Source organism: Pseudomonas sp. TNT2022 ID642 (assembly GCF_028656995.1).
Lineage (GTDB): Bacteria > Pseudomonadota > Gammaproteobacteria > Pseudomonadales > Pseudomonadaceae > Aquipseudomonas.
The window spans coordinates 1-57,671 of record NZ_JAMDGW010000034.1; the positions used below are offsets into that span (position 1 = coordinate 1).

Consider the following 57,671-nt stretch of genomic DNA (forward strand, 5'->3'; position numbering starts at 1 on the left):
CTGGCAAGTCAGCTCCCACAAGGGTTGCGGTGTTTCAGGATGGATCAGTTGGCGCGCTTGTCATCGCCCGGCTCGCCGCCGACATGTACGCCACGATCATCCCCCGGTTCGCCAGCTGCATGCAGGCCCCGGTCGTCACCGACTTCACCCGCGCGATGGACGCCATGGTCGTCGCCGACTTCGCCTGCCCGGTGCACGCCGCGGTCATCGCCTGGTTCGGCGTGGGTGCCGTTGCGTCCTGAGGAGGCGGAGTTGCCGGCGTGTCCGGAGCCCTGGCCGCCGCCGCTGTGACCACTGCCGCCGTCACCGTGGCCACTTCCGCCATTGCCACTGCCGCCGTGTCCACCACCATTGCCGCCACCGCCACCCCCCCCCCCCCCCCGCCACTTCCGCCGCCACTCCCTCCACCACCACTGCCACCTTCCTTGGCCTGAACACTGGAAATGCCGGAAAGGCTATCTGGAATCAGCACGATGGACGCTGACAGAACTGCGCCGATGGCCATTGCGAGCACGAGCTTTTTAATGTGCATATCGTTCTCCGTCTTTGTGGTTTTGTTGGGAACGTAAAAGTGCGTTGTTGCAGGGACCGGACCCGTTCCCGGAGTCAGTGAATACTCGACGCCAGTTCGAAAATCGGGATGTACATCAGGATCACGATGACCCCGATCAGCAGGCCGATGAAGGTCATCAGCAGCGGTTCGAACAACTTCACGAACCACTCCAGCCAGCGGCTGATTTCCTCGTCGTAGAAATCAGCGCTGCGCTCCATCATCTGCCCGAGGTTGCCGGACTGTTCACCGGCGCGCAGCAGGCGCAGGGACACCGGTGTCACCAAGCTATTGAGTTCCAGCGCGGTAGACAGCGATTGCCCCTCGCGCACCCGCTCGCAGGCCTGGTCCAGCCGCACCCGTGAAGCCACGGTGAGCAAACCGCGCACCATGCCCATGGCCGTCACCAGCGGAATCCCGCCTTGCAGCAGAATCCCCAGCGACCGATAAAAGCGCGCCAGCTCATACATGAAAATCCGTTGATGCACCGCCGGCAGTTTCTCCACCAGCCGATCCAGCCCACGGCGAAACGCCGGTTGCTTTTGCAGCACGGCGAGGGCGATGACAATCGCTGCCAGCGCACCGAAGAATTCAGCCTGATGCGCATGCAGAAACATGCCGCTGCTCATCAACACCTGCGACAGCCACGGCAGGTTATTGCCCAACCCTTCAAACACCAGACTGAAGCGCGGCACCACATAGCCCATCAAGAACAGCACCACGCCACCGCCGACGATCAGCAACAGCATCGGGTAGATCGAGGCGCTGATGATCTTCTGCCGCACCTCGTCCATGCGCTGGCGATAACTGACATAACGGCCCAGCGCATCGCCGACCGCGCCGGTCTTCTCACTGGACTGTACCAGCGCCACGTACAGCGGCGGGAACACTGCCGATAATTGGCCCAACGCCTGTGAGAAGGATTTGCCCTCGTAGAGCAGGCGCACCAGTTCACTCAAGGTTTTGCGGGCGGCGGGGGCGGTTTCTTTTTCGGCGAGGCTTTCCAGCGCATCGATCAACGGCAGGCCGGCATTGAGCAGCGTGGTCAGCTCTTGGCTGAACAACACCAGATTGAAGGTCTCGCGCTGGCGCAGTTTCAGCGAACGCCAATGCTTGTCGGCGTGCGAACTGAGCACACGCAGACCTTGATCCTCGGCAATGCGCCGCGCCTCGCTGTCACCCGGCGCCTCCACACTCAAGGACACCACGCCCGCCTTGCCGACTGCTTTCACATGAAATCGCATGGGCCGCGCTCCGCTCACTGCCAATTGGTTACTTCAGCGTTTTCGCCTTCGCCACCGGGCTGGCCGTCCTTGCCCATCGACAGCAGGTCGTACTCGCTGTTTTCGCCGGGATAGCGGTAAGCGTAATTACGCCCCCACGGATCCTGCGGCAGTTTTTTCTGCAAGTACGGGCCGGTCCATTTCGCCTCGTCACTCGGCGCGATCACCAAGGCTTGCAAGCCCTGTTCGGTGGACGGGTAGTGGCCGACTTCCAGTCGATACAAATCCAGTGCCTTGCTCAGCCCTTCGATTTGCGCCTTGGCCACTTTCACTTCGGAGCGACCGAGTTGGGCGAAGTATTTCGGCGCGACGATCCCGGCCAACAGGCCAAGCACCACCAGCACCACGAGCAATTCGAGCAGGGTAAAACCGCGTTGGCCACGCGGACGAAATTGCAGCTTCATGATGACCTCCCGTGAGTGGCAGCCGTGTCGCCAGAAGGGCTTATGCAATTGCCATGCTCAGCCCCCACTGAAAATCACCTGATTGGCTGCAACCCTTGAAAACCGGGCATTTCAAGAGTCGGCACAGTGCTTGCGTATGGCTCAAACGTGATCGGCCATTGGGGCATTTCCCCCAATTTATCGGGGTCGATCCGGGGAGGCCCGACATGAAATTCCTTGCCAGCGGATTGCTCGGTTGTGTGCTGCTCAGCGGCGCCGCGCAGGCCGATGTGTTCATCTCGGTGGACGCCAAGGGCAGCTATGTACTGTCCAACGTTCACCGGCCCGGACGTACCTACGAACGGGTGATCCACGAGGCTGAAATGCCTGTGGCCAGCCTCGATCAACAGCCGCAAATGATCGCTAATCAGCCTTATGCGGAACTGGTCTCGGCGGCAGCCAAGGTCAATCAATTGCCCGAAGCGCTGCTGCACGCGGTGATCAACGCCGAGTCGCATTACAACCCCGGCGCGACCTCAGCCAAAGGCGCGGGCGGGCTGATGCAGTTGATGCCCGACACCGCGCGCGAGCTGGGCGTGACCGACGTCTACGACCCCAAGGCCAACATCCAGGGCGGGGCCAAATACCTCAAGCGTCTGATGACCCTGTTCGACAACGACATCGCCCTTGCCGTGGCGGCCTACAACGCCGGCCCCGACGCGGTGCTCAGCCGTGGCCGGGTGATTCCGCCGTTCGCCGAAACCCAGCGCTATGTGCCGAATGTGTTGCGTCAGTACCGGCGTCTGCAGGGCCTGGCGATGGATGCGCCGTTGTAATCCCCAATCGGTTTTCCCCACTTTCGGGGCAAACCATGGAGGCCCGAAAAGTGGGGAAAACGGGTGGGGAATATTCCCCGGATTCTCAAGTGGTCGCGGTAACTGATTGAACATTAATGCAATTTTTTGTGGCACGCGGATTGCTCCGAGGCATTTATCGAGAAGTGTTCCCACGAGCACCCACTACGAGGTTCCTGATCATGGCTGGCTTTCCTCATGCACCGTCCCTGATTAACTGGCTGCTGATTCTGGCCTCAATGCTCAGCGTCGAACTGGCCGGTGCAGCCGTGCGTTGCGAGCGCAACCTGGTGGCCAACGTCGTCGCCTTCGATCAACCGTTGATGTTCAACCGCCTCGGTGCGCAGAACATCAACGGCATGATGTTCGCCCTGCGCCGCGATGTGGTCGATGAACATGAGCAGTCGCTGGCTTACGGCGGCGCCGCAGTGCCGGGCAAAGTCTCGCTGCGCCCGGACAAGCGCCCACGGCCATTGGTGTTACGCGTGGCGGCCGGCGATTGCCTGACGATCAATCTGCAGAACCTGCTCGACTATCAGGCCAACCCGAACAAGCACTTTGAAAACGAGGGCGAAGAAGAAGGCGCGGAAAACGCCAACGGCGCCGAAGACTTCAAAGTCGATGAGCAGGTGGCGGATCGTCACGTCGGCTTCCAGGTCAACGGCCTGCAAGCGGTGAACAGCATCGATGACATTTCTTCGTTCACCGGGCGTAACGCCAACACCCTGGTGCCACCCGGCGCGAGCCGTTCCTATACCTTGTTCGCCGAACGTGAAGGCGCGTTTGCCGTGAGCAGCCGTGGCGCAACGTTTGGCGGCGAGGGCGCGGCCGGCAACGTTGCCAACGGACTGTTCGGCCAGGTCGTCGTGCTGCCCAAGGGCGGTCGCACTTATCGCAATACCCTCACCGAAGAAGAAATGCGCTTGGCCACCACCGGTCGCGCACCCACCGGCCAACCGATCGTTGATTACCAGGCGCGCTACCCACAGCGCGAACCGTGGTTGCGCGAAGGCAAGGCCGGAACGCCGATCATCAACATGGTCGAGGGCAGTGAAATCATCTCCAGCGAAAGCGACGCGATTGTCATGGGCAGCAACGCCGACGGCAGCTTCCCGTCCAGCACCTACCCGCTGGAGTCGGTGGGAAAACGCAACCCGGCAATCCCCAACCGTCTCGAAGCGTTCCGCGATTTCGCCTCGCAATTCCAGGATGAAACCGCCGCCACCCAAGCGTTCCCGGCGTATTGGGCCGACCCGGTGATGGCCCATGTGCTGGAGCCGACCCGCGACTCGTTCATGATCAACTATGGCTCCGGCGGCATGGGCGCCGAAGTGGTCGCCAACCGCTTGGGCGTGGGGCCGATGCACGATTGCCTGTCGTGCGCCTATGAAGAATTCTTCCTCAGCTCGCACACCGTCGGCGATGTGGCGATGCTGGTGGATGTGCCGGCCAACACCGGGCTTGAGAACATCGCCCCCGGCCAGATACCGCGCGCCGATCAGATCGGCGTGAAAGCCACCATGGCCCTGTATCCGTCGGAGCCGTCGAACGTCAACCACAGCTACATCGGCGACTTCGTCAAATTCCGCAATACCCACAATGGCCACGAGCAACACATCTTCCACCTGCACGGCCATCAGTGGCTGTTCAACCCCAACGATGACAATTCCGATTACGTCGACGCGCAAGGCATTGGCCCAGGCGCCGGTTACACCTATGAAATCGCCAACGGTGGTTCGGGCAACCGCAACCGCGTGGCCGGCGATGCGATCTATCACTGCCATTTCTACCCGCACTTCGCCCAGGGCATGTGGGCCATGTGGCGGGTGCACGATGTCTTCGAAGAGGGCACCCGCCTGGATGTTTCGCAGCAGGGCGCCGATGGCTATCACAGCGAACCGTTCGCCTTGCGCAGCGGCAAACCGGCGGCCGGGGCACGCGCCTTGCCTGACGGCGAAATCGTCGCCGGCACGCCGATTCCGGCCATCGTGCCGCTGCCCGGCAAAGCCATGGCGCCGATGCCCGGCAAAGTGGTGGTGGTGCCGAAAATCGGTGAAACCCTGATCGCCGGCAATGATGACGACGATGACGAAGAAGAGGGCGATGACGACGGCGAGCACCACGGCGGCAACGCCGGCGGTCAAGCCATCGGCTCGCTGGCGCTGGTCGATCGCAGCGAAGCCAACCGCAATGCCGACGGCAGCCTGAAAAACCCTGGCTACCCATTCTGGATCGGCGGCATGGAAAGTTCGGTCGGCCAACGTCCGCCAACCCCGCCGCTGGACATGCTCGACGCCGCCACCGCGCAATCGCTCAAGGCCAGCGGCAAAGCGCTGTGGGCCAACCTTGACCCGGCGCAATCCGGTGGCTGGGATGGCGGCTTGCAACGGCATGCACTGGATGGCGTCTCGGCGGGTGGCGAAGCGCACACCGTGACCACCTCGCTGGATTTCTCCAAGGAAGTCACCCGTGCCAAGCCGATTTACCTGCCGGAAGAAGGCACCGAAGTCGAACAAGCGGCGATGGCTTTCCACGCGAAAAAAGATCACCCAAGCTACGCCTTGCTGCCCGGCAATCAAGTGGTCGCCAAGGCGTTCCGCACCAACGGTGCCTTGCCGATGGCGGGTGCGCCGTACTACGAACCGTGCATGGATGACCGGCAAAAACGCCTGACCGCCAGCGCCGGTAGCGGTGAATTCGCCAGCGGTGAACGCATCGACGGCATGTCCTTCGTCGGTGCCTCGAGCTTCACCGCCGACCGCCCACGGATCTATAAAGCCGCCAACATCCAGTTCGACGCGGTGTACAACAAGGTCGGTTATCACTTTCCGCAGGCGCGCATTCTCGCGCTGTGGGAAGACGCCTGGCCGGTGATCACCAAGCAACGTCCACCAGAGCCGCTGGTGATGCGCATGAACACTTTCGATTGCGTGCAATACCAGCAAACCAACCTGGTGCCGGCCACCTATGAGATGGACGACTATCAGGTGCGCACGCCGACCGATGTGATCGGCCAGCACATCCACTTGCCGAAATGGGATTTGACCTCGGCGGACGGCTCGTCCAACGGCTGGAACTACGAGGACGGCGTGCTCTCGCCTGGCGCCGTGCAGGAACGCATTCACGCGATCCGCGAGTTTAACCAGTGCGCTGGTACCGACCCGCGCGACGGCACTCAGGCCTGCCCGAAAGCCAAGAACCATCCGTTTTTCGGTCAGTACGGCCGCGCTGACTGGCTCGGTGCGCGCACAGCGATGCAGCGCTGGTTCGTCGACCCGGTGGTCAACGCCAAAGGCGTCGATCGCGGCCTCGGCACCATCTTCACCCATGACCACTTAGGCCCATCGACGCATCAGCAGATTGGACTGTACGCGACTGTGCTTGCCGAGCCGGCCGGTTCCACCTGGTTCCACGCCGAAACCGGCGAGCCGTTGTACAGCGGCGCGCGTCAGGATGGCGGCCCGACCTCGTGGCAAGCGGTGATCAACACCGGCGACCTCGACGGCGATGGCAAGAACGACAGCTTCCGCGAGTTCTTCCTCGAATACAGCGACTTCCAGCACGCCTATGAAGCTGGCGTCTATGTTGGTGCCGGCCCCAACGGCGTGCCGAATGCGCAAGCGTTCCCGGCCACCGCCGACAGCTTCCGCTACGCAATCAATCCGCCAGTGCGCAACAACGCCAGCAACTTGCTTGAAGGTGTACTGGAAGTGCAGGGCGGTCAGGTCCCGGGCTGTCCGAGCCGGCCATGTCCGCAGGCGATTTCGGTGGATGACCCGGGCATGTTCGTCGTCAACTATCGCAACGAACCGCTGGCTCTGCGCGTGTACGACCCGAACAAGGTCGGTCCGGACGGCAAGCGCGGCATGCAGGCCGACGGCCTCGGTGGCGATCTGTCGTTCGCCATGCAAAGCCGTACCGACCGGGCGATCCCGGCGATGAACCTGGCGCCGAATCTGCTCACCTCGGCGACCGGCCCAACCGGCGGCACCACGCTGTTCCCGCCGCACATCAACAAGGGCGGCGCCGAACCGGGCGATCCGTTCACGCCGATGCTGCGTACTTACACCGGCGACAACGTGCGGCTGCGGGTGCATGCCGGCGGCCATGAAGAAGAGCACAACGTCACCCTGCACGGTGTGAAATGGCTGCAGAGCGGTTCCGGTTTCGGCAACAGCTCCAACTCCGGCTGGCGCGCGTCGCAAATGATCGGTATCTCCGAGCAGATGGGCTTCATTGCGCCGGTGTCGATGCTGTCCAGTTCGGCGGCGACCACGGGTGATTATCTGTACTCGATGGACGCTTCGATCGAAGGCTACTGGAGCGGTATCTGGGGCGTGATGCGCAACTACACCGCCAAACGCGCCGACCTGTTCGCCATCCCCAACAACCCGAGCCCGGCGGGCATGCGCAACACCGTGGCGTTCGAGGGCAGTTGCCCGCGTTATGGCGCCAACCCTAACGGCATTGGCACCCGGCCAACCGTGCAGCGCAACTATGAAGTGGTCGCAGCGCTGGCTAATGACATCCTCGGCAATACGCTGGGCCTGACCATCGGTGATCCCGAAGGGCTTGGTCAACATGTCGGCGGGCCGCTGAATCCGGCGGGCGGCACCCTGGTGCTGAACTCGCGCACGGTGAGCATTCCACAAGTCACCGTGACCGATCCGGAGGATGGCGAAACCATCACCATTGGCGGACAGAGCGGGCCGCTGCATGATCCGACCGCGATCCTCTATGTGCGTAAATCCGATCTCGATCCGGTGAGTGGCAAGCTGAAACCCGGCATCCCGGTCGAACCGCTGGTGTTGCGTGCGGCGGCAGGGGACTGTATCAACATCACTCTGGAAAACCGTTTGCCGAGCGTCATGCCTGACCTGACCCAGACTGCGGTGATGCAGGGCATGGTCAAACGTGATCGCAACAGCGGCCTGGGCTCGACCACCTTCAGCAACAACCTGATGCGGCCGTCCAGCCACGTCGGTCTGCACGCGCAGTTGCTGGCGTACGACATCACCAAGTCCGACGGCGCCAACGTCGGCGCCAACCCGATCCAGACCGTGCCACCGCGTGTCGGCAACAGCGGCGCGTACCCGACCCGTACCTATCAGTACTACGCCGGGCACCTGGAGCGTGAAGGCAAACCGGTGACGCAACTGGGCCGCAGCGTCGACAACATCAATGCCACGGCGGTCGAGTTCGGTGGTTTGAACATCACCCCGGCGGACGTGATCAAGCAGCCGCAAAAAGGTCTTGGCGGGGCGATGAGTATCCTGCCGATCGGCGCGACCTGGGTCGACGATGCGCGCAAGGTCAACGCCACGGTTACGGCGCCTGGGCAAACCAGCTACCGCGACTTCGCGATGGTCTGGCACAAGGCGTTGAACACCCGTTGGGCCAATGGCCGGCCGGTGGAAGGGATTGCCGCTGAGGGCTTCGGTGTGCCGACCGACCCGCAGGACAACTCGAGCATGGCGATCAACTACAAGACCGAACCGCTGTGGTATCGCTTCGGCCTCGCCCCGGATGCTCCGTTCGGGCATGCCGATGGCGCGGGTTATGGCGACATGGTCAACGCGCACATGGCTTACAGCAACGCGCTGGTCGGTGGAGATCCGCAGACGCCAGTGCTGTATGCCAAACCGGGGCAGCCGTTCCGTACGCATATTTTGATGCCGAGCGGTGGCAGTCGTGGCACCACGTTCCAGCTCGACGGGCATGTTTGGTCGGTCAATCCGTTCCAGGCCGAGAAGAGCGACACCGGGGGTTATCCGATGGGCACGCCGGGCGTGGGCTCGGTGCGCTTCGGCTACAACCCGATGTCGATGTACATCGGCGCCCACGAAAGCATCCTGCCGGCCGCGCACTTCAGCTTCATGATCCCGAGCGCCGGCGGCAGTAATGCAATCCCGGGGGATTACCTGTTCCGCGACTACGGCGCCTACGGCAACACCTCCGGGTTATGGGGATTATTGCGGGTGACCAACGAACCGGAACCGGCACCGCAGGGGCAGTAGAAATAGGTGCAACGACAATATCCCTGTGGATGCAAATCCTTGTGGGAGCTGGGGTGCCAGTGAGTTTGACGGGCTGGATAAAAAACCTGTGGGAGCTGGCTTGCCAGCGATGACGGCGGCGCAGGCGCAATTGATGTGACAGGAAGGACGCCATCGCTGGCAAGCCAGCTCCCACAAAGGGCCAGGTGTGGCAATGAGATTGCGGCATGAATGCAAATCCCATGTAGGAGTGAGCCTGCTCGCGATCGGGACAACTCGGTTTCGGATGGTGAGGCGGATGACGCCATCGCGAGCAGGCTCACTCCTACAGAGGGGTGAGGGTAGGCAGTGAGGGCGGCAGTGGTTGGAAGTGAATGTTACAGGGGAGGGTGGTATGAACAGGATCATCAACATCATCGGTATTTGCGCCCTGGTTACGGCCGGGGCGTTGTTGACGCTGAGTGAGATTGCGCTGGCGCAAACCGGCGTGACTCAGACGTTGGCCCGCGACGGCGTGGCGGTGGATTTCAACCTCAAGCCACTGGCCGCTGACGGTAAACTGCGCGAAGGCGAATTCGCCGATGTGCAGTTCCACGTCACTGACAGCGCTTCCGGCCAGCCGTTGTCCGGGGTAGCGCCGGGCGCCTGGGTCGATCCGCAAACCCTCGCCGCCGATAAAGCCCAGGGCCGCGACAAGAGCTGCAAAGCCCGGGTCGGCGTGTTTCTCAAGTCCAACATCGGCGCGCGGCCGTTGCTCGACCTCAACAGCTATTTCCTGCTGGTGATGAACCGCGACGCCAGCATCGCCGTGGTCGATCCGTCGGTGTCAGTGGGCGGCATCACCAGCACCCTCGCGCGGATCGAACTCAAGCAACCACCGATGGATTGGGTCACCCCAAAAGACAACAAACGCGTGTTCGTCTCGATGCCAACGGCAGGCGAAGTGGCCGTCATCGACAGCGAACAATTCAAGGTTCTCGCTTCGATCAAGGCCGGCAGCGAACCGGTGCGCGTGGCGCTGCAACCGGATGAACGCCTGCTGTGGGTCGGCAACAACGCCAGCAAAGCCGCAGACTCCGGCGTCACGGTGATCGACAGCCAAAGCCTCAAACCTCTCAAACATCTGCCGACCGGTCGCGGCCACCACGAAATCAGCTTCAGCAAGGACAGCCGTTTTGCCTTCGTCAGCAACCGCGACGACGGCACCGTCAGCGTTATCGACATCGCCAGCCTGAACATCGTCCAGCAGATCAAAACCGGCTCTCATCCCTTGTCAGTCGCCTACTCAGCGCTGTCCGGCGCGGTGTATGTGGCCGATGGCAAGGACGGCACCGTCACCGTGATCGACGCCAGCACCCACGCCATCCGCCGGGTGATCAAACTGCAGCAAGGCCTCGGCCCGATGGGCTTCAGCGCCGACGGCCGCTTCGGTGTAGTGCTCAACACCGTGGAAAACCGCGCCAGCGTCATCGATGCCGCGACCAACAGCGCGATCCACGACCTCGACGTCAGCGCCGAACCCTACCAAGTGGTGTTTACCCAGGCCTACGCCTATATCCGCGGACTCGCTTCACCGAAAGTCACCATGATCAACCTGTCCTCCCTCGGAGAGGGCCGCCAACCGATCAGTCAAGGCTTCGAGGCCGGCCCGCAAGCGCCGCGCCTGGCGGGGGATTTGCCGCTGGCCTCAAGCCTGGCGGTGTCGCGCGACGACAACGCGGTGTTCGTGGTCAACCCGGTCGACAACACCACCTATTTCTACGCCGAAGGCATGAACGCGCCGATGTCCGGTTACCCCAACCGTGGCCAGATCGCACGCGCCGCCATGGTTATCGATCGCAGCCTGCGCGAAGTCTCGCCGGGGCTCTACAGCGCGCGGGTGAAGCTGCCGGCGGCGGGGCGCTTCGACGTGGCGTTCCTGCTCAATCAACCGAACATCATTCACTGCTTCACTGCGCAGATCGAAACCAATGGCGCCGTGGCAAAACACCTCGGCCAGCCGAAAGTCGAGTTCCTCCTCGACAAGACTGCCGTGGCACTCAACGACCCGTACGTCGTGCGTTTCCGCATCGTTCAAGGCAAAGACAAAACCCAGCGCAGCGGCGTCAAGGACGTGCAACTGCGCTACTACCTCGCGCCCACCTCGCACCCCCGCGAAGTGGCGGCGCTGGAAGTCGCCGATGGCGTGTACGAGGCGCCAATCACCCTCGACCGCAGCGGCGCCTGGTATCTGCATGTGCGCGCGGCGTCGCTGGGTGCCGGTTTCGATGACAAGACCTTTGCCAGTGTTCGGGTAGCCCCCGGCCAGGCCCGTTGAAGAGGAGTTTCGACATGAACCGATTTGCATCCACTGGCCTGTTGACCCTGTGCCTGTTGAGCCTTGGCATTCAACAAGTCCACGCTCATTCGGCCGACGAACACGCCGGACACAAAGCCCCGGCCAGCAACACCCAGGAACACGCCCAGGTGAAATTCGCCAACGTGCCGCTGCTCGACCAGAACGGTAAAACCGTGCGCCTCGAACAAGACTTGGTGCAGGGCAAAATCGTCGTTATGAGCTTTATCTACACCAGTTGCACCACGGTGTGCCCGGTGGTCTCGTCGATCATGGGCAAGGTGCAGAAACAGCTCGGCGCACGAGTCGGCAGCGAAGTGCAGTTGGTCTCAATCAGCATCGACCCGCAGCGCGACGACCCGAAACGCCTGCAGGATTATGCCCGTACCTTCCAGCGCGGGCCGGGCTGGAGCTGGTTGACCGGCTCGCCGCAGTCGATCAATGAAACCCTCAAGGGCCTCGGCAGTTTCAGCGGCGACCTGAAGAGTCATCAACCGCTGATCCTCGTCGGCGACGGCGACAGCCGCCACTGGATGCGCTACTACGGCTTCACTGATCCGGCGCTACTGGCCAAGGAAGTGGAAAAACTCAGCGGCCTGCGCACCCACGCCAAACACACCGCCATCGCCATGGAGCAGCAGCCATGAGAACGCTCGACTGGATCTCCCTGACCGTGTGTTTCTGGATTCTTGGTAACGTCGCGTTCGCCCACGAAGGCCACGTCTCCGAGCCGCCAGCCGCTGTGGCTGCCGCGCCGGCCAAAGGCACCCACGACGCGAAAACCTGGTTCACCGACACGCCGTTGCAGGATCAGAACGGCGAGACCCTGCGCTTCTACAGCGACGCGCTGCAAAACCGCATAGTGCTGCTCAACGTGATCTTCACCAGTTGCAACGATGCCTGCCCGCTGATCACCCAAAAGCTCAAGGAAGTCCGCGAGCTGTTGGGCGACAAGGCGCAGGACATCACCTTTATTTCCCTTACCAGTGACCCGCTGCGCGACACGCCGGCGGTGCTCAAGGCTTACACCTTGAAGCAGGGTTCCGATGACCCTCATTGGCTTTTTCTTACTGGCGACAAAACGCAGATGGACCTGGTATTGAGCCGCATCGGCCAGATCGTGCCGACGCCCGAGCAGCATTCCACGCAGTTGATCGTCGGCGATGTCGCCAATAAACGCTGGAGCAAGATCCGTCCCGACGCCCCGGCCGCCGCCATTGCCCAGCGCTTGCAGTTGCTGACAATGCCCGTGGCTGGCCGCTGAGTTCGCGCCATGAACCTGAGCGGTGTACTCGCCCTGATCCTGCTCGCTGGCGTCAGCCTTGGCGCGAGCGCTGCACCGCTGACTGCGGAGGAAGCGGCAGGCAAGCGCCTGTACCGCCAAGGCCTGTCAGCTAGCGGCGAAGCGATCATGGCGCGGGTTGGCGCGGCGGATATGTTGCTGCCGGCAACCAGCCTGCCGTGCGCAAATTGCCACGGCGCCGATGGCCTCGGGCGACCCGAAGGCGGGGTGCGTCCGCCGCCGCTGAACTGGGCGCGGCTGACCAGCACGTATGGCCAGCAACAGGTCAACGGGCGCAGCTATCCGGCCTACAGCGAAAGCACTCTGGCCATTGCCATCGAGCAGGGCCGCGACCCCGGCCACAATCGTCTCGACCCGAGCATGCCGCGCTTTGTGCTGTCGATGAAGGATCAGCGCAACCTTACCGCCTATCTCAAACGCCTCGCCGATGAGCGTGACCCCGGCCTCGATGCCGAGACCTTGCACCTGGGCACCTTGCTGCCCAGCCAAGGCCCGTTGGCCGAGGAGGGCGCGACAGTGGCAGCGGTGCTCAATGGCAGCGTCGCGCGGATCAACCAGGCCGGTGGCATTCATGGTCGGCAGTTGCGGTTGACAGTGATCGACCCCGGCCCGGATCGCGCCAGTGCCGAACAAGCCCTGCGACAGTTGATTGAGCAGGAACAGGTGTTCGCCCTGATCGCGCCGCTGGCACCGGCCCTCGACAGTGAACTGGGGCCGCGCCTGGAACAGGCCGGCGTGCCGCTGATCGGCGCCTTGTCGTTGCTTGGGGCGGTGCAGGCCAGTCCGCAGATTTTCGAGCCGCTACCGGGCTTGCGCGAGCAACTGATCGCGCTGGCCGATTACGCCACGGCAAGCCTGCGTGTGCTGCAAGGGCCGACGCTGATTGCCTATCCGGATGACCCTGCACAAACGCTGGCCGCGCAAAACCTCGGCCAGTATTTGCAGGATCACGGCTGGCAAAAAGTCCAACTGCAAGCCTACGACCCGACGGCGGATGCGCTACCGCTGGGGTCGCGTTCGGTGTTTTATCTGGGCACTGGCGGCGGCTTCAGTCGTCTGGCGACGCGCCTGCAAAGCGCCGGGCAAGTGCCTTATCTGTTCGCCGCTTCAAGCCAGGTGGCCGGGGATCTGCTGCAAGTGCCCGACGGATTCACCAGACGGGTGTTTCTCGCCTATCCGTTCGTGCCCAGCGACTGGACCCAGACCGGGCGCATGGCCCTGACGCTGCTGCGCGAAGGCCAGGGCCTCGGCGCCGAGCATGCGGTGCTGCAAGTCGGCGCCTACGCCTCGATGTTGCTGCTCAGCGAAGGCATGAAACAGGCCGGCCGCGACGCCAGCCGCGAAAAACTGGTGACGGCGCTGGAAGGTCTGCACGACTTCGACACCGGCCTGACTCCGCGCCTCAGCTTTGGCCCCGGCCGACGCCTGGGCTTGAGCGGCGCCCATGTGGTCACCGTGGATTTGCCCGATCAGCGCTTTTATCTGGTCGCACCCTATAAACCGATTGTTGCCAGCCCCTGAATGGAGGGCCCGATCATGAAGCTCACAACGCTGATAATGCTGCTGACCTGTTGGCTGCCGCTGGCGTGGGCCAATAACGAACCGGCCGTGGCGCGAGTCAACGGCGAGGAGATTTCCGGGTTTCGCTTTGAGCGTTTCTTTGCCGAATACCTGGAAGATCAGGGCCGCGCCGTGGCGAGCATTCGTAATCCCAAAGCCTATAAACAGCTGCGCCAGGCAGCACTGCAAGCGCTGATCGACAAAGAGCTGCTGTGGCAGGAAGCGCAAAAGCGCGGGGTGCAGATCGACGATCAAGTGGTGCTTCAGCAAGTCGAGCAGACCCGCAGCGCTATCGGCGGCACGGATAAATTCGTCCGCCGCTTGCAGGACGCCGGTTTCGACGAAGCGTCCTTCACCGAGTACACCCGCCGGGAAATGGCGGCGCAGCAGATGTTTGCCGAGCTGATCCGCGCCAATACCTTGCAACCCCGCCACCTGCTGATCCGTGTGCCCGCGCAAGCGGATACAGCCACAGTCGCCGCAGCGCGTCTACGCTTGATGCAAATGCGCGCGCCGATTGCCGAGGCCGCGACGTTTGCCAGCCAACCGGTGCGCTCACCGTTCGGCTGGCATGTGATTTATTTGCCGAACCACCTGGAGGCCGCCGATGTCCCAGATTTGCAGGGGCTGGATACAGTCAGGGCACAGCTCGCCCGACAGCAACAGACCCAGGCTCGTCGCCAAGTGCTCGCGCAATTACGGGTGCAGAACAGGATCGAACGAATTGACGACGACTGAAGGTTCCCCCCCAATAGTGGGGAATGGCTTCGATGCCCATTCAGGTGCTTCCCCGTTTCTGGGGAACGGGGTACCGGGACGAGCGGGCATTGTCATTAAATTCAAGGACATGAAGAGATAAAATTACCGGCACTCAGCCTGGCATGAAGTGTGCGTTACCCCTGGTAAGGCGCACTCTCAGGGCGGGGTCATCGGACCTGCTGTTTCAAGGAGTCGACCTTGGTTAACAAAGTACTGGTTGTCGAAGACGAACAGCTGCTTGCACAGAATCTTCAGGATTATCTGTCGGCGCAGGGGCTGGACGTCCGGATTGCACATGACGGAGCGACGGGTATCGGTATGGCCGAAACGTTTGCCCCCGACGTGCTGGTGTTCGATTACCGCTTGCCCGATATGGAAGGCTTTGAGGTGCTCGACGCGGTCCGCCAGAACAGGACGTGTAATTTTGTGCTGATAACGGGTCACCCCACCGCTGAAGTCTGTGAGCGGGCGCGGCAACTGCAAGTCAGCCACATCCTGTTCAAACCGTTTCCATTGGCGGAACTGGCCCGAGCTGTCTGCGACCTTCTGGGCATCAAGCGCGAAGCGAAACCCGGTGCGAGCCCTTCCGAGGGCTTCGTCGAACGACGCCAGAGCAGGACCGAGAGCTTCCCGTTGCAGTTGTACGATGGCAGTTGGGTGTTGGCGGATCGGCGACGGCAGTCGCAATCCATGGCGCCGGACGACGATCAAATGCTCACCGGGGAGTAATGGCGCGATCAGACGTTCCGGCACTTGCCGCCAAGGTTTGCCGCGCCGACAGGGCACCAAGCCCCGGTTGGAGAGCAAGCCATGGAACGTCTGTCCGTTGTCGTCGAACCTCTGCTGGCGCCGAGCGCGCCGGAACGCTTTTCCAGTGAACAGCTTGCCCAGGCCCGGGCGCGGGCCGCCACCTCCGGCGAACGCGTGCTTGAAGCCCTTGGCGTACTCTGTGAACTGGCGCCGATGCCGTTCATTCACACCCTCGGCGCCACCCTGCATTACCCGGTGCTCGACACCGACAGCCTGTTTCAAGCGACGCCGGTGTTTGACCGGGTCACCCTCGCACAATGCCTCAAACGTGAATTCATCCTGCTGCGCCACAACGACGAGGTCATCGGCGTGTTTGCCGACCCCTTCGACCCGGCGCGGCTGGCCTGGATCGATGACTGCCTGCACGGAGCGCCGCTGCATCTGGTGCACGCCGATGACCTCAAAGCCTATCTGGCCCGTCACGAAGAAAGCTTCCACGCCGTCGAATCGCTGAACGCCCAAGGCGATACCCACCACGAAATCGACACCCTGCAAAGCCTGTCGCTGACCAGCATCAGCGAAGACGCCAGCAGCGTGGTGAAACTGGTCAACTCGACCCTCTACGACGCGCTGAAAATGCACGCCAGCGACATTCACCTCGGCACTACCGGCCACGGTCTGGTGATCAAGTACCGCATCGACGGTGTGCTCAATAACATCAGCAAAGTCCAGGGCAACGAGTTCGCCGAGCAGGTGATTTCGCGGGTCAAGGTCATGGCTGAACTGGACATCGGCGAAAAACGCGTGCCGCAGGACGGTCGTTTCAAGATTGGCATCAGCGGCCGCCAGATCGACTTCCGTGTGTCGATCATGCCGAGCATCTTTGGCGAAGACGCGGTGCTGCGGGTACTCGACAAACAGGATCTGGCCGACAAGGTCTGCGGTGTGCAATTGCAGGCGCTGGGCTTTGAGGACGAAACCCTGCGCCAGTTGCGCCGGCTCGCCGCCGAACCCTACGGCATGGTCCTGGTCACCGGCCCGACCGGCAGCGGCAAGACCACCACGCTGTACGCGATGATCACCGAGATCAACCACGGCGTGGACAAGATCATCACCATCGAAGACCCGGTCGAATATCAACTGCCGGGGGTGCTGCAAATCCCGGTCAATGAGAAAAAAGGCCTGACCTTCGCCCGGGGTTTGCGCTCGATCCTGCGCCACGACCCGGACAAGATCATGGTCGGCGAAATCCGTGACCCGGACACCGCGCAGATCGCCGTGCAATCGGCGCTCACCGGCCACCTGGTGTTCACCACCATCCACGCCAACAACGTTTTCGACGTGATTGGCCGCTTCACCCAAATGGAAATCGACCCCTACAGCCTGGTCTCGGCGCTCAACGCGATTCTCGCCCAGCGCCTGATTCGGCTGGTGTGCGCCAGTTGCAGCGCACCGGTCAACCCAAGCGATGAAGAGCTGCGCGCCTCGGGCCTCGATCCGCAGAAAGTCGATCACTACCACTTCGTCCACGGCAAAGGCTGCGGCCACTGCCGGGGCAGCGGTTATCGCGGGCGCACGGCGATTGCCGAGTTGCTGCACCTCGACGACGAGCTGCGCCAGATGATCGTCGAGCGCCAACCGATCAAACAAATCAAAGCCCTGGCCTGTGCCCGTGGTTTGCGCCTGCTGCGCGAATCGGCGCTGGAGCTGGTGGAACAAGGTCGCACCACGCTGGAGGAGATCAATCGTGTCACTTTTATCGCGTGAGCGTTTTGTCGCCGTGCTCGGCGCCAGCGGTGTTGGCCTCGGTCAGCGGCGCGGTAGCGACACCCTGTGGCTGGGCAGCGTCGGTTACATCGACGAAGGCTTCCAGAGCTACGCGGTGGCGCTGGATACCCTCGATCGCCTGCTCGGTGAACACGCCCGCGCAGGTGCCGAATTGAGCGTGGTCATCTCCGGGCACTTCAGCCGCTTCTGCCTGGTGCCATGGAGCGCGCAGATCAGCAGCCCGGAAGAACTGCGTGGTTTCGCCCAACTGTGTTTCGAAGACCTGTTCGGTGCGCCGACCCAGCCGTGGAGTCTGGTGCTGTCTGCGGAGCCGGCCGGTTACGACCGCATCGCCAGTGCCTTGCCTCAAGACTTGCTTGAACGCTTGCGGGTGCTGGTCAGCGGTCGCGGTTTGCGCCTGCGCTCGGTGCAGCCGTACCTGATGGCGGCGTTCAACCGCTTCGACAAAAGCCTCGATGCCGGTGACTTCCTCTTTATCGTCGCCGAGCCGCAACGCAGCGTGTTGTTGCTCGCAAGGGACGGGCGCTGGGCCGGTGTGCGCTCAGTGGGCGGCAGCGACAGCGATGCCGCGTTGAATGCCCTGATCGGTCGCGAACGGCAGCTGCAAGCCTCGACCAGCGAACGCGCGTTCAACGTTTATCTGCATGCCCCGGCGCGCCTCGATGCGCATCCGGACGTGGCGGGTGTGCAACTGCGCACCCTTGAAGACGACGCGATGAACGTGCGTGACGGCTTGTACGTCATGTCCCGGGCGGTGGCCTGACATGCGCGCGCTCAATCTCGACTTTCAGCCGCGTCCGCGTTCCGGCCCGTTGGGTTGGAGCCTGCTCGGCGGCGGTGTGCTGCTGGCGCTGCTGTGCTTCGGCGTGCAACAGCACCTCGACGCGCACACCGAACAGCAACAAGGCCACCTGCAAACCACCCAGCGTCAGCTCACCGGCGACAGCGCTGTCAAATCCACCCTGAGCCCGGCGGAAACCCGCGAGCAAGCGGCAAACCTCGCCGAGATGCGCAAGGTCTCGCAGCAACTGCGCCGGCCATGGGAACGCCTGTTCGCCATGCTCGAAGCGATGCCGCGCGATGACGTCGCGCTGCTGACCCTGACCCCGGATGCGCGCAAAGGCCAGGTACGCATCAGCGCCGAAGCGCGAGATCTGCAAGCGATGCTCGACTTCCACAAACGTCTGGAAGCCAGCGACGAGCTGTCCGATGTGTCGCTGCTGAGCCACGAAATCGTCGTCAAATCGCCGGAGCAACCGGTGCAATTCAACCTGTCGGCGACTTGGGAGATTGGCGATGCGAATCCCTAGACTGATCATCCACGAATACCTGCAAGGCCTCGGCGTTCCGGGCCTCGCCGGACTGGCGCTGCTGCTGGTCACCGTGGCTTGGGCACTCGGCGGTTTGCTGCCGGGCTGGCAATCGTTGCAGCACCTCAGCCAGCAGACTCAGGAAGCCAGCGCGTACCTGGCCAAGGTTGAAGACGGCAGCATCGCGCCGCCGGTGGTGCCGCAGCGTCAGCTTGACGACTTCCGCAACAAACTGCCGGCGCAGCCGCAAGCCACCGTCGCCATCGACCGCATCTACGCCCTCGCAGCGCAAGAACACATCACCCTGGCGCGCGGCGAATACGCCCTCGGCGTCGACCCGAAAACCCATCTGGCGCGTTATCAGATCCTCTTGCCAGTGCGCGGTAGCTACCCGCAACTGCGCCGCTTCCTGCACGCCTTGCTCGGCCAGTTGCCGGCGGTGGTGGTGGAAGACCTCGAGTTGCAACGCAAGAAGATTGGCGACACCGACCTCAATGGCCGGATCCGTATGACCCTTTACCTGTCGAGGTCGTGATGAATACCAAACGCGTGACAGGGTGGCTGGCGTTCTTCGGCGTAGCGGCCGCGCTGGCGTGGTTGCCGGAATATTTCTCGCCGAGCGAAGACGCCGATTCCAACGAAGTGGCCGTCGCTACGCCGGGGAAGACCCGAGGCGCGCTGCCGGCCAGCACCGCCAAGGCCAAGGATGCGCCGATCAAGGACCTGAGCCCGGCCGGCGACCTGTTCGCGGCCAAATCCTGGAAGGCCGCGCCGACTTTGGCCACGGTCACCGAAATGGCCATCAATCCAGCAACTGTGGTGCAAGCCCCGAGCCTGCCACCGGTGCCGTTTCAGTTCGTCGGCAGGCTGCATGACCGCAGCGACCTGCAAGTGTTTTTGCAGAACGGCGAAAAGATCTACGTCGTGCGCAACGGGGATGTGATCGACGACACCTGGAAGATCACCGGCATTTCCGATCTGGAACTGAGTTTGGTCTACCTGCCCTTGCATTTGTCGCAGACCCTGTCTGTGGGGAGTACGCAATGAACCGTTCCCGTTTGCTGATGAGCCTGGGCCTGTGTGCCGGGCTGGCCGCGTGCAGTTCTGCACAAGTGGCCAACAAGGAAGCCGCCGACCTGATTGAACAGGGTCAGTACGAGGCGGGGCTGGCCCGAATCGAAGAAGGCCTGCGCGAAAACCCACGGGACACCGAGCTGCACTTGCTGCTCAACAGCGGTCGGGCCAAGGCGATCACGGCGTTGCTGACGACCGGCGACACTGACCGCTCGCGCCGCGACTTCGCTTCGGCGCGGGTGGCCTACAACCGCGCGCTGACCATCGAGCCGAACAACCGCCGGGCTCAGGATGCCCTGAAGCAGATGGATTACCTGCGCAGCATGGACGAAAAACTGGAACTGGCGCGTGGCGACCTGCGTCGTGGCGACATCTACGGCGCTGATCGGCAGGTCAAACAGATCCTCGAACTCGACCCGAATAACGAAGGCGCGCTGGAGCTGCAAGGCAACATTCGTCTGGTGCAGAGCCGCAACGTGATTGCTTATCCGCAACTGCGCACCAAGCTTGACCGTCCGGTGACTCTGGAATTTCGCGACGCCAATCTCAAGACCATTTTCGAAGTGCTGTCGCAGGTCGCCGGGCTCAATTTCATCTTCGACAAAGACCTGCGCCCGGACATGAAAGCCACGATCTTCGTGCGTGACGTGCGCATCGAAGACGCCGTGACCCTGCTGCTGCAACAGAACCAGTTGCACCAGAAAGTGGTGAACGAAAACACCTTGCTGATCTACCCGGATTCGCCGCAGAAAGTGAAGGATTACCAGGAACTGGTGATGCGCACGTTCTACCTGACCAGCATCGACGCCAACACCGCGCTGAACATGGTCAAAACCATGCTCAAGACCCGTGACGTGTTTGTCGACGAACGCCTCAACACCTTGACCATGCGCGACACCGAAGACGCCGTGCGCATGGCCGAGAAACTCCTGCAGTCGCAAGATCAGTCCAACCCGGAAGTGGTGCTGGAGGTGGAAGTGATGGAAGTCGCCACCCAGCGCATTCTCGACCTTGGCCTGCAATGGCCGAACACCTTCGGCGTGGTCAACAGCGACGGTTCGGCGGTGACTCTGCTTGATCAACTGAAAGGCATCAACTCCAGCCGGATTTCGATCTCGCCGTCGCCGCAAGCCAAGATCAACGCCCAGGACAATGACATCAACACCCTCGCCAGCCCGGTGATTCGTGTGAGCAACCGCGAGCAGGCGCGGATCCACATCGGTCAGCGCGTGCCGATCATCAGCGCGACTTCGGTGCCGTCGACTCAAGGCCCGGTGATCACTGAGAGCGTCACTTATCTGGACGTCGGTCTGAAGCTCGAAGTGCAACCGACCGTGCACCTGAACAACGAAGTGGCGATCAAGATTGCTCTCGAAGTGAGTAACGCCACGCCGCTGGAACCGACCCGTCAGGGCACGATCCCGGTGCAGGTCGACACCCGCAACGCACAAACCTCACTGCGCCTGCACGACGGCGAAACGCAGATCCTCGCCGGCCTGATGCGCAACGACCACGGCGCCACCGGCAACAAGATTCCGGGCCTCGGCGATATCCCAGGGATTGGCCGGCTGTTCGGCAGCAACAAGGACACCGTCGGCAAATCGGAACTGGTGCTGTCGATCACCCCACGGATCGTGCGCAACCTGCCGTACCAGAGCCCGTCGGACATGGAGTTCTCCACCGGCACCGAAACCAGCATGCACATTCAGGCCCCGGATCGTTCGCAGAGCTACGTGATGCCGTCGCCGGCCGCGCAGCCGCGTGCCGTCGGTGAATCGGCCGTGGCCACCACCCGCGTCACTGTCGAGAAGCCTTGATCATGAACGCCTCCCAACGCGGTTTCACCCTGATCGAAGTCGTGGTGACGCTGGCCCTGATCGGCCTGTTGGCGAGCATGGCCGCGCCGCTGACCGAGACCTTGGTGCGGCGTGGCAAGGAGCAGGAATTGCGCAACGCGCTGTACCAGATTCGCGATGGCATTGACGCCTACAAGCGTGCCTTCGATGCCGGCTACATCGAGAAGTCGCTGAACAGCAGCGGCTACCCGCCGAACCTGCAAGTACTGGTCGAAGGCGTGCGCGATGTGCGCAGTGCCAAAGGCGCCAAGTTCTACTTTTTACGCCGCATCCCACGCGATCCGCTGGTGCCGGCCAAACGTGACGACGAAGGGGGTTGGGGCGTGCGCGCCTACAACAGTTCGGCTCAAAACCCGCGCGATGGCGAGGACGTTTTCGACGTCTACTCCCACGCCCGGGGAAAGGGCCTCAACGGTGTCGCTTACCGCGAGTGGTGAACCTCATGCGCCGGGAAAAAGGTTTTACCTTGCTGGAGCTGATGGTGGTGATGGCGATCATCGCCACGCTGATGACCATCGCGCTGCCGCGCTACTTCAACAGCCTCGAAGCGTCGAAGGAAACCACCCTGCGCCAGAGCCTGTCGGCGATGCGCGAGGCGCTGGATCACTTCTACGGCGACACCGGACGGTATCCGGATTCCATCGAGCAACTGATCGAACAACGTTACCTGCGCAACGCGCCACTCGACCCGATCACCGAACGCAAAGACCAGTGGGTGCTGATTGCGCCACCGGACGGCGTCGCCGGTGGTGTGGCCGACATCAAAAGCGGTGCTACCGGGAGGGCGCGTGATGGCAGCCAGTATTCCGAGTGGTAACCGCGCGCAGCAGGGTGGCTTCACCTATCTGGGCGTGCTGTTCCTGATCGTGGTGATGGGCATGGGCCTGGCCAGTGCCGGCGAGTTGTGGTCGACCGCTTCGCGTCGTGACCGTGAACGCCAGTTGCTCTGGGTCGGCACTCAGTACGCACAGGCGCTGCGCAGCTACTACCGCAGTTCGCCGGGGTTGGCGCAGTACCCGAAAGAACTGGCGGATCTGCTTGAAGATCAGCGTTTTCCCGAGGCCAAGCATCACCTGCGTCAGCTCTATCCGGACCCGATCGGTCAGGGTGAATGGGCGCTGCAACGTGGTTTTGATGGACGCATCACCGGCCTCAACAGTCCTTCGACCGAGCTGCCTTTGAAGCAATCGGGCTTCCCGACGCAGTGGTCGGATTTCGAAGGCATGCAGCGTTATTCGGACTGGCAGTTCGTCGCCGAAAAGGCCTTCCTCGACGGCACCAATGGCCCGGCTAAAGGCCAGTCGAATCTGCCACAGGCGTTGCAGCCATGACTCGTCAGTGGTGGTGCGCGCTGATTTTCACCGTGGCGGCGTGCTGCGCTCAGGCCGGTGAAGAAGACGAAATGATGGGCTTTATCGTCGACGACACGATCTCGCACATCGGCCACGACTTTTACTACTCGTTCAGTGAACGCCTGCGCGACACCAGCCCGATGGATTTCAACCTGGTGGTGCGCGAGCGGCCCGACGCGCGCTGGGGCAGTCTGGTGACCGTGGAATATCAGCAACGCCTGGTTTATCGGCGCTTCCTGCCGCCGAACACCGTGGAACTGAAGGACGAGGCCTACGCGGCCGCCGACTGGGTTCGACGCCAGGTTGTCCAGCGCAAGCTGGAGGCTCTGTTGCAGGACACCACCGACCTTGAGAAGGACGAACTATGAACAGCACAACGTTCTCACGGCGCAGCGGATTCTGGATCTCGGGGTTGTTGATCGGGCTTGCCAGCGCCGCCGCCGTCCAGGCCACCGAACTGGTCTACACACCGGTCAACCCGTCGTTCGGCGGCAACCCGCTCAACGGCACCTGGCTGCTCAACAACGCTCAGGCGCAAAACGACTACGACGATCCGGACCTGAAAAGCCGTTCGACCGTGGCCGGCACCTCGGCGCTGGAGCGCTTCACCAGTCAATTGCAATCGCGGCTGCTAGGGCAGTTGCTGGACAACATCTCCACCGGCAACACGGGGAGCCTGTCCACTGACTCTTTTATCGTCAACGTCATCGACGACTCCGGGGCACTGAGCATTGAAGTGACCGATCGAGCGACCGGTGAGGTTTCGGAAATTCAGGTGAACGGCCTCAACCCATGACGGGCTGACGGTTCCGGGGAGAACGGACATGAAAAAGATCATCGCGTTAGGGCTGCTGTTGGCGACATTACAAGGGTGCAGTCTGCGTGAGCCGATGTCGGCCGAGCAGGACACCGAAACCCCGACCCTGACTCCCAGGGCTTCGACTTATTACGACTTGCTGAAGATGCCGCGACCCAAGGGGCGATTGATGGCGGTGGTGTACGGCTTCCGTGACCAGACCGGGCAGTACAAACCGACGCCGGCGAGTTCGTTTTCCACCAGCGTGACCCAGGGCGCGGCGTCGATGTTGATGGACGCGATGCAGGCCAGTGGCTGGTTTGTCGTGCTGGAGCGGGAAGGGCTGCAGAACCTGTTGACTGAACGCAAGATCATTCGCGCGTCGCAGAAGAAGCCGAATACGCCGGTGAATATTCAGGGTGAGCTGCCACCGTTGCAGGCGGCGAACATGATGCTCGAGGGTGGGATCATCGCGTATGACACGAATGTGCGTAGCGGTGGGGAAGGGGCGCGGTATCTGGGGATTGATTTGCAGCGTGAGTATCGGGTGGATCAGGTGACTGTGAATTTGCGGGCGGTGGATGTTCGCAGTGGGCAGGTGTTGGCGAATGTGATGACCAGCAAGACGATTTATTCGGTGGCGCGCAGTGCGGGGATTTTCAAGTTTATCGAGTTTAAAAAGTTGCTTGAGGCTGAAGTGGGTTATACGACTAACGAGCCGGCGCAGTTGTGTGTGTTGTCGGCGATTGAGGCGGCGGTGGGGCATATGGTGGCGCAGGGGATTGAGCGGCGGTTGTGGCAGGTGGCGGGGGACGCTTCTGTGCCTTCGCAGGATGATGTTTTGAATCGGTATTTGAGCCAGAACAAGATTGATCCGGATGCGGAGTGAACGTGGCGGCCTTCGGGCCGACCAAGTTCTTGCCGATGTACCCAGTTCCCACTGTGGGAGCGAGCCTGCTCGCGAAGGCTTTTTGTCAGGAGGCGGGGGTTCTTTTTGACTGAGTACATATCCGTTTCTGCGGTAACGGCTGATTAGGGTTCCGCCCTTACGGCGGGTCACTTTTTCCAGACGCCGAAAAAGTAACCAAAAAGGCTTGCTCCTACGTGCGGCCCGCTCGCTGGGGCTCGGGGTCGCTGCGCTCCCACGCCCGGATCAATCCCTCCACTCAGCCTTCCGACGTCGCCCGTGGATCAAGATCAAAAGCAGGCGAGCTGACACTCGGCCTATTGAGTGGTGAGGAGCACAGCGTGGTCGGCTTTGGATTTGTGGTGGATTCGCCCCTCATCGGAACGCCGCCCGCCCAGCCCTCTCCCGAGGGAGAGGGAGCTGATTTTTCAACGCTTCAAAATCTGAGTTCAACGCGGTATTTCACGTCGGCGTACATCTCCCAAACACCACGGTCAGTCCCCTCTCCCTCCGGGAGAGGGCTAGGGTGAGGGGCTCTTGCTTCAACGCTTCAAAACCTGAGTTCGACGCGGTATTTCACGTCGGCGTACATCTCCCAAACACCACGGTCAGTCCCCTCTCCCTCCGGGAGAGGGCTAGGGTGAGGGGCTCTTGCTTCAACGCTTAAAAATCTGAATTCAGCTCGGTATTTCACGTCGGCGTACATCTCCCAACGAACATCTCCCAAACACCACGGTCAGTCCCCTCTCCCTCCGGGAGAGGGCTAGGGTGAGGGGCTCTTGCTTCAACGCTTCAAAACCTGAGTTCGACGCGGTATTTCACGTCGGCATACATCTACCAAACACCACGGTCAGTCCCCTCTCCCTCCGGGAGAGGGCTAGGGTGAGGGGCTGCGATCTGAAGTGTGTTTAAAGAAGTGTCTGAATCGACGGAACCTTCCCACAAGGTTTTCAGGTTGTCCGTCGGACGTCCGGTCTCTAGCCTGTGTTCGTCGCTGCCAATTCAGCGACCGGGCATGGAAACCCGAAGACACGAGAGAGCAGATACGCCTTTCATAACGTATGCTTGCGCACTTTCATTGTGTGCACTCTGTTATGGCGGTTGTGCGCGGGAGACATTCGTGTCTGCCGGGTTGCTCTCTCCCGGATTTCCAGCCTGCGTACAGCTGCCACCCATTTTTCCTGGAAGTCGAATGGGCCAGCTGAAACTATCAATGAGAGAGAATTACCATGAAAAAACCAACACCCAACCCCCCAGAACCAGACACCAACACCACATCCCCCTACGCCTCAGTCGACAGCAAAAAACTCCACGAAGCCGCCGACCGCGCCCTGGATTTCTACCTCAACCCCACCGCCCACATCATGTCCAGCGCCAACGAGCCGGAACCCATGTACCTCGCCAATCCCAGGTACAACACCGAATCCCTGCTCGCCAACGCCAGCGAAACCCTAGGCTCGGCCAGCGAAATGCTCATCAACTTCGCCGCCTCCCTGGAAACCTCCCACCGCAAGACAGCATTGGGCATCGTACAAGTCGTCATGCTGGGCGAACTGGCGGTAAATCAAGCCCTCGATCACGTCGAGTTGAAGGATGGCTGATTGATCGTTCCCACGCGCAGCAAAGGAATGCAGCCCTTGGCGCTCTGCGTCAAATTCGCAATTTGGAACGCGGAGCGTCCCGAGAGGCATTCCCACGCAGAGCGTGGGAACGATCAAGATACAAAAAAACCGTACCTCCAGGGGAAGCACGGTTTCTTGTGTTGAGACGAGGAAGCGATCTTAACCGGGGTCGCGTCGAGGGTACTCCTGACGCGTATGCAAGATGCTCACAATCTCAATTTGGTCCGCCACTTGATAAACGACGAGATAGTTCGGGCTTACCACAATCTCTCGAGTGCCGGGAGAGCGGCCTTTGCGATACAGGTGTGGATGCCAACAAAGCGCAGATGTAGTTTTTACGACGGACTTGTGAAGTGCAGTCGCCGCTAAAAAATTTCGCTCGCCAATGTACTTCAGGATTTTCGAGAGTTCGACCCGAGCCTTGGGTCGCCACTTAATCTGCATCAGCGCTTTTGCGCATTGATTCCATCAAGGCGTTGATTTCCTCCATCACTTGCTCATGGGGAATACTCGGGCGCGGATCATCGAGAGAGGCCTGTACTTCGGCCCGAAACCAACGGTCATAACTCGCAGCCTGTTCCTCGGGATCAAGATCCGAAACAACCGGGCACAGTGGGTCGATCAAGGACGGGTCGATCATAGAACCTCCGGGTTTGGTGCCTCGAAGTCTATTCGTTAACGGTATCGCTGTCGTCGCTGTCTGGATGAATTGCATGTAGGCCAAGCTCCATGAGGATCAAGTTGTCCCGGCAAATCCTAGAGCCTGCACTTCCGACGGCCAACCGCCAGAACTTGTCAGAAAACTCCCCGAATTTCTAAAAACGTTCCGTTTTCCGTAGGACGCAACTCAAACGTCAGCGCAAAAAAAACCGCGACCCCCCTCACCAGAGAATCGCGGCCCATCAACACCCAACCCCTACTGCTGCAACACCGTCGCCTGGTTAGCCGACCCAAACTGCTGGATATTCGCGGTCTGCGTCACCCCACTCTGATCGACATTGGCAATGTTCCCGGTACCGCCCTGGGTCACATACGCCACGTTCATCGTGTCCGCCTGTTTCACCGTGATCATGTTGTCGCTGCCATACAGCTGCGCGGTGTACGCCTGGTTGCCAGTCCCGGATTGATCGAATTCTGCACTGTTACCCGTGCCATTCGAAGAACCCTGCACCAGGTTGCCAGTGCCGCGCTGATCGGAAATCAAAATGTTGTCGCTACCATTCTGATCAAAATACAGCTCGTTATACGACTCGGCCTGACTGACCGTGGTCTTGTTGCCAGTCCCGGTCTGATGCGTGGTCATGACCTGCCCGACGCCATCCTGAGTGAAGCTGGCGATGTTGCCATTGCCCGCCTGAGTCACTGTCGCGCGTTGGTTGCTGCCGAACTGCCCACCCGATTGTGGGCCTTTCCAGTTGCTGGCGTAGACCTTGTTGTCATTGCCCACCGAGGTAGCGTTGAGCACGTGGCTGTCGCCGTTCTGGTAGGTGAAGTGCACGTTGCCATTACCCACCTGATAGAGCGCCAGTGTCGAGTTGACCGATTCGAACTGGTCGGCGTAGATCGCGTTGCTGTTGCCGACCTGGGTGACGGCGGCGGTGTTGTTTTCGCCGAAGCTTTGGTCGACCACGGTTTCGTTGCTGTCGCCGTACTGGTTGACGGTGGCCTGGCTGGCCAGTTGCGCGTCCTGCCAGATTTCGGTGCCGTTGAGGTTGCCGAACTGGTTGATGGTGATGTTGCCGCCGGTGCCGTTGCGCTGGTCGCCGTAGGCGTAGTTGCCTTCGCCGGCCTGGTTGATGCCGATCTGGCCGCCGTTGTGCAGCACTTGTTCGGCGGTGCCGTAGTTGGCGGTGCCGTATTGGGTGATCACTGCACTGTTGCCGCTGCCTTCATAGAGTTGTTCGATGTTGGCTTCGTTGCTGTCGCCGAATTGGAAGGTTTTGCCTTCGCTGCCGTTCTGCGAATCCTGATAGATGAACGAGAAGTTACCGGTGCCTTGCTGCTGTTGCAGCGCGTTGTTCGGTGAGCCGAAGCCCAGCGACTGGCTGGCGTGGGCGGTGTTGAAGGCGCCGACCTGTTGCTGGGTGATCGTGGCGTTGTCTTCGTAAAGTTGTTCGGCGTAACCGGCGTTGTAGTCGCCGACCGCGTCCTGGGTGATCACGCTGCTGGCGTGGTCTTGCACGGCAGCGGCGTCGTTGCCCTGGCCCAATTGGGTCTGGGTGGCGGTGCTGAACGGGGCCTGGGTCTGCTTCACATCGGCGATGTTGGCAGTACCGGCCTGGCTTTGGTTGGACAGGCTGTCGTCGGCCATGGCCTGGGCACTGATCATGACCAGGATGGCGGCGGTGAGGGGCGTCAGTTTGAACATGATGAACTCTCCGATGATTGGCAGTGCTTAGCGATATTGCTTGACCGAAACGCTCATGCCGTTGCCCGACTGGGTCACGGCGCTTTGCAGCCCCGCGCCGGCCTGCTCGATGCTGGCGTCGTTGTTGTTGCCGTTTTGCGAAATCTGCGCGCGGTTATGGCTGCCGTTTTGGGTAATGGAAGCGGCATTGCCGGAACCGTTCTGGTTGATCAGCGCCATCAGGTCGCTGCCCTGTTGCAGGATGTACGCCTCCTGATTGCTGCCCGACTGCACGATCTGCCCGAGCAGCGACTGACCGTTCTGTTGCAGCAGGGCGACGTTGGCCTGGCCGAGCTGGTCGATCAGGGCTTGCTGACCCACCGGTGGGGGCAGTTCGCCGAGGTCGCTGCTGGTCGGGGCCAGGTCGTCGTTGTCCATCAGGTCGTCGGCGCGCACGCTCGCAGTGCTGCACAGCAGGAGCAGGCAAAGCAGGGCGGCGGTCGGCGTGTTCATGGCGAAAATCCTGTGTGGCGTTATCCGGTTGCGAAGCACGCCCCAGCCACCCGAAAGTGGCTGGGGCGCAGGCCTACAGCGTGGTCACCGAGACCGTGCGCACGGTGCCTTGGGACGAGCGGATCGTCGCGGTCGGGTTGGCCGATGGCACCACCAGCGTGTTGTTCAGCGTCAGCCGCCAGCGTCCGGTCAACGGCACCGTGGTGGTGCCAAGGGTGACCAGCCCGGAAGGGGTGGTGACCTGCACGGTGATGGTGTTGCCGGTGGTCACTGACGAGGTGCCGGTGAAGTCCCAGTTGAAGCGCCCGCCGGAGCGTGCCTGCACCGTTGACGCGGTGACGGCGAACGTTTCCGCTGCTGGCCGTGGCGACACTTGCACCGTGACTGTGGCCGGCGTCGACAGGGCACCGAAGGCGTCCCGGGCGATGTAGGTGAAGGTCGTGGTGAACGCCGTGGTCACCGTGGCCGGTGGGGTGTAGGTGATCACCGTGCCGTTGCTGCTGACCGTGCCGCGCCCGGCGGCCGGTTGGGTCAGGCTGTTGACGGCCAGTGGCACGTTGCCTTCCGGATCGGTGTCGTTGGCCAGCACGTTGATCGGGATTGCTACGCCCAAGGTGGCGACGCTGTCGGCGACGGCGGTCGGTGCCTGGTTTGGCGCGACGGTAATCGTCACGGTTGCCGGGTTGGCCGAGGCCAGGCCTTTGGCGTCCTGCGCTTTGTAGGTGAAGGTGGTGGTCAGTGGCGCGTTGACTACCGCTGGCGGCGTGTAGACCACCGATGTGGTGCCATTGAGCGCGACAGTGCCTTGGCCGGCGGCCGGTTGAGTCAACGCGGTGATGCCCAGCGGATTGTCACCATCAGGATCGCTGTCGTTGGTCAACAGACTGAGGGTGATCGGCACGCCGAAGCTGGTGCTGCCGCTGTCGGCGTTGGTGATTGGCGCTTGGTTTTCACCAGTGTCTGGCGCGCTGCCGACCACGACGACCGCTTCGGTGTCTCCACCGCCAGCGGCAGATTTCACCGTCACGGTAGCGGGTGGCTGAGTCAGGTCGGCGACGGTAATGCGCTGCAGGGTGCCGGTCTTCGACAGACGTCCGTAGCCCTGGGCAACCATGTCGGGGATCGCCACTTCATCGCTCGAGGTGGCCTCGATCAGCAAGCTATGGTTGGCCCAGTTGTAGCGCGCGGTCTGCACTTTCACCACGTCGGTGAGCTTGGCTGATACGGCCGTCGGACGCGTGGTGCCGGCGGGGTTGGTGGCGGTCACGACGACTACCGGAGGTACCGCGCCAGTGCCCAAGCGGTGGCCGAAGAACAGGCCGTTGTTATCACCCAACAGACTGGTCTGGCACGGCGTTGGCGGTGGGCCGGGCAGCAGCGCCACGGTTTCGCGGAAGCACAGGGTCGAGCTGTTACTGGCCTTGGCAAACACTTCGGCACGCACGCCAGCGGCGGTGCGGCGATAGGTGGCGCGGTCGATTTCCACCTGGGTCTGCTGACGGTTGTCGAGCACTTTGCCGGACAGGCTGAACACGTTCGACTGGATCGTCCCGGCCGGCCCGGTGATGCGCAGGAAGTTGGTGTTGAACGGGCTGCCGGTCACCGCTTCGTTGAGGTTCGGGTCGCCGACGAAAGTTTCCGTGGCGCCGGTGTCCGGGTTCACTTCGGTGTACGGGCCGTTGACGCTGCGCAAAAACGGTCCGATGGCGCCATTGACGGCACCGGTGAAATTGCCCGGCGCGCCGATGCCGATGTCGCGGGTGATATTGATCGCGCGGCGCCCGGGTGCGGTGACATTGACCGTCTCGACGCCATACGGGTGGGTGATGGTGTAGGTGCCGGCAACGGGTACGTTTACCCGGATGCGAATCCGCGCAAAGCTTTGCTGATCACCGTCCGCCGGATTTTCCGAGGCGAATGCCGCTTCGATCCCGGCGACATAGGCGTCCACACCATAACCGGCAGCGTTGTCGGCAATCGTGGTTTCGGCCAGGAACCAGAAGGCTTCCGGCGGCCAGTTGTCCGGGAAAATCATCGGCTGGGCATCGTCGTAGATGCCTGGCTCGGCCAAGAGAATGCACATGTAAGCCGGCGGCGTGGTCGCGGCAACGCGCGAACTGGCAGCACGCGACTGGCAGAGTTCCATCGACAGCAGATTGTTGTCCTGATACCACATCGGGAATTTCCCGGTGGCGAAGGTGTAGGGGCCGGGGTCGACGGCGGCGAGTTGCGCATAGGCACTGCCGGTCAGCGAGAGAGCGAGCCCGAGCGCGTTGAGCGCAAAGCGTGGCCACTTGTTCATGATGCCTCCTGATGCGGATCTGGGCATGTGAGCGTTCATTGCACGATGACCACTTCTTCGGTATCGCTGCCGCCGTTGGACGACGTCACGCGAACCTTGGCTGGCGGTATCGGCGAGATCCCGGTGGCCAGGCTTTTCAGCGCGCCGTCGCCGCTCAGCGCACCGATGGCGGCGCCACTGCCGGAGGTGGCGGTGAGTACTGGCGGCGAGGTTTCGTCACTGGTCGAGGCGACCACGGTCAGTTGTCCGGAGCTGAGGCTGTATTGCGCGCTCTGGATCACCACCAGGTCGGTCAGGCTCATGGGCAGGGTGGTCGGCGTGCTGCTGGCGATAGCCAAGTGGTTGTCGGCGGTCACTTGCAAAGTAGTTGGCAAGGTCGGGTTGACCGAGGACTGCGCGTACCAGCTGCCGGTGCTGTTGGCTTCGGTCATGTTCAGCACCGGGGTGCTGCTGGTGACGGCCGCCGTACCCGGAGCTGGCGGAGCAAGGACGAACACGTCTTGCTGCGCCACCGGTGCGCTGTCGCCGGCCTTGCGCGAGTAGGTGCTGCGCTGGGTGATCATTGGCGTAGGCCGGACCACCGTCGACAACTTGCCGGAGACGGCGAACACGTTCGTTCGCAGATCGAGGCCGTTAGGGCCTTCGATGCGTACGTAGTTAGTGTTGAACGGGCTGCCGGTGACTGCCTCGTTGAGGTTCGGGTCGCCGACGAATTGTTCGGCGGCACCGGTCAGCGGATTGGTCTCGGTGTAGGGACCGTTGACGCTGCGCAGGAACGGTCCGATGTCACCCTTGAGCGCGCCGTCATAGGTTTTCGGCGTGCCGATACCAATGTCGCGAGTCATGTTGATCGCGCGCCGCCCGGGGGTGTCGATGTTGAACACGTCGACGCCATACGGGTGGGTGATGACATAGGTGCCGGCGGTCGGTACATCGACGCGAATGCGGATTCGGGCGAAGCTGACTTGATCGCCCTCGACCGGCTCTTCAGCGGCGAACGCGGCCTCGATGGCGCTGACGTAGCCCAAATCAATTCCCCGTGCGGCGTCGACGAGGGCCGTTTCGCCGGTGAACCAGAACGCTTCGTCGGGAAAGTTTGTCGGGAAGACAATCGGTTGCGCGTCATCGAACACGCCGGGGGTCGGCAGCAACGAGCACATGTACGAAGGCGCACCGGGTGTGCTGGGTACTCGTGAGCTGAGCGCTTTGGACAGGCACAGATCCAGTGTGCGGCCGTGGGTGTCCTGATACCAACTGGCGAAACCGCCAGTGGCCACCGTGTACGGACCCGGGTCAACAGCAAACAAAGCGGCCTGAGCAATGCCCTGGGCCAAGGCGCTCACGACCAGGACGGTCGCGGTTTTGGACAGTAAAGGGTGCATGAGTTAATCCCTCTATCAAAGTACCTGCCCCTTGGGGATGGGTCAGTTGCACAGGGCCTGTACACCTTCCATGCCAAGGTGTGGTGAATGGGCGGGAGAGGGCCGGGGTAGAGGGCTTGGCGGGTATGAGGATGAGGTTTTTGGCGTGCGGGGAAAGGGCGTCATTCCCCAGGATTGGGGATGGTGGGGATGCCCTTCATGGCCCGCCGTACACAAAACCCCTGTAGGAGCTGCCGAAGGCTGCGATCTTTTGATCTTGATTCAAAAACAGGATCAAAAGATCGCAGCCTCGTTTCACTCGACAGCTCCTACAGGGATCGGGGGGGAGTTTGGAAGGTGTATATCGGGTCGATATCCCCGCATCCGGGCAAACCCCCACCCGTGGGCTATAACCCTATAGGACGTATCGGGAAGTCGCCGCCATGAACATGCAGTCGAAATCGCTTCCGGTTGAGGAGGGCACGCTACGGTTGGGTTCGCACAAGCAACCGTTCAACCTGCTGCGCTGGTTTTCGCTGATCAGCATGGCGGTGATCGGCACCGTGGCCATCGCACTTGGCGCGGTTTCAACGCGTTTCGTGATCGATGAGAGCGTGCAGCGCGATGCCTTGCTCACCGCGCAGTTCATACAGGCCATCGCGTCCGCCGAAGTGCGCCACGTGTCGATTCCCAACATCCGCACGATGGGCGAACTGCTCGACCCGCGTCAGGACAAGGACTTTCCCGATGTCGACCCACAGGCCCGGGCAGGTGCGCGCGGTGAATTTCTCGACCACATCGAACACCTGCCGGACGTGATACTCGCCAATATTTACGCGCCGGACCGGCAGGTGATCTGGTCAACCAATCCGGCGCTGATCGGTACCAGCATTCACGCCGACGAAGACCTCGATCGCTCCTTCAATGAAAAGATTCCCGTGTCGGCCAGCTACCACGACGTCGACAAGGCCCGTGAGGAACAGAAGTTCGTCATCCCGCCGGATTACATCTTTATCGAGAACTACATTCCGCTGTTCGACGCCGAGGGCAAGAACGTCACGGCGATGGTCGAGATCTACAAGGAACCCAAAGACCTGATCGCGCGCATGGAACGTGGGCTGACGCTGATCTGGCTGGCCACCGCGCTAGGCGGCGGGCTGATTTATCTGGGTTTGTACTGGATCGTGCGGCGCGCGGCGATTCTGCTCGCGGCCCAGCAAAAACAACTGATCGCCAATGAAACGTTTGTCGCCCTGGGCGAGATGTCTTCAGCGGTGGCGCACAGTTTGCGCAATCCGCTGGCGACCATCCGTTCCAGCGCCGAACTGGCGCTGGAGTTCGATGCCGGCCCGGCAGAGAAGAACATCAAGGACATCATTGGCCAGGTCGATCGCATGTCGAAATGGGTACGCGAACTGCTGCAATCGCTGCGACCACTCAACGATGACGCGGAACCGGTGAACCTGGTGGCGGCGTTGCACGAAAGCCTCGTTGCGTTTGAACAGCAGATCGCCAAGGCCGGTGTGCAAGTGGTGTTTCATCCGCAGCACACGCCGATGGTGCTCAGCCAACCGGTGCAACTGACGCAGATCCTCAACAGTCTGCTGGCCAATGCGCTGGAGGCGATGGACAAGGGCGGCACGCTAACCGTCAGCCTTGAACCGAGCGACGACCGTGGCGTCTGCGTGGTGCTCAGCGACACCGGAAAAGGCATGAACGAGGAACAACGCGCCATGGCCTTCCGGCCGTTTTTCACCACCAAATCTGGCGGCCTCGGAGTCGGTCTGGTCCTGGTAAAGCGCATCATGGAGCGCTTCGGCGGCGGCGTGACCCTCGACAGCCGCGAAGGCGAGGGCACCACCGTTCGTCTGGCCTTCCAACTCGTCCCCTGAACCACACATTCCCTGTAGGAGCCTTCGGCAGCTCCTACATGAGGTTTCCATCGCATAAAAAATTTATGAACTTCCCCCACCAGTGGGTGTCAAGCCCCGGTCACCGGGGAGTGGGGAAACCCACAGACCTTCCAAGCCCCTGTTACAACTGGAAATAATTTATTGGCGCAGTAGTTGCAAAACACCATCACCCCTTCCTTGATGAGGCGGCTGGTGATGGACAGAACAACGCGTGACCCAAGCAACACCTTTTTGCTGACGCCCTTGAGCGTCTTTCTGATGTTGACCCTCGGCACCATGGCCGGCGTTCGCGCCAGTCCGATCGATGACGAGCGACAGCCAGAAACCTCCGATCCGTCGGCGTACTACGACGAACCGGCCGACCGTGCCGGTGCGCTCAACGCCATTTTGACCATGCCCGAGGCCAACGAAGATTCCTTCGATTTGCCGGACGGGGTCAAAGGCGATCGGGCTGAAACGCGTATCGAAAACGTCCTGCCGCCGTCCGTGCAGACCAGTTTCAACTACCCCACCAACGGCAAGCCGAGCCCGCTCTATGGCGCGCAACCGTTCACTCAGCAGTTGACCCTGTTCGAAGAGTTCGGCCCGGAAAAGCTCGACCCGACCACTCCCGCCGCGCCACTGCCGTTTCCACCGGCGGCGATTGGCCCGGCGCCCGCACAGGACCCAAATAACGTCGCTCGTAGCGCGCCACCCGGCACGGCCCTCGATGCCTTCCTGCGGCAACCGGGACTGACGCCATTCCCCAGCCAGTTTTCCAACGTGGTCGACCGCAACCCGTGGCAGGCGCAGATCGAGGTGTTCCTCAACCGTCACATCGGCTCGTCCGCCGAAGGCCGGCCACCAGGAAAAGGCTGGGCGCACCAACGCTGGAACGAGTTCTACCCGCAAGCCGCCTACAAAACCGCGCAGACCGGCGCGCGGATCAACGGAGGCCTGCGCGACAGTCGACAAATGCATGGCTATACGATGGGCGAATTCGGCCCCGGCGGTCTGTACCACAACGTCGCTGGCGTACCGGCGACCGATGGCACCGCCAAAGGTGTCGATCCGCGTTTCCATCCGGCCATGCCGGTGCAGAACCACAACGCGGTGTGGACCTTCGACGGCACGTTGCCGCCGAAACTGTTGATGGTGCGCTACGGCCAACCGGTGATGATGCGCCACTACAACGGCTTGCCGATCGATCCGTCGGCCAACCGTGGTTTCGGCCTGCACACCATCAGCACCCACGAGCACAACGGCCACGCGCCAGCGGAAAGCGACGGCTATGCCAACGCCTTCTTCTTTCCGGGGCAGTTCTACGACTATCGCTGGCCGATCCAGCTCGCCGGTTACGACAGCATCAACACCAAGGCCGAAGACCCGCGCGCGGCGTTCCCCTGCGCACCGGGCGAAACCCTGTGGGTCAACGACCTCGCACCGGCGAAGAAGACCTGCGACAACGGCACCATCAAGATCCGCGGCGACTGGCGCGAAACCATGAGCACCCACTGGTTCCACGATCACATGCTCGATTTCACCGCGCAGAATGTCTACAAGGGCAACGCGGCGATGATGAACTACTACAGCGCCCTGGATCGCGGCAACGAGTCGGTGGACGACGGCGTCAACCTGCGTCTGCCCAGCGGCAGTGCCTTGCCTTGGGGCAATCGCGACTATGACGTCAATCTGGTGTTCGCCGACAAGGCCTGGGATCAGGAAGGCCAATTGTGGTTCAACCCGTTCAACACCGATGGCTTCCTCGGTGATCAGTTGCTGGTCAACTGGCAATGGAAGCCGACCCTCGACGTGCGTGCGCGCAGTTATCGCTTTCGCATCCTCAATGGCTCGGTGTCGCGCTACTTCAAACTGGCGCTGGTGCGGGAAATCAAAGGCAGCGGTGGCGAGTTTCAGGGGCCGAAGAACTCGGGTGTGACGTACAGCCGCGTGCCGTTCCACATGATCGCCAACGACGGCAACATCATGGAACACAGCGTGCCGTTTGACGGCAGCATGGACCTCGACGCCGATGGCGATAAACAAAACCACAACGCGATCCTGCCGACCCAAGGCATTGCCGAGCGCTTCGACATCATCGTCAACTTCTCGAAAAACGGCATCAAACCAGGGGACAAGCTGTTCTTCGTCAATCTGCAGGCCCACGACGACGGCAAGGGACCCAAAGATGTCATCCCGCTGGGCGATATCCTGTCGGAGAAATACCTGGCGGTGATCAAGCAGACCAGCAAAGGCCCGCAGTGGGACAAAGGCGATCCGGCGGTGGGCAAGGTCTTGCAGCTCAACGTCAAGGCTTACACCGGCCAGGATCTGGCGATGAACCCGGCAGCCTACGAACCGGCGAAACCGGGCAAGGCTGAAGGGCTGGTGATGATCCCGCTGAAGCTCCACCGCGACAACGCCGCCGATAAAGCCGTGCTGGCCAAGGCTCGCCACCGCACCTTCACCTTTGGCCGTTCCGACGGCACCGATGAAGCGCCGTGGACGGTCAAGACTGACGGCGGCTTCGGCTTCCACATGGATCCACGCCGCCTGAACGCTTCGACCCAGTTGTCCAGCGGCCCGACCGATGCCGGTGTCACCGGCTTCGGCACCCTGGAAGTGTGGAACATCAAGGCTGGCGGCAAGGGCTGGAGCCATCCGGTGCATGTGCACTTCGAAGAGGGGATCATCCTCAGTCGCGGCGGCAAGACCCCGCCAGAGTGGGAAAAATGGGCACGCAAAGACGTATACCGCATCGGTTCCGAAGCCGATGGTCTGGACAGCGTCGAGATGGCGATCAACTTCCGCGAGTTTGCCGGGACGTACATGGAGCACTGTCACAACACCCAGCATGAAGACAACTCGATGCTGCTGCGTTGGGACCTGGAGAAACCCGGGCAACTGCAACTGATGCCAACCCCACTGCCAAGCTGGGACGGTGTGCGCTACGTCAACTCGGCCGCGCTGCCTACCTTCCGCAACGGTGACGGTATGGGCCCACAAGTGGTGGTCAAGCCATGAACCGCCGCCACGGCGACGGCCAACCGCTGCATACCCCGCGCTCCCGGGCGCTGGGTATGCACCTGGTGCTGATGCTGGTGGCCTGCGTGCTCGGCAGCCGTGTGCTGCTGGCACACCAGGCTAGCGTCGGCGACTCGCCGGCAGCGACTGAATCCGCCACCCCGTGGGGTGGCGACTACTTCCCCAACACCTTGCTGACCGATCAGGATGGTCGGCAGGTGCATTTTTTCGATGACCTGATCAAAGACAAAGTGGTGGTGATCAATTTCATCTTCACGTCCTGCAGCGACTCCTGCCCACTGGAAACCGCACGGTTGCGCCAAGTGCAGAAACTGCTGGGGGATCGGGTCGGGCAAGACATTTTCTTTTACTCGATCAGCATCGACCCGCTCAGCGATACGCCCGAAGTGCTCAAGGCTTATTCGCAACGCTTCAAGGTCGGCCCCGGCTGGAAGTTTCTCACCGGCGAATTCGAAGACGTCACCGACCTGCGCAAGAAACTCGGGCTGTTCATCGAAGGCGTCGACAACGGTCGCAGCAAGGATCACAACCTCAGCCTGATTGTCGGCAATCAGACCACCGGGCGCTGGATGAAGGCCTCGCCGTTCGAAAACCCGTGGATCCTCGCCGATCAACTGGCCAACACCCTGCAGAACTGGAAACAGCCGAGCATTGAAGAAAGCTACGCCAACGCCCCGGACATTCGTCCGCCGAGCAATGGCGAAGAACTGTTCCGCACCCGTTGCGCCTCGTGCCACAGCCTCGGCCCGCAGGACGGTCAGGGCATCGGCATGCGCAGCATCGGCCCGGATCTGATTGGGGTAACGCGTAATCGAGATCCGAAATGGCTGAACCGCTGGATTCGCGAACCGGATCGCCTACTCGCGGAAAAAGACCCGATTGCCCTGCAACTGTACGAACAGTTCGAGCGAATTCCGATGCCCAACCTGCGCCTCGACGAGGCATCTGCGCAGTCGATCATCGATTTCCTCAACGATGAAACCGAGCGTCAACATCCGTCCACCAAAGCCTTGGCCGACGGCGCTTTGACGCCAGTAAAACCGGGCGATCCAGCCGCGACGGTGAGTCAGATGCGGTAGCGGCGAAATAGCATCATAGAACCGTGTGTCGCGGTCAGAGCCACCTACACTGATGGCTGTAAGCAGCGCGATACAAAACTCCAGGGCCACTCCCATGCAGCGACTGGAAGCACAAAAAACCTCTGCACCGAACCCATCGGTCGCAGGCAAGAGCTGGCGCGAACAGTTCAATCTGCTGCGCTGGTTCTCGCTGGCGAGTTTTTTCATCATTGCCGCCGTGGCGGTGGGCCTTGGCTATATCTCCACGCGCTTCGTGGTCACCGAAAGCGTTGAGCGCGATGCGTTGCTGACCGCGCAATTTGTTCAGGCCATCGGCGCGGCGGAAATACGCCACGCCGGCATCACCCCGGCGCGAACCATGGGTGAAATGCTCGACCCGCGCCAGGACAACAACTTTCCCGATGTCGATCCGGGCGCCCATGCGGCGGCCCGCGCCGAGTTCCTCGACCATGTCGAACACCTGCCCGACGTTCTCCTGGCCACGGTGTATGCGCTGGATCGCACGGTGATCTGGTCGACCAATCCAGAACTGATCGGGGTCAAATTCGAGGATGACGACGAGCTCGACGAGTCATTCGAGATGAAAGTCGCGGTGTCCTCCAGTTACCACAAGATCGACGATGAGAAACCCGAGCAGCAGTTGCTGCGCGAACCGAAATACCTGTTCATCGAGAACTACATCCCGATGTTCAACGCCGACAAAAGCAAAGTCATCGCCATGGTCGAGATCTACAAGGAACCGGCAGATCTGGTCGATCGCATCGACCGTGGATTTGCCTCGATCTGGGCGGCGACGTGTTTCGGTGGAGCGGCGATTTTTCTGGCGTTGTTCTGGATCGTCCGCCGCGCCGCGAAGTTGCTGCAGAGCCAGCAGCAACAACTGATCAGCAACGAAACTTTTGTTGCCCTCGGCGAGATGTCATCGGCGGTCGCGCACAGCCTGCGCAATCCACTGGCGACCATTCGTTCCAGCGCTGAACTGGCCCAGGAAATTGCCAGCCCCGGCGCGCAACGCAATATTGGCGACATCATCAGTCAGGTTGATCGGATGTCACGCTGGGTGCGCGAACTGCTGGTGTCGCTGCGACCGATGAATGACGACGGCGAGGCGGTGGACCTGGTGATGGCGGTCGAAGACACCGTTGGCGCCTTCGAAGCATTGATCAAACGCTGCAACGTCGAAGTGCGCTTCACTGCGCAGAATTGCGCGCCGGTCGTCAGCCAGAAGGTGCTGCTCACGCAAATCCTCAATAGCCTGTTTGCCAACGCTCTGGAAGCCATGCCCAAGGGCGGTGTGCTCAGTGTCGAATTCGAATCCCCGCAGCCCGACAGCGTGCGCCTGACCGTGAGTGACACCGGCAAGGGCATGAGCGCGCAGCAGCAACTGTTGGTGTTCAAACCGTTTTTCACCACCAAACAGGGCGGCCTCGGGGTTGGCCTGGCGTTGGTCAAAAGAATCATGGAGCGTTTTCAAGGCTCGGTCGTTTTGACCAGCAAAGAGCAGGAAGGAACCCGCGTCAGTCTCAACTTCAAAGTGGCATCGGGAGGGGAATATGGAACACAGCATTCTGCTGGTCGAGGATGACGAACTGCTGGCCGAGAATATTCAGACCTACCTGGAGCGCAAGGACTTCGAGGTGACGGTCTGCCATTCGGCCGAAGACGCTTTAGGGCAACTGGAAACCTTCATGCCCGACATCGTGCTGACCGACAACTCGCTGCCGGGCATGAGCGGTCACGACCTGATCCAGAAGCTGCGCATCAGCGCGCCGGATCTCAAAGTGATCATGATGACCGGTTACGGCAACGTTGAAGATGCCGTGGTGGCGATGAAGGAGGGCGCCTTTCATTACGTCACCAAACCGGTGGCTTTACCGGAGCTCAAACTGCTGCTCGACAAGGCCCTGGCCACCGAACGGATGGAGCGCACGTTGTCGTTCTATCAGGAGCGCGAGGCGCAGAAATCCGGGGTGCAGGCGCTGATCGGCGACTCGGCGCCGATGCAGTATTTGAAGAACACTATCGGCCAGTTGCTCGATGCCGAGCGGCGCATGGCCAACACCGATCTGCCCCCGGTTTTGGTGGAAGGCGAGACCGGCACCGGCAAAGAGTTGGTGGCCCGGGCGTTGCACTTCGACGGCCCGCGCAGCAAAGGACCGTTCATTGAATTCAACTGCGCTTCGATCCCGTCGAATCTGGTCGAGTCGGAGCTGTTCGGCCATGAGAAGGGTGCGTTCACCGATGCCAAGGACCGTCGCGTCGGGCTGGTGGAAGCGGCGGATGGCGGCACGCTGTTTCTTGATGAGATTGGCGAGATGGACCTGCTGTTACAGGCGAAAATTTTGAAGTTGCTGGAGGATCGCACCATTCGCCGGGTGGGTTCGGTGAAGGAGCGCAAGGTCAACCTGCGGGTGATCAGCGCGACCAACTGCAACCTTGAACAGATGGTTCAGCAGGGCAAGTTCCGCCGCGATCTGTTTTTCCGCTTGCGGATCATTTCGATCAAGGTGCCACGCCTGTACGCGCGGGGTGACGATATTTTGTTGTTGGCCCGGCACTTCCTCGCCAGCCACGGCAAACGTTATGGCAAGCCGAATCTGCATTTCAGCCAGCAGGCCGAGGAGTTGCTGCTCAGTTACACCTGGCCGGGCAACGTGCGCGAACTGCGCAACATGCTTGAGCAAACGGTGTTGCTGGCGCCGAGCGACACGATTGCCGCGCATCAATTGAACGTGTGCATGAGCCTGTGTGACGAGTTGCCGCCGCAGCATCAGCATCAACACCACGAACCGGTGTCGGCCTACGAACCGCGTCCGGCGAGCAATATGGAGTCGATGAACCTGCCGGAAGTCGAACGCGACATGGTGCGCAAGATGCTCGACAAGACCGACTGGAACGTCACCAAATCCGCGCGGCTGCTGGGCCTGAGCCGCGACATGCTGCGCTACCGCATCGAAAAACTCGGCCTCGCCCGCCCTGACAAACGCCAGTGGTAGCGGCCGTACACAATAAATGTAGGAGCTGCCGCAGGCTGCGATCTTTTGACCTTGTTTTAAGATCAAGATCAAAAGATCGCAGCCTGCGGCAGCTCATACAGTAGGCGTTTGGTATTCAGTGTTGTTGCCGGCTCAAACACTCCAGCAAACAGCTCGGATCCAGCACCTCGTCATTCACATAAATCCCGCGCTCGGCATCGTACGTGCGGATAAACACCCGCACCGTCGCATCCGCCACGGTCGGCAGTTGTGAATCGTAGAACTCATGGTCACCCGGAATCACCACAAAATCCTGCGGCGCCGTATCGTCGTAAGGCTTGGGCGGTGTGGAACTCAGTGAATACGGAGCAGGGTGGGCGAAGGGCTGGTTCGGCCCGTAATAATTGAAATTGCTGTCCAGCGCTTGCGCCTGAGTGGCAGCGAGCAGACAGCCGGTCAACAACAGCCGATCGAGCATTTGCATGGCGGCACCTGCGAGTGCGGTTTTCCCCAAGGCTATTAACTATAGCTGCCCGACATTCAAACAACCGGGTGATTGATCACATGCCCCGGCTGTGCGTAAAGATCGATGCCGAGGGCATGCATAACTTTCAAAACCGTTTCGAAGCGCGGCTTTGCGCCGGGCGCGAACGCCTTGTACAGACTTTCGCGACCCATGCCAGAAGTTTTGGCTATCTGCGTCATCCCGCGCGCCTTGAGCACATAGCCGATTGCGCGAAGAAACTCTTCGTTATCCCCGTCTGCAAGAACCTGGGACAGGTATTCGCTGATGGCTTCGTCACTGTCCAGCAATGCTGCCACGTCGAAATTCGTTAACGTCTGGCTCATGGTTAAACCTCCTTAGCCATTTTTTGTGCGCGTCGGATGTCTGCGCTTTGTGAGGATATCCATGTGAGCAGAGTTGAATAGTCAGCCGCGTTTTCTATCTGTTTTGATAATTCGCCGACACTTGTAGGCATGAACACTCAGATATGTAGGAGCTGCCGCAGGCTGCGATCTTTTGATCTTGACCTTTAAAAAACAAGATTAAAAGATCGCAGCCTGCGGCAGCTCCTACACGAATTGGCTTACAAGTTTGCAACAACCGCAATTGAAGAGCTGATCTAGACTCGGATCCGCTCAATCACGAGCATCGTCCGGAGTACGCCATGGAAGTGCCCAACAATAAAACCGCCATCGAGAGCAATCGACAGGCGTGGAACGATTCCGCCCGCCATCATCAGGATTCGCCTGATTGGCAGGCCTTGCTCGGCGAGGTTGCGCAGGCGGATTTCTCTTGCCTTGATGAGACGTTGAGCGGGTTGCTGGAGGTTGACGGCAAAGAGGTGATTCAACTGGGCTGCAACAACGGCCGTGAGAGTCTCTCACTGTTTGCGCTGGGTGCCAGAAGCGTGGTCGGTGTCGATCAGTCGGCGGCGTTTCTCGAACAGGCGCGTGAGCTGAACAAGCGTTCACCGCACAACGCCGAGTTCATCGAATGCGATATCCATCATTTGCCAGCGTCATTGCAGAACCGCTTCGATGTGGCGCTGATCACCATCGGTGTTCTCAACTGGATGCCGGACATCGGCGAATTCTTCCGTCATGTCGCCTCAACGCTGAAACCGGGTGGGAAACTGGTGATCTACGAAACCCATCCGTTTCTGGAGATGGTCGATCCGGATGCGGAAGATCCGTACCGCCTCGCCAGTTCCTACTTCCGCGCCGAGCCGTTTGTTCAGGAAGAGCCGATTGTCTATGTCGGCAAGGTTGAGCAGCCGGCGGCGAAGTCGTATTGGTTTGTGCATAACCTTGGCGCCATCTTCAGCGCTGCCATTGCGGCGGGGCTGAACATTGCGCACTTCAAGGAGTATGCGCATTCGAACCGGGAAGAGCTGTATGACCAATATCTGAATCGAGAGGCGCAGATGCCGATGTGTTTCACCCTTGTCGCCATCAAAACCTGAATGCTTCAGTGAGTCGACTGCTCCCACATTGGCTCTGCGTCATACACAAACCCCTGTAGGAGCTGCCGAAGCCTGCGATCTTTTGACTTTGAAGATCAAAAGATCGCAGCCTTCGGCAGCTCCTACAATGGTATTCGGCGCGCAGCAGATCCCCTGTGGGAGCGAGCTTGCTCGCGAAGGCAGCATCAAAACCACTGCAAATTCCGAAAGAGAATCAAGCCTGCGCCGCCGCACTCACCACCGGCCGACCTGGTTTGCGCAGCGGTTCCAGCCGCGAACCCTCATACCGCGTTTCCCGGAAAAACTTCCAGCGACCAAACAGGCAATACACGTGCATCACACGACCCTGCTCGTGGTAGCCCATGCGGATGTGCAGCTTCAGCGCGGGAATATTGTGCGTTTCACAAACATCCACCACCTTGGTGCAACCCTGCGCCGCCATCGCTTCCCACAACGCCACCTGCACGTCCACCGACAGGCTGCTACCGAAATACGCACGGGTCATCTCGCCGCCGAATTCAAAGAACTCACCGGGCTTCACCGGGAACGTGCAGCCGTAGTAATGACGGTCGTGATAGTCACGAATGCTGCCCCAGATAAACCCGACTGCATGCCCGTCAGCATCGAGGTACATGTGCCCGGTGTGGCCCTCGGCGGCCAGCTCCGCCATGGTCTCCACGCGATCGCCAAAATGTTTTGTGAACGCGATGGCGTTTTCCGGCGTGATATCGACTTTGCGCAGGCCATCGTAAGGCCGCAGCTTGTGTGGCGGTACCGGGCTGACCAGGTCGCGCTCCATCCACAGCAGCTCCCAGTGGAAGAACACGTAGCGTTTCCACAACGTGCCGAAAGTGCGGCCGAGGCCTTTTTGCCGAATGCGTTCTTGTAGTTTTTCGATGATGCTCATGCTGCCCTCCGTGGCCGAAGCCCGGGTGTTGTGGATGGTGCTTTTGTGGGTATAGATCACCCTTGCCAGTTCATTTCAAAGTGCCATCTTCGAAAGTATTGCAAGGTATGTAAGTCAATCGAGTGCCGTGGCACCGCGTAGAAAATCCTTGTTCAGATCGGCGTATGAAACCCGTGCAATGCCCATCAGCCGCTGCTCTAGTACGCGGCTCAGGGACTCGTCGGGGTTGAGGTAGGCGTCACCAAAATCGGCGCCGAGTTGCGTTGGATGCGCGACGATTTCCAGCACGCCGTCGGTCGGCGCGCTGTCGTTGCGCAGGTCGATCGGCGTGCACACATAGTCAGCGGTGACACCCGCCAGACGCTGCAAACGCCAATTGAGCAATCCCTTGAATACACGTTTGGGCAGATTGAGGTTCTGCCCCAGGTTGCGCGCCAGCCGCACCGGCACCCCTTGATGCGCGGCAAACCGTGCGACGATCTCGCCGACCGGCCAGATGTTGTGCACGTGCTGATGCGAATCGATGTGGCTGGGGCGCATGCCGTGATCGACGCAGCGCTGCCACTGCGCCTGCAACTCCTCACGCACTGCCTCGCGATCCTCGCGTCCCAGCCAGAAGCTGTGACGCGGCAGGCTGAGGTCAAACACACCGAAGTCATCGCAGAAGGTTCGCCGGGCCAGAATTCCCTGGCTCAGCGGTCGTCCGTAAGTCAGGTTGAAGTGCAGACCGACCCGGCCTTGCAAGGTCGGATGCCGGGCCATGGCACACGCCGCTTCGAACGCCGGCATGTTGGCCATCGCTGTGGCAGAACTGATGACCCCGGCCTGAAACGCGGCGAAGATCACCGCGTTTTCGTTCGGGCTGAGGCCGAAATCGTCAGCGTTGACTATGACTTGGCGAGGCATGTTCGCCCTCCGTGGTGATCGCGACAGGTTTCAGTGCGGGTTTGGCGGGCTCGGCGCGGCGTGCCCGCCAGGCTTGCACGCGTGGTTTGAGTCGATGCCAAAGGCGCAAGCCCCAGCCGAGAACCAGGCCACTCGGGCGCCAGGAATAAAAACTCCAGCGCCAGTGCTCCAGTTGCCCGGTCATGCGTTCGTGCAGTTGATGGCTGGAGTTTTCCAGGCTGACGCGCGATGCGTCGATCCAGCGCCAGTTGTCTTCCAGCCCCCAGCGAATCCATTCCTCCAGCAGCACCCGGCCGCTGCCAAGATCGGCGTATTGCGGCAGGAAGGCGAGGTTGTAATCGTAGAGTCGACCCTGTTCGAGCAGACCGAGGCGATAGCTGATGCAGCGCCCGTTCAGCTCCAGCGTCACCACCCTCACCAAGCCTTGAGCGGCGAGGGCGGTGAAGGCGCGCTCGATCAGTTGCTGGCTGCGTTCGCTGGCGAAAATCCCCACGCCTTCGTCACCTTTCCAGCTCACCGCTTCGACTTCGCTGATGACCTGCAACAGCGGGCCCATGCTCATCGCATCTGGCACGATGCGCCGCACCTCGGCACCGCAAGCAGCGATGCGCTTGCGCGCGCGCCGCAGCTTGTAGCGCGGGTCGCCGGAGACTTCCTGATGATCGGCTTCACTGATCAGATGCACCGGCACCCGACAACTCAGGCGTCGTTCAGCGGTGGAACTGCGCGCCATCCATTCGGTCAGCGCACTTTCCTCACCCGCAGGTTCGGACAATTCATTGAGTTGCAGCAACGCGTGGGGCACCCGTTGGCGAATCAACCGCAAGGCCTCGCGCATGTCTTCACTGCCCAGCAAGGACAACAGCGCCAAGCGATCGGCCAGTGGATAGCCCAAGTGATGCACGATCCGGAACGGCACGCTGGCGAAACGCTCGCGACTCGCCACCAACGGCAGGCACAGACGCAATTCGTCCGCTTTCCACCCCAGCAGGATGTGCAAACGCTCACCCTCGCCAAGGGCCTGCTCGGCCGCGCACAACCAACCGAGGTGGTTGAACGGCGTGTGATCCGTCACCCGCAGGCGCAGCGCTTCATACGCCGCTTCCGGGAAATCGGCGGCGCACAATGAATTGCGCCATTCAAATCGCGTCGCCATAGGCTCAGGTCGCCGTTGCTGTTACGGGTGGACGGGAAGGTTTGCGCAGCGCCTCCAGACGCGAACCGCTGTAGCGGGTTTCGCGGTAGAAGCGCCAGCGACCCAACAGGGTGTACACATTCATGATGCGGTTCTGCTCGGTATAACCCATGCGCAGGTGCAGCTTGAGCGCCGGGATATTGTGGAACTCGCAGACGTCGACAACCTTGTCGCAACCCTGCGCGGCCATGGCTTTCCACAGCTCCAGTTGCAGATCCACCGACAGCTCGCTGCCCCAGTAGGCGCGGGTCAGCTCGCCGCCGAATTCGAAGAACTCGCCGGGTTTCACCGGAAACATGCAACCGTAATAGTGCCGGTCGAAATAGTCCCGCGAACTGCCCCAGATAAACGCCACGGCATCGCCCTGATCGTCCAGGTGCATGTGCCCTGTGTGGCCTTCGTTGGCCAGTTCGGCCATGGTGCCGACGCGGTCGCCGAAGTAGCGCGCGAAGGCGCGGGCGTTGTCCGCCGTGATCTTCACCACCCGCAATGGCGGGTAGGGTTTGAGGCTGTGCGGTGGCACCGGGCTGACCAGGTCGCGCTCCATCCACAGCAGCTCCTGATGGGAAAAGATGTAGTGCTTCCATGCCTTCTTGACGGTGGCAGTGAGTCCTTTCTGCCGCAGGTGTTGAGTCAGTTTGTTGAGCATGTTCATGGTGTGCACTCCTGATGACGAGGCATCGCGCGGCCACGGGCCTGCGCGGCTGAACATCAACGGACGGTTCATGAAGCGCTCCAGTTGAGGGCGAACAGGGTTTGCCCCGGCAGCTCGAAACGCACGCGCCCGTTCTCGCAGGCAAACGGCGCGTCGCGGCTGCGGTTGTCGGCGCCGAAGTAACGCAGGGCGCCGTTGTTCAGCGGGCACTTGGCGCCGGCAAGGTCTACACGTTGCAGCCGAGTGCCTTTGTTCACCCCGAGCAGCCCACGCTGATCGTCGCCGGCCATCGCCAGCACATCGACTTCAAAGGCGTCGTTCTCCAGCCACAGCACCTGATGCAGCCAGTGCTGGGCGATGAATTGCTGGGCCAGGCCCACCGGTTTCAATTCGAAGCGTTGCTCATCCGCTGAGACGCGCAGCATGCCCTTGGGATACTGCGGTTCATCGGCCGCCTGGAACCAGTTGAGCATGCTCAGCAAACCGTCCTGCGAGGAGTTGATGACCACCGACGCCCACCACAGCGAAGCGTAGTGGGTTTCCTGATCGTAGGGGCTGAGGCTGGACCCGCTGGACAGGTTGGTCTGGTCGAGCAGCAAGGCCTTGCGTGGCTGACCTTTATTGTCGAGGCCGACCAACTCGGCCGCGCGCCGCACGCTGTCGCGATACACGCGGGTGGCGAGCAAGTCGCGGATCATCCATTCGTGCCACGCCAGTGCATCGACCTGATCGCCGGATTCGCTGAGTAAACGCCGCGCCCAGTCGATGCCGCGCTTGTCCGCTGAGTTATTGGCGAACGGCCCGTTGACCAGCCGTGAGCTGGCCGGCATGGCGATGCGCACGCCAGCCTTGGCATTCGCCGGATCACTGCGCACCTGCCGCGCCATGCTGGCGAAAATCGCCTGATACTGCGCGTAGCTGGCGTAATTGAGGTTCGGCTCGTCGGCAAAACCGATGTAATGCGTGCCTTTGCGACCCAGCGCCCGTGTCGTGGCCAGCCACGCATCGAGGCCGCTGTTGCTTTGCACATCGGCGCGCAAATCGGCCTGACGCTGACTGCCGGCGAGCAAGGTGATGTCCTGCTTGATGCCGAAACGCTCCTGATACAGCTGACGAAACGCGTCTTCGAAATGCGGATTTTTCGCCGTCACGTCGACAAAACTGTAGTAACTCGCTGCCGTCGGTTTCAGTGCATCAAGCGCCGCATGACTGGCTGGCGGCGGCATCACGTAGGGCAGGGCGATGCCCAGATCCGGGGTGCGGCCGAGGATCTTGTCGTGCAAGACCAGACGCGTCTGGCCGGCGTCTTCACGTAGCGGCTTGAGCTGCTGCGGCGTCTGCGCAAACAGGTTGGCCGTGCCGTCGAGCCAGAACGCCGCTTTGCCGCTGCCCTGTAACCGCAGGCGCCAGACCTGTTCGCGCGTGCTGACGGGCAGGGCGATCTGATCGTACTGCCAGTAGGCGCGATAGGGTTTCAGCGCCAATGTCAGTGTCTGATTGTCGCCGACCCGTTGCGCCTGCAAACCACTGACGCCGCCATGAAATTTGCCGGCCAGCACGGCGTGTTCGCCCGGCGCGACTTTGAAATACAACTCGTCGCCGCTATGAGTGTCGGCGCTGAAATGCACTTTTGCCGGGGCGAACAACGCCACCGTGCGGTCGTCGTGTTCAACGCGATAATTGCGAAAGCTGTAGCCGGGAATTTCCAGTCGATAACTCGCAGCCCCGGGCGACAGTGACCAGCTCTGACTGCCACGGGTTTCACTGGACTTGATAAACCGATCGCCCTGCAGCTTGCCTTGGCCATCGAGCAGATACAGATGCTCTTCATTGGCGTCGGCCTGCCACGCCGGCGTCCAGCGAACCGTCACCGTGTCCGGGCGATCCGCTTGCAAATACAGACTGCCGTCGCGAATCTCGCCCCAGCGCATCGACGCGGCAAAGGCGTCCAGCGACAGGCCGAGACCGAGCAGCAGGGCCAGGCCTTTCATGCGGTTTTCCGGCGTTGCAACATCAGCCACATCGGCGTCACGTCACGGGGCAGGATGATCAAGGTTTGCCAGAACGGCACGCCGCTCAGACGGCAATAAAGCACCAGCATCGCCAAGGTCACCGCCAGATAGGCAATCGACGAAGCCGCCGCTGCGCCAACGATCCCGTAAGCCGGAATCAGCACCAGGTTCAGCGCCAGATTGAGCAGGGCACCCAGGCCCATCAGCAACGACACCGTGCCGGGGCGATTCTTGCCGAGCAGGTCCAGACGCAGGATGCTCGCGTAGCACAGGCCTAACAGCCCCGGCAGCAATGCCAGCAGCGCCGGATACGCCGGTTGGTAAACCGCACCGAACAACGTGACGATCAGCCATTCGCCAATCACCGCCATGGTCAGGCACGCGCCGAGCATCACCGTGGCGGTCAGGCGCAGCGCCAGCGGCGTGACCTTGTCCATGCCTTCGTCTTGCTGAAGCAGGCGTTTCATCAGCGGCGTGGTGACTGCTTCCGGGACGATCAGCAGCAATTCAGCGGCAGCACTGGCCATGGCGTAATGACCGAGGGCGGTGCTGCCGAGCAGGGCGCCAATGAACAGATAATCCGAGCGCAGAATCACTTGCTGGAACAGCAGATCCGGATGGCTGCGCGCGCTGTAGCGCAGCAGTTCTTTCTGGCTGGCGCGGTCCCATTGCAGTTGCAACGGTTGCGCGCGTTTGAGCCAGACCCAACCGACCAGCACCACCAGACTGATGCCGGCCAGCCAACTGATCAGTGCGGCTTCGAGGGCAGCGCTTTGCCACATCCAGAACAGAGCAAGGAACAGCAACAATGGCGCCAACGACTCCACAAGGCGCAAGGCATTGAACGCGACCACGCCACCCGAGGCGTTGTGCAGTGTCAGCAGGCCGCTTTTCAATACCGTCAGCGGCACCGCCAGCAACAATAACCAGGCGAGCAAGCCGAGCTGCATCGTCACATCCAGCTCACTGCCAAATTCACGTACCAGCGCCACCACCAGCAAGGTCAACAACGCTGCGAGTAAACAACCGAACACCAACACCTGACTGAGCAGCAAGCCCATCGGCCGTTGCTTGGCAGCCTGATAACCCACCGCGGAATTCAAGCCGCCACTGGTGGCGGCGCTGATCAGATCCGGCAAGGTGCTGAGCAACGCAAACAAGCCACGCTCACTCGGTCCGAGAATCCGCGCCAGCAACACATTGCGCAGCAAACGCAGGGCGATCATCGCCAGTTTGGTGCCCATGCTCAGCGCCAAATGTTTGAGGTAGTTGCTTCGGCTCATGGCCGTGCCCCACGAAAAATCCGCCACGACAGCAGTTGCGGATTACGCGCGGTGCGCTGACTGACACCGAAACGCGGCAGGTTCAGCGGATCGCCTTCACCGCGATAAATGCCGGTGCCGGTGCCGAGGGCGAACGGGTAATCGTGATTGGCAATCTGTTCGCGCACGCGCTCATCGTTGTCGCCATTGGGGTAGCAATACACCGGCAACGGCCGGTTGCAGCCGTTGTGCAACGCATCGCGGCTGCGGCTGATTTCTTCGCTCAGGCGCACGTCGTCGAGGCCGGTGAGGATGGCGTGACTGGCGCCGTGGGGGCCGAAACGCACCAGCCCTGAGGCTTCCAGTGCGCGCACCTGATGCCAGTCCAGCGCTTGCGGTTGCGACTCCTGCGGGCACTCATCGGTCAACCGTTCAAGCTCCTGCGGGTCAATCGACTTCAAACCTTGCAGGTAATGCAGCAGCGCCAGGCTGCGCCGGTCGACGTCGATGTCATCGAGCAGCACTGGCAACGGGTGATGCATGGCATGCAGGCATTCGATCAAATGCATCCGCGCCTTGTCGCCATGGCTGCCCCACAGGGTTTCACCCAGGCTTTCCCACCAGAAGCGCTGACGGCTGCCGATGAAATCGGTGGAGAGAAAAATGCTCGCCGGAACCTGATGTTTCTGCAGCAGCGGAAAGGCGTTGACCGCGTTGTCGCGCCAGCCGTCATCGAAGGTCAATGCCACCCGTGGGCGTTCGGTGCGCAGCGAGTTGGGCTGGAGGATCTCCATCAGCGGCACGCAATCGAAATGCCGACGCAGCCACACCAGCAAATGCTCGAAGGCTTTCGGCCCGACGCACAATTCGTTGCGGTGCGGTAGGTCGGCGGCGCGGTCGTTCGACAGCACCCGGTGCAGCATCAGAATCACTCCGGCGCCGTGCAGTTGGTTACGGCCCATGGACGAGTTGAGATAGAGCCAGCCACTGGTGCGTTTGAGTAATTGTTTGATCGCCATGGCTTCGGTCCTCTTAACGGTTCTGTTCCGGATTCCACTGGGCATACCGCTGACCGCGCAGGAACTGCCACAGGCCGAGACTCATCCCGGCGAGGGTGACCAGCAGAAACGCAGCGAGGCGGAAGGGCTTCGGCAAGCGGTGTTGCGAATCCAGCAGCCCGGCGATCGCGATGGCATAGCCGAACAATTGCGCGATCAGGGCCAGACGATAGAAACCGTGGTCGTCCCACAGCCAGAAGTTGCTCAGCAGCAACGGCAGCAACAGCACCGGCGCGAGACGGCGGATCAGTTTGTGGCTGATCAACGCGATCGAATACAGGCCATATTTCAGCGGATTGAGCAGCTCGCGGCGCTGGGCGAGGCTTTGCAGACCGCCGACGGTGACGCGTTGGCGGCGGCGGAATTGCTTGTCCGCCTCATCGACCCCGTGGTCGATCACTTGCGCTTCCGGCACATAGACGATGCGTTTGTGCGCGACCGGCGCGCAGGTGCTGATAAAGAAATCGTCGTTGACCTCGGCCGGCACGTTCTGGAACAACTCGCGGCGCAAGGCGAGCAGGGCGCCGTCGGCGGAGACCATGCAACCGGTGCGGTTCTCGACCCGGCGCAGCCAGCCTTCGTAATGCCGATAGAGGCTGTCACCCACGCTCAAGCCGCCGCCGGTGACCGGAATCACCATGTGCCCGGCGCAACCGCCGACTTGCGGATCATTCAGCGGCGCAAGCAAGTAGCCGAGGGTTTCGCGCGACCATTGGTTGTCGGCGTCGGTGAACACCAGAATGTCACCGGTACTCAGCGCCACACCGGCATTCAGCGTCGCGGCTTTTCCCTGGCGCGGCAGGTCGAGAATGGTGATGCGCGGGTCGACGATTTTGTGCGCGCAGGCCACTGTGTCATCGGTCGAACCGTCGCTGGCCAGAATGATCTGCAGGGTCGCTGGTTGATAATCCTGCGCCAGCAGCGTGCGCAACTTGTGCTCGATATGCCGGGCTTCGTTGTGCGCGGCAATCACGATGCTCACGTTCAACGGCGGCGCTGGTGTGTGCCGCCAGGCCGGGAACAACGGCGCGACTAACGTCAGCAACAGCGGGTAGCCCACGTAGGCGTAGACCGGCAGCAACAGGCACATCCAGAAAATGAATTCAGCCACGGGCAGGCCTCCTGGCGTTCCAATGACACAGACTCAAAATGAAGGCGGCGCCAGCCAGGTGCAGACGCACCCAGTGCAGGCCCCACAGTTGCAGGGTCAGACCGATATTGCGGTGTTTGAAACTCTGACGCAGGCTGAGCACCAGTCCCGGTATCAGTGTCAGCATGACCATGACGGCCGCGTGATGCGGAAAACCGTCGAGCAGCGCCGAGATCGCCAGAAAATCCAGCAGCCACACCAGCAACGACAACATCGGAAAACGCAGCAGGCGCAGGCTGAAACCGTGGGTGCGCAGCAATTGCAGATGGCTGCCCTGACGCCACAGTTCCTTGCCCATCCACTCGCGCCAGTTCATTTCGTAACCCCAGTGCAGGGCGACGTTGTCGTTGATCGACAGCAACCGCGCACCCTGTTCGTGCAGGCGCAGAGTGAATTCCTTGTCCTCGCCGGTGCGCAGGCTCTCGTTGAAACCACCGACCTTGTCGAACCAGCGCCGACGCATCAACAGGTTGGCACTGGGCAGCCAGTCGACCACGTGTGAGGTCTGCGACGACACGCGCAAGGTGCGGCGTTGCCAGGCGGTGGCGTACCACGGCGCTTCGGCAGGCGTGTGCAGATCAAGGCCGAAGACATCGGCCTGGCCGCTGGCCTCGATGTCGAACAGCGGCTGGAGCCAGTTTTCGGGCAGTTCAATGTCGGCATCGATAAACGCCAGCCATTCACCCGTGGCGATGGCCGTGCCGCGATTGCGCAACGCGCCGATCAACAACCCCGGCAGCACCAACACCTGCGCGCCGAACTGGCGGGCGATCTGCGGACCCTGATCGCTCGAGCCGTTGTCGACCACGATCAGCTCGCACTCGACATTGGCCGCGTATGCGGCTTTTTGCGCGGCGAGCAAAGTGCGGCCAATGTGCCGGGCCTCGTTGAACATCGGAATGACGATGCTGATGCGACTCATGCCCTGGCCTCCGTGGTCAATGGCGCCTGTTCGGCTTTCAGGCGCAGGACGCTGGTCATGGCGAGCATGATCCACACGTACTTCTGGTTCGGTGCGCTGAGGAACATCAGGAACAGCGTCAGCGACAGAAAGCTCACACCGAGGTGGGTCATCATGTCGGCCTGATGCCAGTCGCGGCGCAACATCCACGCCGCCCGCGCGCGAATCAGGTTGTACAGACCGAGACCGAGCATGCCGACGAACAACAGTCCGGCAGGCACGCCCAATTCACTGAAGATTTCCAGGTAGGTGTTGTGCGCGCGGCGATAGAGGTCGCCGATCTTGCGATTGGCCGAAAACGCCTTGGCGTAACCGGTGGTTGCGTAGTGCAGCGGGAAGGTGCCGGGGCCGGAACCGAGCAGCGGGTTCTCGCGGATCATCTGGCTGCCGACCACGATGTACGAGGCGCGGCGACCGAGGGATTCGTCCTGAGCCTTGGAACCGGCGCTGAGAATACTCAGGGACTGGATGCGCGCCATATAACCGGCCGGCATTGCGTAGATCGCCAGCGGAATCACGATCGCCGCGCCAAGCATGGCGAAGCCCAGATGCCGAGGGCGAATCCGTGTCAGTTGCGTGCGGTAATGCCAGCAGCCAATCAGCAGGCTCAGCGCCAATACCACCAGCCCGGAGCGCGATTCGGTTTTGGTCATGCCGCCCAACAGCAGCAGGCAGCAACCGCCCCAGAACAACCGGTGCAGCAGGTTCGGGCTACGGATCACCAGCAGCAGCCCCAGCGGAATGGCAAAGGCGATCAGCATGGCGAACGCGTTGGGGTCTTCGAGCAGACCGGCGGCGCGGCCCTGATCCTGGAATTTGGCCGAGAACATCGCCATCGCACAGGTGGTGCTGACGGCGAGGGTGACGAGACGGGCGAACAGGTCAAGGTTCAGTTCACGGCCGATCAGTAAGGTGATGACAAACAGGATCAAACCGACGCTCAGCTCGCGAAGGTGCCCCAGCGACATGCCCAGGTCATCGGTATTGAGCAGGCTGAGGAAATACAGAACCATGAACCACACGAGGTAGCGCCAGATATTGCTGCGCAGGCGCTCCGAGGGAATCTGGTGCAACGCCAGTTGCAGCATCAGGATCACCGCCAGCGAAGCACCGATCAGCTTGCTGCCGGAGAACGACGTGTCCTTGAAGAAGCCCTCGAACGGCACCAGTGCGGCAATGCCGAGCAGACCCCAGGTCGGCTTGCGGTACAACACCGCAAAACCCACCAGGCCCAGCACCGCCCCCGGCGCCAGAAACGGATAAGGGCTGGCCAGCAAACCGATGCAGACCAGACCGAGCAGACTGACGATCGAGAGCGGGAAAATCATGCGCGTGCCTCCCGTGCCGTGCGGATGTACAGCTGCGACCAGCGTTCGGCCAAAGCCTTGAGGTCGTAGCGATCCTGTTGCGTGCGTTTTGCGTTGTCGCGCAGTTGCCGGGCCAGCTTCGGCTCGCTCAGCAAAGTGTCGAGCTGGCGGGCGAGGGCGGCGCAGTCGGCCGGTGTGGCGAGCAAGCCGTTGTGCCGGTGTTCGAGCACATCGGGAATGCCGCCGACGCCGAACGCCACCACCGGCACCCCGGCTTGCATGGCTTCGAGCAAAATCATCGGTGTCCCTTCGGTGCGCGAGCTGATCACCAGCGCATCGAGTTGCCGCCACCACGGTTGCATGGCGATCTGATAACCGGGCAAACGAATCCGTTGTTGCAAACCGGCGTTGTCGATCCGCGCCTGCAACGCCTCGCGTTCCGGGCCATCGCCGAGCATCACCGCGTCCAGTTGCGGATGCTGATGACACAGCGGGATCAAGGCATCAAGAAACAGATCCGGACCTTTCTCACTGCTCAAACGGCCGACGTAACCGGCCAGCCAGCGTTGCCGATCCGCAACCGGCACCAGCGCCGCAGCGGCTGGCAGACCGTTGGGGATCACCTGCAATTTATCCGCCCGTACGCTGGCCTGACGGTGCAGCGTGGCGATGCTTTCCGCCACGCAGACCACCCGATCCACCGACGCGGTGCGGCACAGTTGCAGGCTCAGCCAGGTGTAGAACTTCTGCTTGCGGCTGCGCGGTGTGAAGCCGTGCTGGGTGATCACCAGCGGCAGGCGCAACAGGGTTGCGCCAACCCAACCGAACAACAGACCTTTGAAATTGTGCGTATTGATCAGCGGTTCTTCACTGCGACGCTGGCGTAGATGCCGGAGCAATTCCCCCAGCCCGGCACACCCGCGACAGTCGACCCCGGCCTCGCGAAAGCGCGCGATCAGTTCTGGCGGCGCGTCGAGGAACAGCACCTGATGCTGCCCCGGCGTCGCCAGGCAATGATCCAGCAACATGCGCTCGGCCCCATAGAAGCCGCCGCTGCTGAGCAAATGAATGATCGGCAGCGCGGCAGTCGGGGAGGATGCGCTGCTCAATTGCGCACCCAGTGCAGGAAGCTTGGCACGGTCCAGTTCTTGTGCGGATTGCTCGGCAGCGCGTTCTGGTCGTTGATCACCAACAGCACCGGTACGCCCAGCTCGTGGCTGATTTGCGCCGGGTGTTTGAAGCGGTGATCGAAGAACTCACGCACATAGACCAGGGCAATCGCCAACAGCAACCCGGTGAACAAACCGAACGGAATGATCAGGCCCGGTTTCGGGAACGCGGCTTCGGTCGGTTCGAACGGCGGGCTGAGCACCCGGGCGTTGGACAGATCGTCGTTGAGCGCGCCGGTGGTGCTGCTTTCGGCGAAACGCTGGGCGTAGGTCGAGAAAGCGGCGTGCAGCGCATCAATCTCGGTGTCCATCTGCCGCAGCTTGCTCTGGGTCTGCTGCAACTCGTGGATGCGGTTCTTGAACTCGGCGATGCGCGCGGTTTTCTGATCGATCACCTGCTTGACCACCGCCAGATCGGCGGTGCGTTCCTGAATGCGGTTGCTCACCACTTTGAGGAACTGCTGACGGGTGCGGGCGATTTGCTCGCGGGTCAGCAACATCGGTTCGCTGCCGGGCTGGAACACTGCCAGGTCATTCATGTAACGGCTGACCTGCGTGGTCAGTTGTTCGCCCATCTGTTTGATTTCCCGATCCTCGAACGCCACGTTGTCGACGGTAGTGGTGAAGGTGAAGGGGAAGGTGTAGTCGTTGAGCTTGTTGTTGGTGGCCGCAGCCATCGCGGTCTTCAGGTATTCGAGCCAGCGCTGGCTCTGCAACAGGCGATCCTGATACAGGTTAAGCGCTTGCTCCTCAGTATTGATCGCGTTGAGGCGGAAGGTGATTTCCTCCTTCGGATCCGACGAGCCGACACTTTCCAGCAAGGCCTGGCGGTTACCTTCCAGGCCATCGAGGCGCACCTGATAGAGATGCTTCTTCGACTCGTAAAAGGACTGCGGCAAGTCGATCGACTGCAAGGCCTGACGGCTGACCAGATAGTTCTGCAGCAAGGCTGAAACGAACGTCGTGCCCTGATGCGGATCGGGGAAGCTGTAGATGATCGAGATCACGTTGGAGCCGGGCAGGGTCTCGATTTTCAGACTGTCGATAGCTTGTTGGGTCAGCGCGTCGAGTGCGGTGTCACGCACCGGATCAGTTTCCAGCCCGAGCACGTTGCGCACCGGGTTGATCAC

At 61.4% G+C, this 57,671-nt stretch carries 49 protein-coding genes and 1 pseudogene (1 of these 50 running past the window's edge); 27 read left to right on the forward strand and 23 right to left on the reverse strand.

Going from position 1 to position 57,671, the window contains the following annotated elements:
• Nucleotides 1–44 precede the first annotated feature (44 nt).
• The 3 genes and pseudogenes from M5G26_RS26120 to gspG form a co-directional block, all read right to left on the reverse strand.
• Nucleotides 45–532: pseudogene (locus tag M5G26_RS26120) on the reverse strand (hypothetical protein).
• 74 nt (nt 533–606) lie between these two features.
• Nucleotides 607–1,794 (reverse strand): type II secretion system F family protein, encoded by a 1,188-nt coding sequence (locus M5G26_RS26125; RefSeq protein WP_273916863.1) that lies wholly within the window; start codon nt 1,792–1,794, stop codon nt 607–609.
• Between the two features lie 14 nt (nt 1,795–1,808).
• Complete coding sequence (gene gspG, locus M5G26_RS26130; RefSeq protein ID WP_134174171.1) at nt 1,809–2,237, reverse strand: type II secretion system major pseudopilin GspG; 429 nt, start codon at nt 2,235–2,237, stop codon at nt 1,809–1,811.
• 206 nt (nt 2,238–2,443) lie between these two features.
• On the opposite strand from gspG, the gene M5G26_RS26135 reads away from it, so the two are divergent.
• From M5G26_RS26135 to M5G26_RS26235, 21 genes are all read left to right on the forward strand, one after another.
• Nucleotides 2,444–3,052, forward strand: a complete 609-nt coding sequence (locus M5G26_RS26135) for a lytic transglycosylase domain-containing protein (RefSeq protein ID WP_093439292.1) — start codon at nt 2,444–2,446, stop codon at nt 3,050–3,052.
• 200 nt (nt 3,053–3,252) lie between these two features.
• Nucleotides 3,253–9,087, forward strand: a complete 5,835-nt coding sequence (gene mnxG / locus M5G26_RS26140) for a manganese-oxidizing multicopper oxidase MnxG (protein WP_273916867.1) — start codon at nt 3,253–3,255, stop codon at nt 9,085–9,087.
• Between the two features lie 373 nt (nt 9,088–9,460).
• Nucleotides 9,461–11,383 carry a YncE family protein gene (locus M5G26_RS26145; protein WP_273916869.1) on the forward strand — a complete coding sequence of 641 codons (1,923 nt, stop codon included), beginning with the start codon at nt 9,461–9,463 and terminating at the stop codon, nt 11,381–11,383.
• 14 nt (nt 11,384–11,397) lie between these two features.
• Nucleotides 11,398–12,048, forward strand: coding sequence for an SCO family protein (locus M5G26_RS26150; RefSeq protein WP_150693386.1), 651 nt, complete (start codon nt 11,398–11,400; stop codon nt 12,046–12,048).
• Nucleotides 12,045–12,665 carry an SCO family protein gene (locus M5G26_RS26155; protein WP_273916870.1) on the forward strand — a complete coding sequence of 207 codons (621 nt, stop codon included), beginning with the start codon at nt 12,045–12,047 and terminating at the stop codon, nt 12,663–12,665. Before M5G26_RS26150 ends, M5G26_RS26155 begins: the two co-directional genes overlap by 4 nt.
• Before the next feature lie 9 nt (nt 12,666–12,674).
• The gene (locus tag M5G26_RS26160) at nt 12,675–14,225 is read left to right on the forward strand and encodes an ABC transporter substrate-binding protein (protein WP_095047579.1); all 1,551 of its coding nucleotides are present in this window, start codon (nt 12,675–12,677) and stop codon (nt 14,223–14,225) included.
• A gap of 15 nt (nt 14,226–14,240) precedes the next feature.
• Nucleotides 14,241–15,002 carry a peptidylprolyl isomerase gene (locus tag M5G26_RS26165; protein WP_273916871.1) on the forward strand — a complete coding sequence of 254 codons (762 nt, stop codon included), beginning with the start codon at nt 14,241–14,243 and terminating at the stop codon, nt 15,000–15,002.
• Between the two features lie 219 nt (nt 15,003–15,221).
• Complete coding sequence (locus M5G26_RS26170) at nt 15,222–15,752, forward strand: response regulator (RefSeq protein ID WP_273916872.1); 531 nt, start codon at nt 15,222–15,224, stop codon at nt 15,750–15,752.
• Between the two features lie 81 nt (nt 15,753–15,833).
• Nucleotides 15,834–17,540: a GspE/PulE family protein gene (locus tag M5G26_RS26175; RefSeq protein ID WP_273916873.1), complete on the forward strand. Its 1,707-nt coding sequence runs from the start codon at nt 15,834–15,836 to the stop codon at nt 17,538–17,540.
• The gene (locus M5G26_RS26180; protein ID WP_273916874.1) at nt 17,521–18,324 is read left to right on the forward strand and encodes a hypothetical protein; all 804 of its coding nucleotides are present in this window, start codon (nt 17,521–17,523) and stop codon (nt 18,322–18,324) included. The genes M5G26_RS26175 and M5G26_RS26180 overlap by 20 nt, the downstream gene beginning before the upstream one ends.
• A 1-nt stretch (nt 18,325) precedes the next feature.
• Nucleotides 18,326–18,871, forward strand: coding sequence for a PilN domain-containing protein (locus M5G26_RS26185; protein WP_273916875.1), 546 nt, complete (start codon nt 18,326–18,328; stop codon nt 18,869–18,871).
• A complete protein-coding gene (locus M5G26_RS26190) occupies nt 18,858–19,406 on the forward strand; it encodes a GspMb/PilO family protein (RefSeq protein WP_273916876.1) in 549 nt (182 codons plus the stop codon). The genes M5G26_RS26185 and M5G26_RS26190 overlap by 14 nt, the downstream gene beginning before the upstream one ends.
• The gene (locus tag M5G26_RS26195; protein WP_095047573.1) at nt 19,406–19,918 is read left to right on the forward strand and encodes a hypothetical protein; all 513 of its coding nucleotides are present in this window, start codon (nt 19,406–19,408) and stop codon (nt 19,916–19,918) included. The genes M5G26_RS26190 and M5G26_RS26195 overlap by 1 nt, the downstream gene beginning before the upstream one ends.
• Nucleotides 19,915–21,762, forward strand: a complete 1,848-nt coding sequence (locus M5G26_RS26200; RefSeq protein ID WP_150693393.1) for a secretin N-terminal domain-containing protein — start codon at nt 19,915–19,917, stop codon at nt 21,760–21,762. The genes M5G26_RS26195 and M5G26_RS26200 overlap by 4 nt, the downstream gene beginning before the upstream one ends.
• A 2-nt stretch (nt 21,763–21,764) precedes the next feature.
• Entirely contained in the window at nt 21,765–22,238 is a 474-nt protein-coding gene (locus M5G26_RS26205; RefSeq protein ID WP_095124775.1) for a type II secretion system protein, read from the forward strand.
• A 5-nt stretch (nt 22,239–22,243) separates the two neighbouring features.
• Nucleotides 22,244–22,618 carry a type II secretion system protein gene (locus M5G26_RS26210; RefSeq protein WP_007919395.1) on the forward strand — a complete coding sequence of 125 codons (375 nt, stop codon included), beginning with the start codon at nt 22,244–22,246 and terminating at the stop codon, nt 22,616–22,618.
• Nucleotides 22,593–23,132 (forward strand): type II secretion system protein, encoded by a 540-nt coding sequence (locus M5G26_RS26215; RefSeq protein WP_122597819.1) that lies wholly within the window; start codon nt 22,593–22,595, stop codon nt 23,130–23,132. The genes M5G26_RS26210 and M5G26_RS26215 overlap by 26 nt, the downstream gene beginning before the upstream one ends.
• Nucleotides 23,129–23,521 carry a curli production assembly/transport protein CsgE gene (csgE, locus tag M5G26_RS26220; RefSeq protein WP_038364891.1) on the forward strand — a complete coding sequence of 131 codons (393 nt, stop codon included), beginning with the start codon at nt 23,129–23,131 and terminating at the stop codon, nt 23,519–23,521. Before M5G26_RS26215 ends, csgE begins: the two co-directional genes overlap by 4 nt.
• Nucleotides 23,518–23,949 (forward strand): curli assembly protein CsgF, encoded by a 432-nt coding sequence (locus M5G26_RS26225; RefSeq protein WP_095124771.1) that lies wholly within the window; start codon nt 23,518–23,520, stop codon nt 23,947–23,949. The genes csgE and M5G26_RS26225 overlap by 4 nt, the downstream gene beginning before the upstream one ends.
• A 28-nt stretch (nt 23,950–23,977) precedes the next feature.
• Nucleotides 23,978–24,838: a CsgG/HfaB family protein gene (locus M5G26_RS26230; protein WP_150693394.1), complete on the forward strand. Its 861-nt coding sequence runs from the start codon at nt 23,978–23,980 to the stop codon at nt 24,836–24,838.
• 1,247 nt (nt 24,839–26,085) lie between these two features.
• Nucleotides 26,086–26,457: a DUF6124 family protein gene (locus M5G26_RS26235; RefSeq protein ID WP_273916877.1), complete on the forward strand. Its 372-nt coding sequence runs from the start codon at nt 26,086–26,088 to the stop codon at nt 26,455–26,457.
• Between the two features lie 180 nt (nt 26,458–26,637).
• Here M5G26_RS26235 and M5G26_RS26240 read toward each other — a convergent pair whose 3' ends face one another.
• From M5G26_RS26240 to M5G26_RS26265, 6 genes are all read right to left on the reverse strand, one after another.
• Nucleotides 26,638–26,922 carry a type II toxin-antitoxin system RelE/ParE family toxin gene (locus M5G26_RS26240; RefSeq protein WP_186747848.1) on the reverse strand — a complete coding sequence of 95 codons (285 nt, stop codon included), beginning with the start codon at nt 26,920–26,922 and terminating at the stop codon, nt 26,638–26,640.
• On the reverse strand, nt 26,912–27,118 hold the full coding sequence (gene relB, locus M5G26_RS26245) for a type II toxin-antitoxin system RelB family antitoxin (RefSeq protein WP_034152589.1): 207 nt from the start codon (nt 27,116–27,118) through the stop codon (nt 26,912–26,914). Before relB ends, M5G26_RS26240 begins: the two co-directional genes overlap by 11 nt.
• 276 nt (nt 27,119–27,394) lie before the next feature.
• Complete coding sequence (locus M5G26_RS26250) at nt 27,395–28,846, reverse strand: curlin (RefSeq protein WP_273916878.1); 1,452 nt, start codon at nt 28,844–28,846, stop codon at nt 27,395–27,397.
• Nucleotides 28,847–28,873: 27 nt separating this feature from the next.
• Nucleotides 28,874–29,338 (reverse strand): curlin, encoded by a 465-nt coding sequence (locus M5G26_RS26255; protein WP_122600426.1) that lies wholly within the window; start codon nt 29,336–29,338, stop codon nt 28,874–28,876.
• A 73-nt stretch (nt 29,339–29,411) separates the two neighbouring features.
• A complete protein-coding gene (locus tag M5G26_RS26260; RefSeq protein ID WP_273916879.1) occupies nt 29,412–31,640 on the reverse strand; it encodes an Ig-like domain-containing protein in 2,229 nt (742 codons plus the stop codon).
• Nucleotides 31,641–31,675: 35 nt separating this feature from the next.
• A complete protein-coding gene (locus M5G26_RS26265; protein WP_273916880.1) occupies nt 31,676–33,022 on the reverse strand; it encodes a hypothetical protein in 1,347 nt (448 codons plus the stop codon).
• Between the two features lie 422 nt (nt 33,023–33,444).
• Here M5G26_RS26265 and M5G26_RS26270 point away from each other — a divergent pair, with 422 nt between their 5' ends.
• The 5 genes from M5G26_RS26270 (at nt 33,445) to M5G26_RS26290 (ending at nt 42,013) form a co-directional block, all read left to right on the forward strand.
• Nucleotides 33,445–34,893, forward strand: a complete 1,449-nt coding sequence (locus M5G26_RS26270; RefSeq protein WP_273916881.1) for a sensor histidine kinase — start codon at nt 33,445–33,447, stop codon at nt 34,891–34,893.
• A 216-nt stretch (nt 34,894–35,109) separates the two neighbouring features.
• Nucleotides 35,110–37,917 carry a multicopper oxidase domain-containing protein gene (locus M5G26_RS26275; protein ID WP_273916882.1) on the forward strand — a complete coding sequence of 936 codons (2,808 nt, stop codon included), beginning with the start codon at nt 35,110–35,112 and terminating at the stop codon, nt 37,915–37,917.
• The gene (locus M5G26_RS26280; RefSeq protein ID WP_273916883.1) at nt 37,914–39,017 is read left to right on the forward strand and encodes an SCO family protein; all 1,104 of its coding nucleotides are present in this window, start codon (nt 37,914–37,916) and stop codon (nt 39,015–39,017) included. The genes M5G26_RS26275 and M5G26_RS26280 overlap by 4 nt, the downstream gene beginning before the upstream one ends.
• A 94-nt stretch (nt 39,018–39,111) precedes the next feature.
• Nucleotides 39,112–40,602: a sensor histidine kinase gene (locus M5G26_RS26285; RefSeq protein WP_273916884.1), complete on the forward strand. Its 1,491-nt coding sequence runs from the start codon at nt 39,112–39,114 to the stop codon at nt 40,600–40,602.
• Complete coding sequence (locus M5G26_RS26290) at nt 40,571–42,013, forward strand: sigma-54-dependent transcriptional regulator (protein ID WP_273916885.1); 1,443 nt, start codon at nt 40,571–40,573, stop codon at nt 42,011–42,013. The genes M5G26_RS26285 and M5G26_RS26290 overlap by 32 nt, the downstream gene beginning before the upstream one ends.
• A gap of 115 nt (nt 42,014–42,128) precedes the next feature.
• Here the strand turns inward: M5G26_RS26290 and M5G26_RS26295 are convergent, their stop codons facing one another.
• On the reverse strand, nt 42,129–42,476 hold the full coding sequence (locus tag M5G26_RS26295; RefSeq protein WP_038369614.1) for a hypothetical protein: 348 nt from the start codon (nt 42,474–42,476) through the stop codon (nt 42,129–42,131).
• Nucleotides 42,477–42,532: 56 nt separating this feature from the next.
• Complete coding sequence (locus M5G26_RS26300; protein WP_134174129.1) at nt 42,533–42,841, reverse strand: addiction module antidote protein; 309 nt, start codon at nt 42,839–42,841, stop codon at nt 42,533–42,535.
• 320 nt (nt 42,842–43,161) lie between these two features.
• On the opposite strand from M5G26_RS26300, the gene M5G26_RS26305 reads away from it, so the two are divergent.
• A complete protein-coding gene (locus M5G26_RS26305; protein WP_273916886.1) occupies nt 43,162–43,959 on the forward strand; it encodes a class I SAM-dependent methyltransferase in 798 nt (265 codons plus the stop codon).
• A 214-nt stretch (nt 43,960–44,173) separates the two neighbouring features.
• Here the strand turns inward: M5G26_RS26305 and M5G26_RS26310 are convergent, their stop codons facing one another.
• From M5G26_RS26310 to M5G26_RS26365, 12 genes are all read right to left on the reverse strand, one after another.
• Complete coding sequence (locus tag M5G26_RS26310) at nt 44,174–44,866, reverse strand: N-acetyltransferase (RefSeq protein WP_150693408.1); 693 nt, start codon at nt 44,864–44,866, stop codon at nt 44,174–44,176.
• Between the two features lie 114 nt (nt 44,867–44,980).
• Entirely contained in the window at nt 44,981–45,772 is a 792-nt protein-coding gene (locus M5G26_RS26315) for a ChbG/HpnK family deacetylase (protein WP_150693409.1), read from the reverse strand.
• On the reverse strand, nt 45,744–46,928 hold the full coding sequence (locus M5G26_RS26320) for a GNAT family N-acetyltransferase (RefSeq protein WP_273916887.1): 1,185 nt from the start codon (nt 46,926–46,928) through the stop codon (nt 45,744–45,746). Before M5G26_RS26320 ends, M5G26_RS26315 begins: the two co-directional genes overlap by 29 nt.
• 4 nt (nt 46,929–46,932) lie before the next feature.
• Nucleotides 46,933–47,622, reverse strand: a complete 690-nt coding sequence (locus tag M5G26_RS26325) for an N-acetyltransferase (RefSeq protein WP_150693648.1) — start codon at nt 47,620–47,622, stop codon at nt 46,933–46,935.
• A 68-nt stretch (nt 47,623–47,690) separates the two neighbouring features.
• Nucleotides 47,691–49,613, reverse strand: coding sequence for a hypothetical protein (locus M5G26_RS26330; RefSeq protein ID WP_273916888.1), 1,923 nt, complete (start codon nt 49,611–49,613; stop codon nt 47,691–47,693).
• The gene (locus tag M5G26_RS26335) at nt 49,610–50,917 is read right to left on the reverse strand and encodes a lipopolysaccharide biosynthesis protein (RefSeq protein ID WP_150693412.1); all 1,308 of its coding nucleotides are present in this window, start codon (nt 50,915–50,917) and stop codon (nt 49,610–49,612) included. The genes M5G26_RS26330 and M5G26_RS26335 overlap by 4 nt, the downstream gene beginning before the upstream one ends.
• A complete protein-coding gene (locus M5G26_RS26340; protein ID WP_273916889.1) occupies nt 50,914–51,915 on the reverse strand; it encodes a polysaccharide deacetylase family protein in 1,002 nt (333 codons plus the stop codon). The genes M5G26_RS26335 and M5G26_RS26340 overlap by 4 nt, the downstream gene beginning before the upstream one ends.
• Nucleotides 51,916–51,928: 13 nt before the next feature.
• Complete coding sequence (locus tag M5G26_RS26345) at nt 51,929–53,065, reverse strand: glycosyltransferase (protein WP_273916890.1); 1,137 nt, start codon at nt 53,063–53,065, stop codon at nt 51,929–51,931.
• Nucleotides 53,058–54,026 (reverse strand): glycosyltransferase, encoded by a 969-nt coding sequence (locus M5G26_RS26350; RefSeq protein WP_273916891.1) that lies wholly within the window; start codon nt 54,024–54,026, stop codon nt 53,058–53,060. The genes M5G26_RS26345 and M5G26_RS26350 overlap by 8 nt, the downstream gene beginning before the upstream one ends.
• Nucleotides 54,023–55,393 carry an O-antigen ligase family protein gene (locus M5G26_RS26355; protein ID WP_273916892.1) on the reverse strand — a complete coding sequence of 457 codons (1,371 nt, stop codon included), beginning with the start codon at nt 55,391–55,393 and terminating at the stop codon, nt 54,023–54,025. Before M5G26_RS26355 ends, M5G26_RS26350 begins: the two co-directional genes overlap by 4 nt.
• Nucleotides 55,390–56,481, reverse strand: coding sequence for a glycosyltransferase family 4 protein (locus tag M5G26_RS26360; protein WP_273916893.1), 1,092 nt, complete (start codon nt 56,479–56,481; stop codon nt 55,390–55,392). Before M5G26_RS26360 ends, M5G26_RS26355 begins: the two co-directional genes overlap by 4 nt.
• A protein-coding gene (locus tag M5G26_RS26365) for a GumC family protein (RefSeq protein ID WP_150693418.1) crosses the window boundary here: on the reverse strand, nt 56,478–57,671 show its 3' portion. Its footprint extends 399 nt past the window's final position; only the last 1,194 of its 1,593 coding nucleotides appear in the window; its start codon lies beyond the right edge, outside the window; it ends in the stop codon at nt 56,478–56,480. Before M5G26_RS26365 ends, M5G26_RS26360 begins: the two co-directional genes overlap by 4 nt.

What these genes read in the sequence shown, in the direction of transcription:
- M5G26_RS26320 (WP_273916887.1), bottom strand. Translation starts at nt 46,928, where the DNA reads ATGGCGACGCGATTTGAATGGCGCAATTCATTGTGCGCCGCCGATTTC.
- M5G26_RS26255 (WP_122600426.1), bottom strand. Translation starts at nt 29,338, where the DNA reads ATGAACACGCCGACCGCCGCCCTGCTTTGCCTGCTCCTGCTGTGCAGC.
- M5G26_RS26330 (WP_273916888.1), bottom strand. Translation starts at nt 49,613, where the DNA reads ATGAAAGGCCTGGCCCTGCTGCTCGGTCTCGGCCTGTCGCTGGACGCC.
- M5G26_RS26185 (WP_273916875.1), top strand. Translation starts at nt 18,326, where the DNA reads ATGCGCGCGCTCAATCTCGACTTTCAGCCGCGTCCGCGTTCCGGCCCG.
- M5G26_RS26150 (WP_150693386.1), top strand. Translation starts at nt 11,398, where the DNA reads ATGAACCGATTTGCATCCACTGGCCTGTTGACCCTGTGCCTGTTGAGC.
- M5G26_RS26250 (WP_273916878.1), bottom strand. Translation starts at nt 28,846, where the DNA reads ATGTTCAAACTGACGCCCCTCACCGCCGCCATCCTGGTCATGATCAGT.
- M5G26_RS26310 (WP_150693408.1), bottom strand. Translation starts at nt 44,866, where the DNA reads ATGAGCATCATCGAAAAACTACAAGAACGCATTCGGCAAAAAGGCCTC.
- M5G26_RS26160 (WP_095047579.1), top strand. Translation starts at nt 12,675, where the DNA reads ATGAACCTGAGCGGTGTACTCGCCCTGATCCTGCTCGCTGGCGTCAGC.
- M5G26_RS26240 (WP_186747848.1), bottom strand. Translation starts at nt 26,922, where the DNA reads ATGCAGATTAAGTGGCGACCCAAGGCTCGGGTCGAACTCTCGAAAATC.
- M5G26_RS26190 (WP_273916876.1), top strand. Translation starts at nt 18,858, where the DNA reads ATGCGAATCCCTAGACTGATCATCCACGAATACCTGCAAGGCCTCGGC.
- M5G26_RS26275 (WP_273916882.1), top strand. Translation starts at nt 35,110, where the DNA reads ATGGACAGAACAACGCGTGACCCAAGCAACACCTTTTTGCTGACGCCC.
- M5G26_RS26335 (WP_150693412.1), bottom strand. Translation starts at nt 50,917, where the DNA reads ATGAGCCGAAGCAACTACCTCAAACATTTGGCGCTGAGCATGGGCACC.
- M5G26_RS26340 (WP_273916889.1), bottom strand. Translation starts at nt 51,915, where the DNA reads ATGGCGATCAAACAATTACTCAAACGCACCAGTGGCTGGCTCTATCTC.
- M5G26_RS26290 (WP_273916885.1), top strand. Translation starts at nt 40,571, where the DNA reads ATGGAACACAGCATTCTGCTGGTCGAGGATGACGAACTGCTGGCCGAG.
- M5G26_RS26205 (WP_095124775.1), top strand. Translation starts at nt 21,765, where the DNA reads ATGAACGCCTCCCAACGCGGTTTCACCCTGATCGAAGTCGTGGTGACG.
- gspG (WP_134174171.1), bottom strand. Translation starts at nt 2,237, where the DNA reads ATGAAGCTGCAATTTCGTCCGCGTGGCCAACGCGGTTTTACCCTGCTC.
- M5G26_RS26165 (WP_273916871.1), top strand. Translation starts at nt 14,241, where the DNA reads ATGAAGCTCACAACGCTGATAATGCTGCTGACCTGTTGGCTGCCGCTG.
- M5G26_RS26175 (WP_273916873.1), top strand. Translation starts at nt 15,834, where the DNA reads ATGGAACGTCTGTCCGTTGTCGTCGAACCTCTGCTGGCGCCGAGCGCG.
- M5G26_RS26265 (WP_273916880.1), bottom strand. Translation starts at nt 33,022, where the DNA reads ATGCACCCTTTACTGTCCAAAACCGCGACCGTCCTGGTCGTGAGCGCC.
- M5G26_RS26135 (WP_093439292.1), top strand. Translation starts at nt 2,444, where the DNA reads ATGAAATTCCTTGCCAGCGGATTGCTCGGTTGTGTGCTGCTCAGCGGC.
- M5G26_RS26225 (WP_095124771.1), top strand. Translation starts at nt 23,518, where the DNA reads ATGAACAGCACAACGTTCTCACGGCGCAGCGGATTCTGGATCTCGGGG.
- M5G26_RS26305 (WP_273916886.1), top strand. Translation starts at nt 43,162, where the DNA reads ATGGAAGTGCCCAACAATAAAACCGCCATCGAGAGCAATCGACAGGCG.
- M5G26_RS26145 (WP_273916869.1), top strand. Translation starts at nt 9,461, where the DNA reads ATGAACAGGATCATCAACATCATCGGTATTTGCGCCCTGGTTACGGCC.
- M5G26_RS26195 (WP_095047573.1), top strand. Translation starts at nt 19,406, where the DNA reads ATGAATACCAAACGCGTGACAGGGTGGCTGGCGTTCTTCGGCGTAGCG.
- M5G26_RS26285 (WP_273916884.1), top strand. Translation starts at nt 39,112, where the DNA reads ATGCAGCGACTGGAAGCACAAAAAACCTCTGCACCGAACCCATCGGTC.
- M5G26_RS26230 (WP_150693394.1), top strand. Translation starts at nt 23,978, where the DNA reads ATGAAAAAGATCATCGCGTTAGGGCTGCTGTTGGCGACATTACAAGGG.
- relB (WP_034152589.1), bottom strand. Translation starts at nt 27,118, where the DNA reads ATGATCGACCCGTCCTTGATCGACCCACTGTGCCCGGTTGTTTCGGAT.
- M5G26_RS26260 (WP_273916879.1), bottom strand. Translation starts at nt 31,640, where the DNA reads ATGAACAAGTGGCCACGCTTTGCGCTCAACGCGCTCGGGCTCGCTCTC.
- M5G26_RS26155 (WP_273916870.1), top strand. Translation starts at nt 12,045, where the DNA reads ATGAGAACGCTCGACTGGATCTCCCTGACCGTGTGTTTCTGGATTCTT.
- M5G26_RS26235 (WP_273916877.1), top strand. Translation starts at nt 26,086, where the DNA reads ATGAAAAAACCAACACCCAACCCCCCAGAACCAGACACCAACACCACA.
- M5G26_RS26200 (WP_150693393.1), top strand. Translation starts at nt 19,915, where the DNA reads ATGAACCGTTCCCGTTTGCTGATGAGCCTGGGCCTGTGTGCCGGGCTG.
- M5G26_RS26280 (WP_273916883.1), top strand. Translation starts at nt 37,914, where the DNA reads ATGAACCGCCGCCACGGCGACGGCCAACCGCTGCATACCCCGCGCTCC.
- mnxG (WP_273916867.1), top strand. Translation starts at nt 3,253, where the DNA reads ATGGCTGGCTTTCCTCATGCACCGTCCCTGATTAACTGGCTGCTGATT.
- M5G26_RS26210 (WP_007919395.1), top strand. Translation starts at nt 22,244, where the DNA reads ATGCGCCGGGAAAAAGGTTTTACCTTGCTGGAGCTGATGGTGGTGATG.
- M5G26_RS26215 (WP_122597819.1), top strand. Translation starts at nt 22,593, where the DNA reads ATGGCAGCCAGTATTCCGAGTGGTAACCGCGCGCAGCAGGGTGGCTTC.
- M5G26_RS26350 (WP_273916891.1), bottom strand. Translation starts at nt 54,026, where the DNA reads ATGAGTCGCATCAGCATCGTCATTCCGATGTTCAACGAGGCCCGGCAC.
- M5G26_RS26355 (WP_273916892.1), bottom strand. Translation starts at nt 55,393, where the DNA reads ATGATTTTCCCGCTCTCGATCGTCAGTCTGCTCGGTCTGGTCTGCATC.
- M5G26_RS26300 (WP_134174129.1), bottom strand. Translation starts at nt 42,841, where the DNA reads ATGAGCCAGACGTTAACGAATTTCGACGTGGCAGCATTGCTGGACAGT.
- M5G26_RS26125 (WP_273916863.1), bottom strand. Translation starts at nt 1,794, where the DNA reads ATGCGATTTCATGTGAAAGCAGTCGGCAAGGCGGGCGTGGTGTCCTTG.
- M5G26_RS26315 (WP_150693409.1), bottom strand. Translation starts at nt 45,772, where the DNA reads ATGCCTCGCCAAGTCATAGTCAACGCTGACGATTTCGGCCTCAGCCCG.
- csgE (WP_038364891.1), top strand. Translation starts at nt 23,129, where the DNA reads ATGACTCGTCAGTGGTGGTGCGCGCTGATTTTCACCGTGGCGGCGTGC.
- M5G26_RS26325 (WP_150693648.1), bottom strand. Translation starts at nt 47,622, where the DNA reads ATGAACATGCTCAACAAACTGACTCAACACCTGCGGCAGAAAGGACTC.
- M5G26_RS26295 (WP_038369614.1), bottom strand. Translation starts at nt 42,476, where the DNA reads ATGCAAATGCTCGATCGGCTGTTGTTGACCGGCTGTCTGCTCGCTGCC.
- M5G26_RS26270 (WP_273916881.1), top strand. Translation starts at nt 33,445, where the DNA reads ATGAACATGCAGTCGAAATCGCTTCCGGTTGAGGAGGGCACGCTACGG.